This window comes from Dermacoccus sp. UBA1591, assembly GCF_002322065.1.
Taxonomy (GTDB): domain Bacteria; phylum Actinomycetota; class Actinomycetes; order Actinomycetales; family Dermatophilaceae; genus Dermacoccus; species Dermacoccus nishinomiyaensis.
Genome location: NZ_DCNR01000090.1, coordinates 1 through 57301 on the forward strand (window position 1 = coordinate 1; position 57301 = coordinate 57301).

General features: G+C 67.7%; 49 protein-coding genes and 2 pseudogenes (1 of these 51 cut by a window edge). 16 read left to right on the plus strand and 35 right to left on the minus strand.

What is annotated here, in order from left to right; translation table 11 throughout:
• From B2284_RS09585 to B2284_RS09615, 7 genes are all read right to left on the minus strand, one after another.
• On the minus strand, window positions 1-128 hold a 128-nt coding region (locus B2284_RS09585), incomplete at its 3' end, for an FAD-dependent oxidoreductase (protein WP_286697442.1).
• Window positions 129-205: 77 nt separating this feature from the next.
• A complete protein-coding gene (locus B2284_RS09590) occupies window positions 206-619 on the minus strand; it encodes a rhodanese-like domain-containing protein (protein ID WP_136788203.1) in 414 nt (137 codons plus the stop codon).
• A 62-nt stretch (window positions 620-681) separates the two neighbouring features.
• A complete protein-coding gene (locus tag B2284_RS09595; protein ID WP_136788204.1) occupies window positions 682-1650 on the minus strand; it encodes a hypothetical protein in 969 nt (322 codons plus the stop codon).
• A gap of 334 nt (window positions 1651-1984) precedes the next feature.
• Window positions 1985-3535, minus strand: a complete 1551-nt coding sequence (gene ahpF / locus B2284_RS09600; RefSeq protein WP_074046316.1) for an alkyl hydroperoxide reductase subunit F — start codon at window positions 3533-3535, stop codon at window positions 1985-1987.
• Window positions 3536-4110: 575 nt separating this feature from the next.
• Window positions 4111-4674, minus strand: a complete 564-nt coding sequence (gene ahpC / locus B2284_RS09605) for an alkyl hydroperoxide reductase subunit C (protein ID WP_074040110.1) — start codon at window positions 4672-4674, stop codon at window positions 4111-4113.
• A gap of 365 nt (window positions 4675-5039) precedes the next feature.
• Window positions 5040-5402: a hypothetical protein gene (locus B2284_RS09610; protein ID WP_170957163.1), complete on the minus strand. Its 363-nt coding sequence runs from the start codon at window positions 5400-5402 to the stop codon at window positions 5040-5042.
• A 49-nt stretch (window positions 5403-5451) separates the two neighbouring features.
• The gene (locus B2284_RS09615; RefSeq protein ID WP_170957164.1) at window positions 5452-6045 is read right to left on the minus strand and encodes a LysR substrate-binding domain-containing protein; all 594 of its coding nucleotides are present in this window, start codon (window positions 6043-6045) and stop codon (window positions 5452-5454) included.
• A gap of 10 nt (window positions 6046-6055) precedes the next feature.
• Here B2284_RS09615 and B2284_RS14495 point away from each other — a divergent pair, with 10 nt between their 5' ends.
• From B2284_RS14495 to B2284_RS09625, 3 genes and pseudogenes are all read left to right on the plus strand, one after another.
• The gene (locus B2284_RS14495) at window positions 6056-6241 is read left to right on the plus strand and encodes a pyridoxal-phosphate dependent enzyme (RefSeq protein ID WP_170957165.1); all 186 of its coding nucleotides are present in this window, start codon (window positions 6056-6058) and stop codon (window positions 6239-6241) included.
• Window positions 6242-6252: 11 nt separating this feature from the next.
• A pseudogene (locus tag B2284_RS14500) lies at window positions 6253-6576 on the plus strand (pyridoxal-phosphate dependent enzyme); the annotation flags it as partial.
• A gap of 47 nt (window positions 6577-6623) precedes the next feature.
• A complete protein-coding gene (locus B2284_RS09625; protein ID WP_074040104.1) occupies window positions 6624-6908 on the plus strand; it encodes a pyridoxal-phosphate dependent enzyme in 285 nt (94 codons plus the stop codon).
• 113 nt (window positions 6909-7021) lie between these two features.
• On the opposite strand, the gene B2284_RS09630 is transcribed toward B2284_RS09625, so the two are convergent.
• The 3 genes from B2284_RS09630 to B2284_RS09640 form a co-directional block, all read right to left on the minus strand.
• Window positions 7022-8044 (minus strand): metallophosphoesterase, encoded by a 1023-nt coding sequence (locus tag B2284_RS09630; protein ID WP_074040103.1) that lies wholly within the window; start codon window positions 8042-8044, stop codon window positions 7022-7024.
• A 205-nt stretch (window positions 8045-8249) separates the two neighbouring features.
• Window positions 8250-9176 (minus strand): ABC transporter permease, encoded by a 927-nt coding sequence (locus tag B2284_RS09635; protein WP_136788205.1) that lies wholly within the window; start codon window positions 9174-9176, stop codon window positions 8250-8252.
• Window positions 9173-10066 carry an ABC transporter ATP-binding protein gene (locus B2284_RS09640; protein WP_144693753.1) on the minus strand — a complete coding sequence of 298 codons (894 nt, stop codon included), beginning with the start codon at window positions 10064-10066 and terminating at the stop codon, window positions 9173-9175. The genes B2284_RS09635 and B2284_RS09640 overlap by 4 nt, the downstream gene beginning before the upstream one ends.
• A gap of 142 nt (window positions 10067-10208) precedes the next feature.
• Between B2284_RS09640 and B2284_RS09645 the strand changes: the two genes are divergently transcribed.
• On the plus strand, window positions 10209-10802 hold the full coding sequence (locus tag B2284_RS09645) for a pentapeptide repeat-containing protein (protein ID WP_074040100.1): 594 nt from the start codon (window positions 10209-10211) through the stop codon (window positions 10800-10802).
• Between the two features lie 79 nt (window positions 10803-10881).
• On the opposite strand, the gene B2284_RS09650 is transcribed toward B2284_RS09645, so the two are convergent.
• From B2284_RS09650 to B2284_RS09665, 4 genes are all read right to left on the minus strand, one after another.
• Window positions 10882-11700, minus strand: a complete 819-nt coding sequence (locus B2284_RS09650; RefSeq protein ID WP_136788207.1) for a trypsin-like serine peptidase — start codon at window positions 11698-11700, stop codon at window positions 10882-10884.
• A gap of 276 nt (window positions 11701-11976) precedes the next feature.
• Window positions 11977-13467, minus strand: coding sequence for a CoA-acylating methylmalonate-semialdehyde dehydrogenase (locus tag B2284_RS09655; protein WP_239304542.1), 1491 nt, complete (start codon window positions 13465-13467; stop codon window positions 11977-11979).
• A 179-nt stretch (window positions 13468-13646) separates the two neighbouring features.
• The gene (locus B2284_RS09660; RefSeq protein WP_136788208.1) at window positions 13647-14621 is read right to left on the minus strand and encodes an NAD(P)-dependent oxidoreductase; all 975 of its coding nucleotides are present in this window, start codon (window positions 14619-14621) and stop codon (window positions 13647-13649) included.
• A 184-nt stretch (window positions 14622-14805) separates the two neighbouring features.
• Window positions 14806-15312: a hypothetical protein gene (locus tag B2284_RS09665; protein WP_136788209.1), complete on the minus strand. Its 507-nt coding sequence runs from the start codon at window positions 15310-15312 to the stop codon at window positions 14806-14808.
• Between the two features lie 190 nt (window positions 15313-15502).
• On the opposite strand from B2284_RS09665, the gene B2284_RS09670 reads away from it, so the two are divergent.
• Window positions 15503-16036 carry a type 1 glutamine amidotransferase domain-containing protein gene (locus B2284_RS09670; protein ID WP_170957167.1) on the plus strand — a complete coding sequence of 178 codons (534 nt, stop codon included), beginning with the start codon at window positions 15503-15505 and terminating at the stop codon, window positions 16034-16036.
• Window positions 16037-16268: 232 nt separating this feature from the next.
• Here the strand turns inward: B2284_RS09670 and B2284_RS09675 are convergent, their stop codons facing one another.
• Window positions 16269-16688, minus strand: a complete 420-nt coding sequence (locus tag B2284_RS09675) for an NUDIX hydrolase (protein ID WP_136788210.1) — start codon at window positions 16686-16688, stop codon at window positions 16269-16271.
• A gap of 266 nt (window positions 16689-16954) precedes the next feature.
• On the minus strand, window positions 16955-18028 hold the full coding sequence (locus B2284_RS09680; protein WP_205747104.1) for a DUF2332 domain-containing protein: 1074 nt from the start codon (window positions 18026-18028) through the stop codon (window positions 16955-16957).
• A gap of 320 nt (window positions 18029-18348) precedes the next feature.
• On the opposite strand from B2284_RS09680, the gene B2284_RS09685 reads away from it, so the two are divergent.
• From B2284_RS09685 to phoA, 3 genes are all read left to right on the plus strand, one after another.
• The gene (locus tag B2284_RS09685; RefSeq protein ID WP_170957168.1) at window positions 18349-18513 is read left to right on the plus strand and encodes a hypothetical protein; all 165 of its coding nucleotides are present in this window, start codon (window positions 18349-18351) and stop codon (window positions 18511-18513) included.
• Window positions 18514-18572: 59 nt separating this feature from the next.
• Complete coding sequence (locus B2284_RS09690) at window positions 18573-19607, plus strand: NAD-dependent epimerase/dehydratase family protein (protein ID WP_136788211.1); 1035 nt, start codon at window positions 18573-18575, stop codon at window positions 19605-19607.
• A gap of 211 nt (window positions 19608-19818) precedes the next feature.
• Window positions 19819-21234, plus strand: coding sequence for an alkaline phosphatase (phoA, locus tag B2284_RS09695; RefSeq protein ID WP_240742471.1), 1416 nt, complete (start codon window positions 19819-19821; stop codon window positions 21232-21234).
• Window positions 21235-21358: 124 nt separating this feature from the next.
• On the opposite strand, the gene B2284_RS09700 is transcribed toward phoA, so the two are convergent.
• Window positions 21359-22990, minus strand: coding sequence for an HAD family acid phosphatase (locus B2284_RS09700; protein WP_286697421.1), 1632 nt, complete (start codon window positions 22988-22990; stop codon window positions 21359-21361).
• A gap of 135 nt (window positions 22991-23125) precedes the next feature.
• Here B2284_RS09700 and B2284_RS09705 point away from each other — a divergent pair, with 135 nt between their 5' ends.
• Window positions 23126-23866, plus strand: a complete 741-nt coding sequence (locus B2284_RS09705) for a GTP pyrophosphokinase (RefSeq protein ID WP_240742472.1) — start codon at window positions 23126-23128, stop codon at window positions 23864-23866.
• A gap of 83 nt (window positions 23867-23949) precedes the next feature.
• Here the strand turns inward: B2284_RS09705 and B2284_RS09710 are convergent, their stop codons facing one another.
• On the minus strand, window positions 23950-24597 hold the full coding sequence (locus tag B2284_RS09710; protein ID WP_136788213.1) for a pyridoxamine 5'-phosphate oxidase family protein: 648 nt from the start codon (window positions 24595-24597) through the stop codon (window positions 23950-23952).
• A gap of 187 nt (window positions 24598-24784) precedes the next feature.
• On the opposite strand from B2284_RS09710, the pseudogene B2284_RS14505 reads away from it, so the two are divergent.
• Together B2284_RS14505 and B2284_RS09715 are read left to right on the plus strand one after the other, a co-directional pair.
• Window positions 24785-24850, plus strand: a pseudogene (locus B2284_RS14505) (zinc-ribbon domain-containing protein); the annotation flags it as partial.
• Window positions 24851-24898: 48 nt separating this feature from the next.
• Window positions 24899-26482: a hypothetical protein gene (locus tag B2284_RS09715; protein WP_286697422.1), complete on the plus strand. Its 1584-nt coding sequence runs from the start codon at window positions 24899-24901 to the stop codon at window positions 26480-26482.
• Between the two features lie 25 nt (window positions 26483-26507).
• Here B2284_RS09715 and B2284_RS09720 read toward each other — a convergent pair whose 3' ends face one another.
• Window positions 26508-27617 (minus strand): hypothetical protein, encoded by a 1110-nt coding sequence (locus B2284_RS09720; protein ID WP_286697423.1) that lies wholly within the window; start codon window positions 27615-27617, stop codon window positions 26508-26510.
• A gap of 256 nt (window positions 27618-27873) precedes the next feature.
• Between B2284_RS09720 and B2284_RS09725 the strand changes: the two genes are divergently transcribed.
• Window positions 27874-28794, plus strand: a complete 921-nt coding sequence (locus B2284_RS09725; protein WP_136788215.1) for an NADP-dependent oxidoreductase — start codon at window positions 27874-27876, stop codon at window positions 28792-28794.
• A gap of 123 nt (window positions 28795-28917) precedes the next feature.
• On the opposite strand, the gene B2284_RS09730 is transcribed toward B2284_RS09725, so the two are convergent.
• Window positions 28918-29268 (minus strand): hypothetical protein, encoded by a 351-nt coding sequence (locus B2284_RS09730; protein WP_136788216.1) that lies wholly within the window; start codon window positions 29266-29268, stop codon window positions 28918-28920.
• Between the two features lie 10 nt (window positions 29269-29278).
• Here B2284_RS09730 and B2284_RS09735 point away from each other — a divergent pair, with 10 nt between their 5' ends.
• Window positions 29279-29644, plus strand: a complete 366-nt coding sequence (locus B2284_RS09735; RefSeq protein ID WP_074040087.1) for a hypothetical protein — start codon at window positions 29279-29281, stop codon at window positions 29642-29644.
• A 411-nt stretch (window positions 29645-30055) separates the two neighbouring features.
• Here B2284_RS09735 and B2284_RS09740 read toward each other — a convergent pair whose 3' ends face one another.
• The 9 genes from B2284_RS09740 to B2284_RS09780 form a co-directional block, all read right to left on the minus strand.
• Window positions 30056-30520 (minus strand): hypothetical protein, encoded by a 465-nt coding sequence (locus B2284_RS09740; protein WP_136788217.1) that lies wholly within the window; start codon window positions 30518-30520, stop codon window positions 30056-30058.
• A 94-nt stretch (window positions 30521-30614) separates the two neighbouring features.
• Window positions 30615-30869: an NINE protein gene (locus B2284_RS09745; RefSeq protein ID WP_006943521.1), complete on the minus strand. Its 255-nt coding sequence runs from the start codon at window positions 30867-30869 to the stop codon at window positions 30615-30617.
• Window positions 30870-31413: 544 nt separating this feature from the next.
• Window positions 31414-31722 carry a hypothetical protein gene (locus B2284_RS09750; protein WP_136788219.1) on the minus strand — a complete coding sequence of 103 codons (309 nt, stop codon included), beginning with the start codon at window positions 31720-31722 and terminating at the stop codon, window positions 31414-31416.
• A gap of 250 nt (window positions 31723-31972) precedes the next feature.
• Window positions 31973-32536 carry a hypothetical protein gene (locus B2284_RS09755; protein ID WP_074040082.1) on the minus strand — a complete coding sequence of 188 codons (564 nt, stop codon included), beginning with the start codon at window positions 32534-32536 and terminating at the stop codon, window positions 31973-31975.
• Between the two features lie 291 nt (window positions 32537-32827).
• The gene (locus tag B2284_RS09760) at window positions 32828-33700 is read right to left on the minus strand and encodes an alpha/beta fold hydrolase (protein ID WP_074040081.1); all 873 of its coding nucleotides are present in this window, start codon (window positions 33698-33700) and stop codon (window positions 32828-32830) included.
• A gap of 28 nt (window positions 33701-33728) precedes the next feature.
• Window positions 33729-34484: a TM2 domain-containing protein gene (locus tag B2284_RS09765; RefSeq protein WP_006944805.1), complete on the minus strand. Its 756-nt coding sequence runs from the start codon at window positions 34482-34484 to the stop codon at window positions 33729-33731.
• A gap of 26 nt (window positions 34485-34510) precedes the next feature.
• Complete coding sequence (locus B2284_RS09770) at window positions 34511-35428, minus strand: HNH endonuclease (protein ID WP_006944779.1); 918 nt, start codon at window positions 35426-35428, stop codon at window positions 34511-34513.
• 40 nt (window positions 35429-35468) lie between these two features.
• The gene (locus B2284_RS09775) at window positions 35469-37049 is read right to left on the minus strand and encodes a hypothetical protein (protein ID WP_074040079.1); all 1581 of its coding nucleotides are present in this window, start codon (window positions 37047-37049) and stop codon (window positions 35469-35471) included.
• On the minus strand, window positions 37049-38836 hold the full coding sequence (locus B2284_RS09780) for a GmrSD restriction endonuclease domain-containing protein (protein WP_074040077.1): 1788 nt from the start codon (window positions 38834-38836) through the stop codon (window positions 37049-37051). Before B2284_RS09780 ends, B2284_RS09775 begins: the two co-directional genes overlap by 1 nt.
• Window positions 38837-38903: 67 nt before the next feature.
• Between B2284_RS09780 and B2284_RS09785 the strand changes: the two genes are divergently transcribed.
• Complete coding sequence (locus B2284_RS09785; protein WP_074040075.1) at window positions 38904-40355, plus strand: PIN-like domain-containing protein; 1452 nt, start codon at window positions 38904-38906, stop codon at window positions 40353-40355.
• On the plus strand, window positions 40352-41728 hold the full coding sequence (locus tag B2284_RS09790; RefSeq protein WP_136788220.1) for a magnesium transporter CorA family protein: 1377 nt from the start codon (window positions 40352-40354) through the stop codon (window positions 41726-41728). The genes B2284_RS09785 and B2284_RS09790 overlap by 4 nt, the downstream gene beginning before the upstream one ends.
• Window positions 41729-41775: 47 nt before the next feature.
• Here B2284_RS09790 and B2284_RS09795 read toward each other — a convergent pair whose 3' ends face one another.
• Complete coding sequence (locus B2284_RS09795; RefSeq protein ID WP_074040069.1) at window positions 41776-42567, minus strand: hypothetical protein; 792 nt, start codon at window positions 42565-42567, stop codon at window positions 41776-41778.
• A 173-nt stretch (window positions 42568-42740) separates the two neighbouring features.
• Here B2284_RS09795 and B2284_RS09800 point away from each other — a divergent pair, with 173 nt between their 5' ends.
• Window positions 42741-43982: a DNA cytosine methyltransferase gene (locus B2284_RS09800; RefSeq protein WP_074040067.1), complete on the plus strand. Its 1242-nt coding sequence runs from the start codon at window positions 42741-42743 to the stop codon at window positions 43980-43982.
• Here the strand turns inward: B2284_RS09800 and B2284_RS09805 are convergent.
• The 5 genes from B2284_RS09805 to drmD all read right to left on the minus strand — a co-directional run.
• The gene (locus B2284_RS09805; protein ID WP_286697424.1) at window positions 43972-44559 is read right to left on the minus strand and encodes a phospholipase D-like domain-containing protein; all 588 of its coding nucleotides are present in this window, start codon (window positions 44557-44559) and stop codon (window positions 43972-43974) included. The genes B2284_RS09800 and B2284_RS09805 overlap by 11 nt on opposite strands.
• 169 nt (window positions 44560-44728) lie before the next feature.
• Window positions 44729-46798 carry a DUF1998 domain-containing protein gene (drmB, locus tag B2284_RS09810; protein WP_074040065.1) on the minus strand — a complete coding sequence of 690 codons (2070 nt, stop codon included), beginning with the start codon at window positions 46796-46798 and terminating at the stop codon, window positions 44729-44731.
• A complete protein-coding gene (gene drmA, locus B2284_RS09815) occupies window positions 46791-50615 on the minus strand; it encodes a DISARM system helicase DrmA (RefSeq protein ID WP_074045852.1) in 3825 nt (1274 codons plus the stop codon). The genes drmB and drmA overlap by 8 nt, the downstream gene beginning before the upstream one ends.
• Window positions 50608-54735, minus strand: coding sequence for an Eco57I restriction-modification methylase domain-containing protein (locus B2284_RS09820; RefSeq protein ID WP_074045851.1), 4128 nt, complete (start codon window positions 54733-54735; stop codon window positions 50608-50610). Before B2284_RS09820 ends, drmA begins: the two co-directional genes overlap by 8 nt.
• Window positions 54732-57301, minus strand: partial view of a DISARM system SNF2-like helicase DrmD gene (gene drmD, locus B2284_RS09825; RefSeq protein ID WP_074040058.1) — the 3' portion only. The gene runs 589 nt beyond the window's last position; only the last 2570 of its 3159 coding nucleotides appear in the window; the start codon falls outside the window, past its right edge — the gene reads right to left on this strand; its stop codon occupies window positions 54732-54734. Before drmD ends, B2284_RS09820 begins: the two co-directional genes overlap by 4 nt.

The following is a 57301-nucleotide window of genomic DNA, read 5'->3' on the forward strand; positions in this document are numbered from 1 at the left end:
GCCGCGCCACCGCCCGTCCATTCGTTGCGTTCGAAGACGTCGACGGCGAGCCCGGCGCGCGCCAGCGTCACGGCCGCGGCGAGACCGTTGGGTCCGGCGCCGACCACGGCCACGCGCGTCAAGTTCATGCGTGAAGCGTAAGGAGGCGGCTACGGACGCGGGGCGCCGGGGACGAATGTGACCCAGAATCGCAGGTGTGCACGGCTCAGAAGCGGACGTCGGCGGGGGCGTGCGTCGTCGGCAGACGCGCCTCGACCCAGGCTGCGTACCCGCCGATGACGTCGGTCGCGTTGACGAGCCCGACGTCCTGCAGCGCCCGCGCCGCGACGCTCGAGGAGAAACCGTGGCGGCAGATGACGATGTACCGCGTCTGCCAGCTGCTCGCCTCCGGGATGCGCCACGCGTTGCTCGGATCGAGACGCCACTCGAGCACCGTGCGGTCGATGACGAGCGCACCCGGGATGTTCGCGCTCTCGGCGCGATGCTCCGCCGTCCGCGTGTCGACGATGACGGCCCCACGCTGCTGCTCGTCGAACGCCTGGCGCGGTGTCAGCCGACGCCATCCCTGACGCACGCGCGCGAGGTAGGCGGTCGAACCGCGGTCGCTGTCAGCTGGCATGGCCGGGCCGGTGGGGCGGACCTGCGACGGTCGCCTGGCTTCGTTCGTCCCCTTGTTCGGGGTCATGTGCGCCGAATGATCTCGGTGTCGTCGTCTCCGCCGCGCCCATGGCGCGTCGCGCTCGCGCCGCCGTCAGTGCCGACGTCACGACCGGCACGTCCGGGGCGCATGGCCTGCGTCCGGGCGTCGTCATCGCCGTTGTCGGCGCGTACGGGACGGAAGGCCTGCGTCCGGGCCTCGTCGCGTGACGTGCCGTAGGGCGGGGTGTGGTCGACGGCGGCTTCACCCGAGCGCTCGTACCACCGCGTCGAGCTGGGCGTGTCGTCGAAGTCACGGAAGTCGTCGTACTGGCGACTGTCGGCGCGGCCACCGAGCGGGAGGGGACGATCGTCGGCGCGCGATGCGTCGTCGGTGCGAGCGTCCGCCGGGTGCGCACCTTGCGCAGAGCCACCCTCGAGCACTCCCGCGCGGCGCTCACGCCGACGCCGTGAGGCGCGCGAGATGGCACGCGCGATCGCGAGGAGGATCGCCAGCACGAGCCCGAGCGTCAGGCCGAGCACGAGACCCGTCCAGTTGTCGACGACGTCCTGGCTCGAGCAACTGCGCTTGAGTTCGGGGTAGAGATCCTGCAGCGTCTCGATTCCCGGCGGCAGCGCGAACAACACCATGACGCCGAGGATCTTGCGCCACACGCCGTCGAGCAGCATGACGCCGACGCCCGCAGGCAGGAACAGCCACACGTTCGGGGGCCGCGAGCCGGCGCTGAACCAGTACTCACGGGCGAGAGGCCGCCATACCGACCAGTCGCAGCCCGCCGCCGGCACCCCGAAGTAGTCGTTCTTGACCGGGCTCAACGTCACGACGGCCGCGACGACGAGACACCACGTCAGCAGCGCGAACCCGAGCCGATCGGCGCGTGAGCGGCGCGTCGGGAAGAGCAACGTCGTCAGCAGCGCGAGGACGAACCCGCCGAGCACGGCCGGGCCTGTCCAGGGAAGGGCCTTGAGGATGAGCTGCAGCTGCTCGAGCATGGCGCCTCCAGGGCTTCCCGGCGTGGATTGGATGACGCAACACGGTAGCAACCAGGCGTGACCTGTTCGTTATCGACGCGCGGGCGGCGGCTCGACCGTTCGCCGTCAGTGTCCTGATGATGTCGGCCAGCGTTTGGGATGCCCAGGCTCAGATGAACCCTGTGGAAGCCCCCGGCTTGGCTGCCTCACTTCCTGGACGCGCAGGTTCGTGCCCGTCGTCAACGCAATCGAGATGGGGCATCCGACCCGCGCAACTGCGTCAGGGAGCATCGACGCAGAACGTCCCGGCCACCTCAGGGTGACCGGGACGTTTCACGTGAAACACGCTGACGGATCAGCCGCGGATGCTCGCGTCGAACGCGCCGAGTGCGGCCGTCGCGCCGGAGCCTTCGGCGACGACGATCTGCTTGTACGGCTCGGTCGTGACGTCGCCGGCGGCGAAGATGGCCGGGTCGGACGTCGCACCGCGGTCGGAGATGACGATCTCCTTGCGCTCGTTGAGGTCGACGACACCGTCGAGGAACTCGGTGTTCGGCAGCAGGCCGATCTGGACGAACACGCCCTCAACGTCGATGCTCTTGCTCTCGTTGGTCTCGCGGTCGGTGTACGTCAGGCCGGTGACGCCCTTGCCGTCGCCGACGACCTCACTCGTCGCGGCCGACAGGATGATGTCGACGTTGGGCAGCGACTTGAGCTTGCGCTGCAGCACGTCATCGGCGCGCATCGTGTCGAGGAACTCGACGACGGTGACGTGCCCGACGACGCCCGCCAGGTCGATCGCAGCCTCGACGCCCGAGTTGCCGCCACCGATGACGGCGACGCTCTTGCCCTTGAACAGCGGACCGTCGCAGTGCGGGCAGAAGGTGACGCCCTTGTTGCGGTACTCCTCCTCGCCCGGGACGCCCATGCGACGCCAGCGGGCACCCGTCGCGAGGATGACCTGCTTGGCGCGCAGTGCGGCGCCCGTCTCGGTGACGACCTTCTTGAGGCCGTCCTCGTCGGTGATGGACGCGACCTTCTGCGCCTTCATCACGTCGATCTCGTACTCGTGCAGGTGCGCCTCGAGCGCGGCGGCGAGCTTGGGGCCCTCCGTGTACGGCATCGAGATGAAGTTCTCGATGGCGTTCGTGTCGAGCACCTGGCCGCCGATGCGCTCGGCGACGAGGCCGGTGCGGATGCCCTTGCGTGCGGTGTAGATCGCGGCCGCGACGCCCGCGGGGCCACCACCGATGACGAGGACGCCGAACGGCTCCTTCTCGCTGAGCTTCGCCGCGGCCTTCGCGTCGGCGCCGGTGTCGAGCTTGCTGATGAAGTCTTCGACGGTCATGCGGCCCTGACCGAAGACCTCACCGTTGAGGTAGACGGTCGGGACGGCCTTGATGTCGCGCGCCTCGATCTCGTCCTGGAACGCGCCGCCCTCGATCGCGATGTGGTGGATGTTCGGGTTGAGCACGCTCATCGCGTTGAGTGCCTGCACGACGTCGGGGCAGTTCTGGCACGTCAGCGACATGTATGTCTCGAAGTAGAACGTGCCCTCGATGTCACGGATCTGCTGCGCCTGCTCGTCACTGACCTTGACGGGGTGGCCGCCGACCTGCAACAACGCGAGGACGAGCGACGTGAACTCATGCCCCATCGGCAGGCCCGCGAAGTGGACGCCGACGTCCGTGCCGGCGCGAGCGATCTCGAAGCTCGGGCGACGCTCGTTGTCGTCGCTGCGCTCATAGCTCACCTTGTCGTGCAGCGCCTCGATCTCCCTGAGGAGCTCTTCGGTCTGCTTCGACTTGTCGGAGTCGTCGAGGCTGGCGCGCAGCACGATCGGTTCACGAAGGTTGCCGAGCAGCTGCTGCAGCTGGGCTGTCATGTTGGCGTCGAGAACGGCCATGGGGTGCCTCCTGGTGTCGGCGAGGGGACGAAAAAGGTACGGGTTGGCCCGAACGGGGCGGTGTGTCAAGAATCTGTGGAGAGAAGGTCTGGCGAGAAGGTCTTGTGAGCCCACGGCGGGCGACCGGGGCGGGGCAGGTCACGAGTGGAGAGGGACGAGAGCCTTGGGGGCGTTCTCGTCACCCTCCACCCGCGGCCTGAGGTCCGAAACTCTGCATTGCAGGGTTTCGGACCTCAACCGGGGCGTTGCGGACTGAAACTCCGCCATGCCGAGTTTCAGTCCTCAGGCGGGCGGGCGCTGCCAGCAGCATGAGCCCCACAGTCGAGAGCGGAAAAGTCTCCACGCGGGGCCAGCTCTCAGGCGATCACGCCAGGCCGGGCGCCGCCCCGCCGTCGGAGGCGAACGAGTGAGCGTGCGAACTCGTTCGGTGATCACGGCGAGGCGGCGACCGGCTACGACCTGGCGACGATCAAGCGAGCCTGGAGGCTGACCTTGCGAAGCCTCCAGTGTGAGCGTTGAGGAGCCAGGTCAAGAGGGCCCAACTGAGTTCAATTTGATCCTGCAAAGGGCTGAACTCAGATCTTGCCGACGAGGTCCAGGCTCGGGGCGAGCGTGTCGGCGCCCTCTTCCCACTTGGCGGGGCAGACCTCGCCCGGGTGGTTGCGGATGTACTGGGCGGCCTTGACCTTGCGGACGAGTTCGGCGGCGTTGCGGCCGATGCCCTCGGAGGTGACCTCGGTGAACTGGATGACACCGTCGGGGTCGACGAGGAAGGTGCCGCGGTTGGCGAGGCCCTCGTCCTCACGCAGGATCTCGAAGTTGCGCGAGATCTGCAGCGTCGGGTCGCCGATCATCGCGTAGTTGATCTTGCCGATCGTCTCGGACGAGCCGTGCCACGCCTTGTGCGTGAAGTGGGTGTCGGTGGAGACGGAGAAGACCTCGACGCCGAGCTTCTGCAGCTCGTCGTAGTAGTCGGCGAGGTCGCCGAGCTCGGTCGGGCAGACGAACGTGAAGTCGGCCGGGTAGAAGAAGAAGATGCTCCACTTGTCGGCGACGTCGGCCTCGGAGACCTCGACGAATTCGCCCTGCTTGAAAGCGGTGGCCTTGAACGGCTTGATGGTCGTGTTGATGAGCGACACGTCATGCTCCTTCGCGTTTGGGGATCGGCGGCGAGCGTGGCGCCGCCGCAAGCATTCCTTAACTGGAATGACTCCATATTAGCGTCTCTGGTCGCCATGTCCAACAGCGGGCCGCATGAACATCGCGTGAACGACCCGCCCCCCCTCGCGGCGCGCCCCGAGTTCTCAAGCCGACGGCTGTGTGCACATCTGCGATTCACGGTCACATTCGTTCGCGACGGCGTGGTCGAGTCGCGACCATCTTCACCGTCCGACCGTGGCAACCTGGGGCCATGACGACCCACGAGCACACCCACCCACTTCGCGGCGTCATGATCTTTGCGCGAGACCCAGAGACGTCATGCCGGTGGTACGCCGAGCGCGTCTTACGCGTGGAATCGACTGCCGTGCAGGTTGATTCGGGGTTCTGGTTCGTCGAGGTCGATGGTGTCGAGATCGGCTTCCACCCCGCCGACGTCGAGCGCAACCCGTTCGGTACCAGCGTCGTTGCCTACTTCGCGACGGGCGATCTCCGCACCCATCGCGAGGCGCTTCTCGATGCGGGAGCCGAGCATCATCGGGGGCCGCTCACGATCGGCGGCGGGCGCAGCATCTGCCAGCTCATCGATCCGTTCGGCGGAGTCTTCGGCCTGGATGGCCCGCCCTGACGCCCAGCGCCTCCGAACATCGTCCGGAAACGCGTCAGACACGACGCGTTCTCGGGCAATGAGCGCCGCGCAACCGATCACTGCAGACCCTCACGATCGACGCGCCGTCGAGACACGGCTCAACCTTTCGTCACGCGCTCCACGACAGGCCGAGCAGCGTCTGCACGACCTCCTCGACGGCGGCCGGGCGCGGCGGTGCGCCGTACGTCGCGACGTGCAGTTCTCGGCCCGCACCGACATCGGGGGGCGTGACGACGCCTGGGTTGCGGTGGCCCGCGAGCGCGAGTGCAGACAGCAACGTCACCCCGAAACCCGCTGCCACGAGAGCTTGTACGGCGACGACGTCGTCACTGGCGAAGCCGATGTCGGGCCCGATTCCGACGGAGGCGCACAGGTCGAGCAGCCCTGTGCGGCAGCGCTCGCAGCCCGCGATCCACCGGTCGTCGGAGAACCTTCGCAGTTCTTCCGGCCGCAGGCCCGTCGCTTCCCTCTCGCCGGAGGCGCGCCCCTCCGCGATCGTGCCGCCAACCGAACGAGACGGCTCGACGAGGTGCAACGCGTCCCACCCGAGGTGCTCAACGGTGACGTCGTCATCGAAGTGCTGCCCGGAATAGGCGAACGTGATGGCGACGTCGACCTGCCCCGAGCGCAGCAACGCGGCGGCTTCCCGCGGTTCGACCTCGACGATGTCGAACGTCAGACCAGGTGCTGTGTCGGCCGTCAAGCACGAGAACATGAACCCGACGGGCTCGTTCAAGGTGCGCGGGGGCCTGACACTCGCCGCCTCGCTCGGTGCCGACGAACGCCGCGCCGGGCTCCTCACCTGTTCCACCGGCAATCACGCCCAGTCGATCGCCTACGCCGCACGGGTCGCCGGACGCGGGCACTCATCGTCATCCCGCACTCGGCGCCAAGTGTGAAGGTCGACGCCGTGCGCGCCCTCGGGGCTGAGGTCGTCCTCGAAGGTGAGCGACTGCCCGAGGCCGCGGCCCATGCCCGAACCCTCGCGGCCGAGCGCGGCATGCGCTTCGTCGACCCAGGCAACGAACCGGCGATGATCCACGGTCACGCCACGGTCTACCTCGAGCTGCTCCAGGCGCATCCGGAGATCGCGGAGGTCGTCATCCCGATCGGCAGCGGCTCCGGGGCCGCCGGCGCCTGCCTCGTGCGCGATGTCATCGCCCCGCACGTGCGGATCATCGGGGTTCAGGCGGTCGGCGCCCCTGCCGCCTACGAGTCGTGGGTCGGTGAGGCGGAAGTCTCCCGAGAGGCCAACACCCGCGTCAGCGGGTTGGCCACGGGATGCGGCTTCGCCACGCCGCAGAGCGTCCTGCGCGGCTCGCGCGGCACGGCAGGCATGTCGGACTCGCCGCGTTCGAACTCGTGCCGGACGACGCCATCGACGACGCCGCGCACCTGCTCGCCACCCACGCCCACCTGCTCCCGGAGGGCGCCGCAGCTGCGTCACTCGCAGGGCTGCGTGCTCGTCAGGAGCGGGACGGGGAAGCGCAGGGCGGTTCGGTCGCCGTCATCGTCACGAGTGGCAATGTCAGCACTGACGAGTGGAAGCGGCTCGCGAGCCGGTGACGCGTCCCTCGACGGAGCGCCCCAGGCCATGGGAGCGAAACACCCTCGGTGGGAGGGTTACGAAGCTCCCACCGAGCGTGTCCTGCTCCCGTCGGCGGAAATGCTCCCGTCGGTCAGCCGGCCTGCGTCCGGTAGGGGACGCGGCTCCACTCGAGGACTGCGGGTGAATCGGTCACACTCACCTTGAGCCAGTCCTTGTTGTTGTCCGAACCGTCCACCGTGATGCGGGTGAGGTTGTTCGCGCTGACCTTGAGGCCGTAGAACGAGAGCCACCGCGATCCGCTCGCCAGCGGCCGGTCGCTGGTGTAGACGTGCGAGTCGCCGTTGATGAGGTAGACGGGGCCATGGAACGCGTTCGACTGCTTGACGAGTTCGGCGACGAGCGGCGTGAACGCCGTGTTGTTCTCGTGCGGCACGTCGTACGTCGGGTCGAACATGTCCGCCTGGAGAGAGACCGCGACGGCGCGGGACTTGTGCTTCTTCGCGTCGGCGAACGTCGAGCGCAGCGCCGCCAGGTTGGTGTTCATCCGCGCCTTCTGCTCCGCAACCTGCGCGGGCGTCGCCGCCTTCTCGCCGATACCGGTCCACGGCGCGAGGTCGTCGTTCGACCCGACGACGTGCAGCGCGGCGAAGCTCACCTTCGCCTTGCGCCACGTCACGATCTCCGGGAAGGCGCGGTTGACGCCGTCGATGTGCTGGGGGCGCCCGTTCGTCGTGTTGTTCTTCACGAAAAACGTGGAACGGACGGCAGAGAGGCGCTCCAACGGGTTGTACGCGCCGTTGTTCGGGCGGTGGCAGTCGGTCCATTCGTTGTCGCCGGGGGTGTAGACGAGCGGGTCGCGGAAACGGTCGAACTGCTTCTTGATCGAGGCGAAGTAGCTGTCGTCGCAGCGCGTCGAGCCGTTCTTGATGTCGCCGACGTGCTGAACGAGTCGCACGTCGGGGTCGGCGTTGATCTCGTCGACCCACTTCGGGAACGCCTCGATCTGCGCCTGGCCGTAGGGGACGTCACCGATGACGGCGAAGGTGTAGCTCGCATGGTGCTTCGCGCCGTTAGAGACCGCAACCGCCTGAGTGGGAGCCATGCCTGCGAGGCAGGCGAGAGCAGCAAGGGCGGCCGGGGTGCGATGTTTCACGTGAATCCTCCAAGTCAGGGTGCGGGCAACCCCTGCATCCCACGCCTTCGAGCTGACGACGGCGAGTCGCCGGCGCGAACGGGACATGAACGGCTCGGGCGACGGCGAGCGAAACACCCTCGGTGGGAGCGCCGTGACGCTCCCACCGAGGGTGTTTTGCTCGCCGTCGGCGACCGAGGCCCGCCGGACCGTCAGTCGACCTGGGTCAGGACGACTTCACCTCTCTCTTGTTGAGGCGGATGAATCCGATGACCATCGGAACCACGAGCCACAGCACGTGCGCGACGGCGAACTTCGCCCACCCTTCGTTCGACATCGTGCCGTCGTAGAGCGGCTGCGTCGTGAGGTTGAGGTCGATCCACTCACCGACCTTGCGCATCGTCTCGCCGAACGACGTCACGATGCTCACGAGGATCGGGATGAACAGGTACGAACAGATCGCGGCGGGGGTGTTCTGGAAAGCCAGGCCGAATGCGATACCGATCGAGACCGCGATGAGCTGTGCCAGCACGTTGCCGCCCACGGCGCCCCACGACATCGTCCAGTTGGCGTCGTGACCGAACGCCGCCTGGGCGATGAGCGTCGTCGCTGCACCGATCGCGAACGCAAAGATGATGGAGAGGGCGCCGAACAGCAGGCCCACGGCCCACTTGGCGAGGACGACGCGTGAGCGGCGCGGTTCCAGCGTGAACGTGACGAGCGCCGTCCGCTGCGACCACTCACTCGTGACGGTGAGGATGCCGAGGATGGGCAGGAGGAAACCCATCGGGATACCGGCAGCGGCGACGAAGTTGCCGAACCGCGGCGCCGACTCGCGTCCACCGAACATCACCGCGATGGACGCGATGATGATGAGGACGCCCATGGCGATGAGCAGCCACTTGCCCGCGCGGGTGTCGACCATCTTGCGCATCTCGACGCCGAAGAGGCGCCCGAAGGAGACCGGGGAGGTGCGACCTTCGTCACCGAGGCGCCTCGGAAGACGTGAGTGCGCCGGAGCTGCACTGCCCTGCTGCGGCGCGCGCTGCCCGCCCTGTGCCTGCATGTGCGGACCGCCCGCCATGGCGGGCTGCTGCTGCGGCGGGTAGTGCGCTCCGCCCTGCGGCTGGTTGGGGTTCATGGGGGTACTCATCGCGCAACCTCTCGGGAGTCGGCGGCGGTCAGGTTGAGGAACATCTCTTCGAGGCCGGAGCCACCGGCCTGACCGAGCTGAACGAGGACGATGCCGTGCTGGGCTGCGACGCGCCCGACCTCGATGGGCTCGACCGTCGTGTGGATGCCGGTCTGCGTGCGCTGGACCTGGATGCCAGCGGCCTCCAGCGCGGAGGCGAGGGCAGCGTCGTCGGTGCTCGCGGCGTTCGTGCCCGCACCGCGCAGCAGCTCCTGCTTCGTGCCCTGACGCACGATGCGGCCGCGGCCGATCATGACGAGGTCGTCGGCGATCTGCTCCACCTCGTGCAGCAGGTGGCTCGACAGCAGCACGGTGCCGCCACGCTCGGCATAGGAGCGCAGGAGGCCACGCATCCAGCGGATACCCGCCGGGTCGAGGCCGTTGGCCGGCTCGTCGAGGATGAGCACCTCGGGGTCACCGAGCAGGGCGTGCCCGATGCCGAGGCGCTGACGCATGCCGAGCGAGTAGTCGCCGACACGACGCTTCGCCTCGGGCGGCGTGAGGCCGACGACGTCGAGGATCTCGTCGACACGGTCGGTGCCGAGCCCCATCGTCTTGGCGCCGAGCGTGAGCACCTCTCGGCCGGTGCGGCCCGCGTGCTGGGCGCTCGCGTCGAGCAGGACGCCGACGTGGCGGCCCGGGTTATCGAGCTTGCTGTAGTCCTTGCCGAGGATGGTGGCGTGACCCCGCGTCGGCGGTGTCAGCCCCGTCATCATCCGCATGCACGTCGACTTGCCAGCGCCATTCGGGCCGAGGAAGCCGGTCACACGACCCGGCTTGGCCTGAAAGCTGACGTTGTCGACCGACACGGTGTTCCCGTAGACCTTGGTCAACCCCTCTACTGTGATCATGGTCTCAACCCTAGGAGGCTCACGCCGCGTCAGGCCGCATCGGCGTGTCATCTCATCCTCCCGACACCGAGGATTCATCCGCGCGACGGAGCCCGCGTCATCCTTGCGACGGACGCGCGGCGCGCGATGCGAGCATGGACGCATGAGTGACACGACGCGCGGCGAACGGTTCGTCGAGGTCGACTTCTACGAGCGCGACCTCGACGGGGCCCGCTTCGTCGACTGTCGGTTCACGGCGTGCGACTTCACGGAGAAGAACCTCGTCGACGTGACGTTCGAAGGATGCGCCCTGTTCGACTGCCGCTTCAACGACACCACGCTCGAGCGGGTCGCGTTCACCGGCGCCACACTGAGCGGCTGCTCGTTCGCGATGACGACGCTCGACGGCTGCAAGATGACCGGTTCGACGTTCGCCGACTGCGGGTGGCGCCACACGACGATCGTCGGCGGGCAGTGGGCGATGGTGACGATGCGTCAGCAGAAACTCGACGGCCTCGACTTCACCGGCGCCCGCCTCAGCGACGCCGACCTCAGCGAATCGTCCCTGCGCAGAACGGTCTTCGCCGACGCCGACCTCAGCGGCGCCACCCTGCGCGGAGCCGACCTACGGGACGCAGACCTGCGCGGCGCCCGCGTCGACGGCATCGATCTCGCCCAGGCACGCTTCGCGCAGACCCGCATGGACGTCGACGCGGCGCTCGCCGTCGCAGCGGCGCAGGGCATCGTCATCGGGTGACGGTCGTCAGTTCGCGCGTCTCGGAAGATGCGCGATCAGCGGGTTGCCAGGCGAGCAGGCCGTGGTGAGACGCGGCGTGTCAGCAGCCGTCGTCGCCGGGCGTGGGGGCCGTGTCGCCGGCACCACCGGCGTCGGCGCGGGCGAGCAGCACGAGATCGCGCGAGTCGAACGCCGGGCTGTAGGACGTGTGCGTGTAGCAGCCGCCCTGATGATGACCGCCGATGAGGCCGATGACCTGTTGCTCGCTGTGGCCCTTGCTCGTCACGGTCGTGACCCACGGCGAGCCGCTGCTGCCCGTCGAGTAGCCGTCGCAGTGGAATACGGGGTCGTTGTCGTCGTCGAGAACGGTGGTGTGGCAGACGGTCGGCATGTCGGAGTCGTTGTTGTACGACTGGACGGAGACTGGCTTGCCGGCCGCGCGGGAGCGCCCGACCTCCAGCTCGTAGGCGCCCGTGGCGTCCTCGATGTGCTGGACGTTCTTGCCGCTGCCGTGCGTCTCGATGCTCAAGAACGCGACGTCGGCGTCGGGATCCTGATTCTCCATCCATGCGGAGTCGAGGAACGCGGCCTTCACCTTCCACGTGCCCAACGGGCGAGCCCCACCCGAGTACTGCGGGACGAACACGAGGTCGTCGGACTTGCCGCCGAGGCAGTGCGCGGCCGTCATGATGACGTCCTTGCTCTCACTGTGGACGACCGAGGCGGTGCAGAAATGCGCTTCGTCCCCATCGTCGGAGGGTTCGATGAGCACCCCGGTGCGTGCCGTCGGGTTGGCGCCGGCCGCCTGAAGGGTGCGGCCCCCTTCGGCCGTCGGTGCGGCGGTGAAGACGAGGGCGCCGATGCACCCGGCGGCGGCGAGCGCCCGGCGCGCACGGGCGAGGTGGAGCAGCTGATCCATGACACCTCCTCGACCGCGCGGGCGTGCTTCGTACCGTGTGGTACATCGGCGTGGCGGCAGGCAGCGTTACGCAGCTCTCCCCCCATGGAGGATCGGCGCAGTACATCTGCAACGCGTTCAAGGGCGGCCAGTCATGACGCTCTGGTCACGACCCGCACGTAAGACGGGGCTTGCACACAGAAGAGTGGCGCGTCGGTGCGGCGCTCGAGAAAGCCGGGTGCGTCTCGCATGTTTCACGTGAAACGCGAGCTGCACCCGGCCTCGTGGCATCGATCGTCAGTTCGTCGGGAACCCGAGGTCGACCTGGCTCTGCGTCGGGTCGGGCCAGCGCGTCGTGACGACCTTGCGGCGCGTGTAGAAGTTGAACGCCTCCGCGCCGTACATGTGGGTGTCGCCGAACAGCGACTTCTTCCAGCCGCCGAAGCTGAACGAGCCGACGGGCACCGGGATCGGCACGTTGACGCCGACCATGCCGACCTCGATGGCGAACTCGAACTCGCGGGCGCTCTTGCCGTCACGCGTGAAGATCGCGACGCCGTTGGCGAACTGGTTCGCGTTGATGAGTTTGACGGCGTCCTCGAACGTCTCGACGCGCACGACCGACAGCACCGGGCCGAAGATCTCCTCGTCGTAGACCTTCATGCCGGGCTTGACGTCGTCGACGAGGCTCGTGCCGATGAAGAAGCCGCTCTCGTCGAAGTGCTTCTCGCGGCCATCCACGACGACGCGCGCACCCTCGTCGGCTGCGCCGGCGACGTACGAGGCGACGCGGTCGCGCGCCTCGCGCGTGATGAGCGGACCCATCTCGGAGCGCTCGTCGAAGCCGTCGCCGATGACGAGCTTGCCCATGCGCTCGGCGATCTTGTCGACGAGCGGGTCGGCGACCTCCCCGACGGCGACGAGCACCGACACGGCCATGCAGCGCTCGCCCGCCGAGCCGTACGCGGCGCTGACGGCCGCGTCGGCGGCGGCGTCGAGGTCGGCGTCCGGCATGACGACCATGTGGTTCTTCGCGCCGCCGAGGGCCTGCACGCGCTTGCCGTTCTTCGACGCGCGCTCGTAGATGTACTGCGCGATCGGCGTTGATCCGACGAAGGAGACGGCCTTGATGTCGTCGTGGTCGAGGATGCCGTCGACGGCCTCCTTGTCGCCGTTGACGACGTTGAGCACACCGTCGGGCAGGCCGGCGTCCTTGAACGCCTGCGCGATCCACAGCGCGGCGGAGGGGTCGCGCTCGCTCGGCTTGAGGATGACGGTGTTGCCGCACGCGATCGCCGTCGTCACCATCCACAGCGGCACCATGGCCGGGAAGTTGAACGGCGTGATGCACGCGACGATGCCGACGGGCTGGCGCACCGAGTGGACGTCGACGCCCGAGGAGACCTGCTCGGAGAACTCGCCCTTGAGGTGGTGCATGAGGCCCGCGCAGTACTCGACGTTCTCGAGGCCGCGCACGACCTCGCCCGCGGCGTCCGAGACGACCTTGCCGTGCTCGGCCGTGATGATGCGCGCAAGTTCGTCGCTCTTCGCCGTGACGATCTCGCGCAGCTTGAACATGACGGCGGCGCGCTTCGTCAGCCCGGTCGCGCGCCAGGCCGGCAGGGCGGCACGTGCGGCGTCGACGGCCTGCTCGAGGTCGCTGACGCTCGCGAGCGCGACGCGAGCGCTCACCTCACCCGTCGCGGGGTTGAACACGTCCTGTTCTCGGCCGGTTCCGGCGACCTCGCCGCCGTTGATCCAGTGGCCGATCTGCTTGATGTCACTCATGGTTCACACCTTCGTCTCGTGGGTCCCGCGATGCGCTCGTGGCTGTCTGCGGGGTTCTGGGTGGTCAGTGGTGCGAGCGCCGCGTGGGGCTCGGTGGTGGTGACGCGTGGGGCCAGCGATGGTGCCGCGTCGGGCCGGGGCTGGTCGTCCGTGGCCACGCGACTCGCGCGGGCGCTCGGTCAGGCGTCGCGGCGTGCGCCGCCGTGGACGTAGCCCTCGGGCAGGCCTTCGGCGTCAGGGTCGACGGCGGCGATGACGACGGTGCAGTCGAGCTCGCCGCCCCCACCGTCGACGGCTTCGGCGAGGCGTTGCGCGGACAGGCCCGTCGCGGGCAGGTGCAGGCCGTGATCGGCCGCGGCAGCGAGGGCGAGACCGATGTCCTTGAGCGCCAGATCCGCGCGGAACGACGCGGAGAACTCGTTGTTGACCGCGGCCGTCTCGACGACGCCGGGCACGGGATACCACGTCTGCAGCGCCCACGAGTTGCCGGAGGAGACGCTCGCGATCTGGTGGAACGTCTTCGCGTCGAGGCCGAGCTTCTTCGCGAGCGTGGCCGCTTCCGAGAGGCCCTGCACGGCGACGAACAGCATCATGTTGTTGACGATCTTCGCGGCCTCACCCGTCGTCGGGTCGCCCGTGGCGAAGAAGTTGCCGCACATGGGCTCGATGAGCCGGCGCGCACGTTCGACGTCGGCGTCCGCACCGCCGACCATGAACGTGAGCGAGCCGGCCTCGGCGCCGGAGATTCCGCCGCTGACGGGCGCGTCGACGAAGTGCAGGCCCTTCGCGGCGGCCGCGTCGTGCACGGCCTGGCAGGTCGCGATGTCGACGGTCGAGGAGTCGATGAGCATCTGCTCGGGCGTCGCATGGGCGAGGATGCCGTCGTCGTTCGAGGGTTGGGAGCCGTCGGCCGCCTGAGCAGCTCCGAAGTAGACGGCGCGCACGTGCTCGCCCTTGGGCAGCATCGTGATGACGGCGTCGGCGCCGTCCATCGCTTCGAGAGCGCTGCCGACGACCTCGACGCCCGCGTCGGCTGCCGCCGCGCGGGCGGCCTCGACGACGTCGTAACCGCGGACGGTGAATCCGGCCTCGATGAGGTTCTTCGTCATGGGCAGGCCCATGTTGCCGAGGCCGATGAACGCGACGGTGGTCATGTTGCTCCCCTGCTCGGGTGCGCCCGGCAAGGGTGGCCCGACGCGCGTGGCTGTTCGATACCGCCCACCCTATGACCCAGGTCACATCGAATGGTGGATCGCAGCAGCCGCACTTCGCCCACCGTGCGCCACCGGCGAAGGAGCCACCCCGAGCATCAGCAGCGCGGGAGAAGGATCCGGCAGGTCAGTTCCGCTCACCACCGGGGATCTCCGCGCTCTTCTTGGCCACCTCCCACGAGCCGAAGTGTTGTCGGATCGCGGCACCACTCGGGCGCCTGCGACCGGCCGCCTTCTCGCCCTTCGTCCACGTCGAGTAGGCCGCGAAAGAACTCGACGTCACGTCAGCGCAGGCGTCGTCGGCCGCCGCCTCGAGGAAACGTGCGACGGCGACGCGGTAGTCGTCGTCGGAGAAGGACCCGCCGCCGCGCGAGCGTCCCGTGTTCGCCGTCAACCCCAGCGCTTCGACGGCGCGCGCCCACGATCCGCCGCCGAGGCGCGAACGGATCGTCTGCGACGTCGGCGGCCACACCGCGACACCGACCTTCGCGAGGATCCCCCGCTCGTCGAGGTACGCGCTGCGGGCCGCGTCGTACTGCGCGGCACTGATCGACGCCTCCCCCGGCTGCGGCGGCACGCCGGTGACGCGTTCGTGCAGGAGGCGGTAGGCGGCCTCGGGACTCTGGTCATCCATGGGGTCAGTGTGACGCACCGACACACCGCGCGCCGGGGATGACGGCGGAGGGAGCAAGCTGCATCATGGCGACCGAAATCGCAGATGTGAACAGGATTCGCAGGAATGCGCGGCAGGGGCGAGCGGCCCGGAGCGGCGCCCACCCCGTCGGGCGTTGCGTGCTGCAGATGAGCAAATTAGTTTGGAACGCATGGCAAAGATCGCATTTCTCACCAGTTCCGAAGGCATCGAGAGCGTCGAGCTGACCGAGCCCTGGAAGGCCGTCGCCGACGCAGGCCACACGCCCGTCCTCATCTCCCCGGAGTCGGGCGAGGTGGAGCTGTTCGAGCACCTCGACAAGTCGGGCACGCAGAAGGTCGACGTCGAGCTGTCGGACGCCGACATCAACGACTACGCCGCACTCGTCCTGCCCGGCGGCGTCGCCAACCCCGACAACCTGCGCGCCGAGCCGCAGGCCGTCGACTTCGTCCGTCAGTTCGTGACGGGCGGCAAGACCGTCGCGGCCATCTGCCACGCGCCGTGGATGCTCGTCGAGGCCGACGTCGTGCGCGGCAAGCGCGTCGCGTCGTTCCCGAGCATCCAGACGGACATCCGCAACGCCGGCGGCGAGTGGATCGACGAGGAGGTCGTCATCGACGCGAACCTCATCACGAGCCGCAACCCCGATGACATCCCGGCCTTCAACAAGGCCGTTCTCGACGCCGTCGAGAAGGCCGCCGTCTGACGCTCGGCCCCTGATACGCGGAACGCCCTGACCGCCGGATCTTGGTTCGACGGCCAGGGCGTTCGGCATCCCCGGGCTGCTGCCGTGCGATTCCCCTGCCCATCGGCGATTCTCGGTCACATTCGTCGTGCAGCCTGCGTCCCACGATGACGGGGGCGACGCGCGTCGCGAGACGTCAGCGCAACAAGACGTCAGCCGTCAGCGCGGCGCGCGACGTCAAGACACCAGCCCGTCAGTCGAAGATCGCCGGGACGGCGTTGAACTGCAGCATCGGCGCGAGGAGTACTCCATCCTCCGGGTCGCGCAGCTGCGCCTCGGTGAACCACTGCATCTCCGCGATCTCAGCGGCCACGCGCGGCGTCTGCGCAAGCTCGCCGGGGTAGGTGAACACGTGCGACTCGAGCACGAATCCCGGCTCGTTAGCCGCGTCCGAGCGATAGGTACCGAGCGGTTCGAGCTCCGCCGCCGAGACGACGAGCCCCAGCTCCTCCTCGACCTCGCGCGACGCCGTCTGCGCGAACGTCTCGCCGTCCTCGAGCTTTCCACCGGGCAGCATGAAGCGCTCGGTGCCACGCTTGCGCACCGTCAGCACGCGGCCTCTCTCGTCGCGGAAGACGACGGCGGCCACGCGGATCAGCTTCTCTTCGACCATTCCGCGAGCGTATCGGGCCCACCACGCATGGCTCGCCCTCCCCCAACGCTCACCCCATCAGCGTGCCCCAGCGCCCGCCGGCCCCTGATTGCCGCGTTCGGCCCTCGGGCGGGGGCGCGGCGAGGGAATGGCTGACGTCATCGCGCGCCCCTCAACTGCCGGAGTTTTGCGCATCTGTACCAGGATTGTGCGTGACATTCCTGGTGCAGATGCGTAAAACTCGCGCAGCGATCCCGGCGATGCCCGGCCCCGCCGCCGGGGAGCCGTCACCCGGCGCCGAGAACGGAGAGCGTCTGCCCGTGCGGCCCCGTCACGGCCCGCGGCACACCGTCGACGGCGAGCACGAACCGTCCGGCCGGGATGTCGGCGTCCATCGCCGTCAGGGCCGCCCGTACTCGCGGCATGACGCCGGGGGCCTCGTTGCTGATCCACGTGAAACCACCCGGACGCGACCCGAGTTGCGCCATGCGACGCTCGAACGCGTCGCGTTTCGCCTCGTCGACGTACGCGAGAACCGCGGAGTGGAAGAGGACGAGGTGAAGATCCTCGGGCACGTCGTCGACGAGGCGGTCGAGATCGTCGACGACGTCGCCGGTCATGACGTGCGGGGCGTCCTGCGGATGCGCCGCGAGGTGCGCCCTGACGGTGGTGATCGCGGCGCCCAACCGCGCTGAGCGCTCGTGCTGCCCCGGCCACACCAGAGCCTGCAGCCACCGCGTGTTCTCTCTCGCTTCCGCGCCGCCGCCCGAGACGACATCGAGCGGGTTGAGGTCAAGCCCACCGCGCCATGCGATCGTCGACACGTCCAGAGCGCTCTCCACCAGGTGCTCGGACGCGGCGCCCACCTCGCACGTCAGCTCCGGCGCTCCGATGCTGCGCCGAACCGTTCGGCCGTCCTCGGCGACGTACACGTATCGGTAGAGATCCGGGTACAGCGTCAGACCTGCGGAGCAACCGACCTCGACGAGCGCGATGGCCCGCGCGCCCGATTCGCGCACTGCCTGCGCGATGAACGGCAGGAGCGTCGCGCACCGCCCCACCTCGTTGGTCTGCGTCGCGCGCTCGAGTACCACATCACGCACGGCGTCCCAGTGCTCGCGCAGAAATCCCACGAACCTCGACGCATCGTCGGTGTTCGCACCGAGCAGGCGGGCCGAAGCGAGTACGAGGTTGGGTTGACGCTTGGCGGCCGGCAGCGCCGCGATGAGCGAGAGAGCGCGCTCGTCGTCCGCGATGAGAGCGCAGATCGCTTCGTACGCACGTGAATTGCCGTGCGCCTCGTGCGCCGCGAAGTTTCGGTACGCCGCAGCGACGTCGTTCTCGAGCCCCGTCATGGTCATGGTGATCTCCTTCGTCCTGGGGTCAGCCTCCTCCTCGACCCGAGCTGTCGGCGCAGCGCCGGCGCGTGAAGAACCGTCGGATTTGTCGCGGCGTCACGCGTCGCCGTGAGAGACGCGTCGCCCCCCGATGGCATGAAACAGCTCATCGTGTGGTTGAGTGGAGGTAGAGCACGCAGCCGATCGAGAAATCTTCTCCGGCTCGTCCCGCTCACCGATCCCCGCCCCGCGCTCTCGTCGCCCGGCCCGGATCCTCCTCTCGCCGCCAGGCGCAGCCGCGAATCCTCGCGCCGCCGACGGCCACTCATTCCTAAGGATTTCGCATGACCATCACGAACCCGTTCACCCTCGCCATCGTGACGACGACGCCCGACACCGCACTCGAAACCGCGGTCGAGGCCCCCGTCACCCCCTACGCGACGCTGTGCTCCGACACGAGTCGTCCCGCTGCGTTCACGATGACGTTCGTCGAGCCCGCTGCCGCCTGACCCGCGAGCGCGAATGCGCTCTTGTTGACCCGTCAACGAACTTGGGCGGAGGATGAGTCATGACTCCTTCCTCCCCCGTCCTCGTCACCGGCGGATCCGGTTTCATCGCCGGTCACTGCATCCTCCAGCTCCTCGACGCCGGCCGCAGCGTGCGTGCCACGCTGCGCTCCACGTCGCGCGAGGCCTCCGTCCGCGAGACGCTGCAGCAGGCCGGCGCGACGAACCTCGATCGTCTCGAGTTCGTCGCCGCCGACCTCACGAGCGACGACGGCTGGGATGCCGCCATGGACGGTGTCGACGCGGTGCTGCACGTCGCCTCGCCCGTCATGCCGGGGCAGGTGAAGGACGAGCAGACCGTCATCAGTCCGGCTCGCGAGGGCGCGGTGCGCGTCATCGAGGCCGCCCGTCGCGCCGGGGCGCGCCGTGTCGTCCTGACGTCCGCGTTCCACGCCGCCGGTTTCGGTCACGGCCCGATCGACCATGTCTTCACCGAGGACGACTGGTCGCCGCTCGACGGCCCCGGCATGGACGCCTACGGGCGCAGCAAGGTGCTCGCCGAGCGCGCGGCGTGGGACGCCGTCGCAGACGGCGGCCCGGAGCTCGTGACGATCCTGCCGGTCGCCGTCGTCGGCCCGTTGCTCGGCGATTCGATCTCCGGCACCAATCACCTGCTGCAGGAGATGCTCGACGGCTCGATGCCGGGCACGCCCGACATCGCCATCCCGTTCGTCGACGTGCGCGACGTCGCGACCGCGCACGTGCGCGCGATCGACGCCGAGGGCGCCGCCGGCAAGCGCATCCTCGTCGCGGCGCAGGAGAGGGCGACGCCGATGAAGGACGTCGCGGCCCTGCTGCGCGAGGCGTTCGGTGACGACGCGAAGAAGGTGCCGACGCGCTCCATCCCGTCGTTCCTCCTGCGCATCGCCGGACGATTCCGCGCCGACGTGCGGGGCGTCGTGCCGGATCTCGGTTACGTCAAGCGCGTCTGCACGACCCGCGAGCACGAGCTGCTCGGCCTCGAACCGCGCCCGTGGACCGTGGCCGTCGTCGACGGGGCCCGCAGCATGATCGAACGCGGCCTGACGACGAAGTGAGGTGCTGAGAGCCGCGAACGAGACGCTCGACCCACGGCGGGGATCCGAACTCCGACGTGGGCCGTGCGTCATCCTCCCCCACGCATCGGATCGGCGGGATCCATCGACAATCGCTCATTTCCTCGACGTCTGATGCACCCCCGCGTATCACCCGGCGTTCACGTGCCGCTCCTTGACTGCTCCTGCACACCCCCTCGACGCAGGAGTTCTCATGCCTTCTCTCATGCCCACGAAGCACCGTCGCATCGCCCTCGCCACCGCCGTCGCGGCGGCTTCTCTCTGCGCCACGACGGCTGCGGCGTCGATGGCGCCCGATCTCTCCGATCACGGCGGCGCGCGACGTCTGCACGGTGACCAGACGAAGTCCATGCGCCACGAGGTGAAGAGCGGCCACCCGCGCAACGTCATCCTGCTCATCGGTGACGGCATGGGCGACTCGGAGATCACGTCGGCACGCAACTACACGGTCGGTGCCGACGGCCGCCTGCCCGGCATCGACGCGATGCCGATGACGGGCCAGTACACGACGTTCTCGCTCACGAAGGACGGCAAGCCGGACTACGTCACCGACTCGGCCGCGTCCGGATCGGGCTGGGCCACGGGCACGAAGACGTACAACGGCGCCATCGGTGTCGACGTGCGCGGCAAGGATCAGAAGAACCTGCTCGAGATGGCCAAGCACAACGGCCTGCGCACCGGCAACGTCTCGACGGCGGAGATCGAGGACGCGACGCCGGCCGTCCAGCTCGCCCACGTCACCGAGCGCGGCTGCTACGGCCCCAGCGTCACGAGCACGAAGTGCCCGACGAACGCCAAGGAGAAGGGCGGCAAGGGCTCGATCGCGGAGCAGGCTCTCGACACGCGCCCCGACGTCACGCTCGGTGGCGGCTCGAAGACGTTCGACGAGAAGGCGAAGGCCGGCAAGTACAAGGACATGACGCTGCGCCAGCAGGCCCAGGCGCGCGGCTACCAGCTGCCGACGACGGCCGCCGATCTCGCGAAGATCCGCCGCGCCGACCAGAAGCACCCGGTGCTGGGTCTGTTCACCCCCGGCAACTTCGAGGTGCAGTGGAGCGGCCCCGCGGCCACGAAGGACGGTGCCAAGGCTGCTCCCGCACGCTGCACGCCCAACCCGAAGCTGACGGCTTCGCAGCCGCAGCTGAAGGACATGACGAAGAAGGCAATCAACCTGCTCTCCGACGCAAGGGGTTCCCGCAAGGGCTTCTTCCTCCAGGTCGAGGGCGCGAGCATCGACAAGCGCGATCACGCGGCCGACCCGTGCGGTCAGATCGGTGAGACGAAGAACTTCGACGAGGCCGTCAAGGCTGCGCTGGACTTCGCCAAGCGTGACGGCAACACGATGGTCGTCGTGACGGCCGACCACGGTCACACGAGCCAGATCGTGCCGGCCGGCATGACGACGCCGGGTCTCACGGCGACCCTCATGACGAACGAGGGCGCGCCGATGACGCTCTCCTACGGCACGGCCCCGGCGGGCGGTTCGCAGGAGCACACGGGAACGCAGGTCCGCGTCGGCGCGTACGGGCCGTACGCCGCGAACTTCCTCGGCCTGACCGATCAGACGGACATGCACTTCACGATCGCGAACGCGCTGCGCCTGCGCTGAGTGCTCATCGCGAGATCCCCGCCACCTCACGAGGTGGCGGGGATCTTCTGCGCAGCGGCATCGGGGCGCTCCGGAATCACCCGAGCCGCGTCGACTGCCCCGATGCCAGGGGCGGCCGATCCGCTCAGGGCAGGTAGTACGTCGGGTTCGGCAGCTTGACGCTCGTACGGGCATGGCCGCCGATGAGGTCGCTGTACTGGTCACCGAAGTTCGCGACGATGTGGTACCGCCCGCCGGCCTTCGACTCCTTGAACGCGCGCGTCTGCGACTTGTACTCGATCGTCGAGCACTTCGACGTCACGCACGTGATGTACTCCGGCTGCGCGCCGGGCGCCCACTTCGTCAGGTAATTGGCCGCGGTGAAGCCGGTGTACCCGGCGTCACGCAGGTTGGCGAGCGTCGCGTCCTTCTGCGACGCAGAGCGCCCCGTCAGGCCGATGATCGCGCACCCGTTCTTCGCGGCGTCGTTCGCGAGCGCCACCATCGACGGGGTGGCGCGGAACCGCTTCGCCTGGACCCACTCGTCCTGCAGCGCGGGGTCGAACTGGAAGTGCATCGCAGCGTCTTCCATGTCGTACGTCCACAGCGTCGTGTCGTCGGCGTCGAGGACGATGGCCGGGTTCGTGCCGTGGCGCTTGCCCTCACGGCACGCAGCGAGGACGCCCGGTTTCACGCGGCGTGTGAGCGCGGCCATCTCGCGGATGTAGGGCGAATCCGCCTTGTTCGCACGGCCCGACGAATCCGCGCCGTAGTAGGTGCGGATCGTCGCCTTCACGGCGTCGATGTTCGGGATGTGCTCACCACCCACCGTCCTGCCGCTCGAGCCGTCGGCCTTCATCGTGAAATGCGTGTGAGGCCCCATGCCCCTGTCGTCACGACCCGGCAGGTTCGGCGAGGGCAGGTAGTACGTCGGGTTCGGCAGCTTGACGCTCTGCTTCGCCTGGCCTCCCTGCAGGTCGGACCACTGATCGCCGAGATTCATGGCGATCGAGTACCCCATCGACTGGATGTGCTTGCGCGTGCCGGCCTTGTACTCGACGGTCGTGCACTTCACCGTCGCGCAGGTCAGGTACGCCGGCTTCTGGCTCGTTCCGACCCCGGTCCACTTCGTGTAGAAGTTCTGTTCGGTGAATCCGCGGTAACCGACCTTGGCGAGGTTGTTCACCGTCGCGCTCTTCTGGTTGTCGTTGCGGCCGGTGATGCCGAAGACGGTGAAACCCATCGCCTGCGCCTTGCGCTCGAACGCGACCATCGCCCGGACGGCCTCGAAGCGCTGCGCCTGCACCCATTCGTCCTGCAGCGCGGGGTCGAACTGGAAGTGCATCGCGGCGTCTTGCATGTCGTACGTCCACAGCGTCGTGTCGTCGGCGTCGAAGACGATCGCGGGCTTCTTGTGGTGCTTCTTCGCGTCGGCGAGCAGCGCCGGCAGCTGCTTCTCCTTCGCCGCGAGCAGACGCTTCATCTCCGTGATGTAGGGCGACGAGGTGCGGCTCGCGACGCCCGTCGAATCCGCGCCGTAGTAGGTGCGGATCGTCGCCTTGACGACGTCGATGTTCGGGATGCCCTCCCCACCCTCGGCGGCTGCACTGGATCCGTCGGCCTTCATCGTGAAGTGCGTGCGAGGCGTGAGCTTCGCGTCGCTCGTCGTCCGATGGTGGTGATGGCGGTCGTGGTGATCGTGCGCCGTGGCGGGCGCCGACCAGGCGATCGATGCGGTGAGCATGACGACACCGGCTGTGGTGGCGAGCGATTTCATGGGGACCTCGAGTCCGGAAGGAGCAGGACGGATCAACGGTAGGACGCCGGCAGGTTGCATGGGGGATCAATGCGTCACGACCACGCAACAGAGCGTTCTAGGCTGTGGTGTCCGTCCGCACCCTGGAGCTCATCGATGACCGATTCGCACCCCATGCCACCCGCCACGCTGACGCCCCAGGAGGCGCGGCAGCGTCTCGCACAGGTCGAGCAGCTCATGGTGGCGTACCGCTCGGCCATCGACGAGGTCGAGACGAAACTGCGCGTGCTGCAGCGTGAATTCACGCACGCGAACAGCTACAACCCGATCGAGAACGTCAGCACGCGCCTCAAGTCGATGGATTCGCTGCTGCGCAAGGCGCGCCGACGCGGTTGCACGAAGATCGACGACGTCCGCACCCACATCACCGACGTCGCCGGTGTGCGCATCGTCTGCTCGTTCACGCGCGACGTGTACCGCGTCCGCGACCTGCTGCTCGCGCAGCACGACGTCACGCTCCTGTCGGAGAAGGACTACGTCGCGCACCCGAAACCGAACGGGTACCGCAGCCTGCACCTCATCATCGAGGTGCCCGTGTTCCTCTCCAGCGGAGCGCAATCCGTGCCCGTCGAGGTGCAACTGCGCACCATCGCCATGGATTTCTGGGCGAGCCTCGAGCACAAGATCTACTACAAGTACGACGGCCATGTACCCGAGCACCTGCTCACCGAGCTGACGACGGCCGCCGACACCGCCAACCGGCTCGACGCCGACATGGAACGCCTCCACCACGAGATCAGCGCACTGCGCACGCCGGGTGACGACGTCGACGACGCCCTCGTTCCCGAGATGCTGCGCCTCATGAGCTACTTCGACGGCACGAGCGACCACCCGTGACGTCCGGCGCGACGGCTGTGTCGCGCCGGCGTCTCGACGGCGAGGATCGGCGTCCGACGCGCCGCTCGCTCTGACGAACCCCGTCAGCGAGGGTCGCCCTTCGCGGCGAGCTGAGCCTCCAGTTCGGCGATCCGGGCATTCGCTGCGGCGAGGTCGTCGCGGTAGGGAGCGATCATGGCGTCGACGGCGTCACGTTCGTAGCGCGGTTGGATGTACTTGCGGCAGTTCATGTCCCACGCCTCGACGGCGACGACGACCATCCGGCGGCTCGGGCTCGGGATCACGCCGCCGGGGGTCGTCATGAGGCGGGCGTGCAGCGCGGCATCGTCGTCGGCTTCGACGACACGTGCCGCCCCGAACAGCTTGAGCCGCGTGCGCGTCGGGTAGTCGACGAAGAACAGTGCAACGCGGCCGTCGGCGTCGATGTTGCCCGTGGAGACGTACTGCTCGTTGCCCTCGAAGTCGGCGAAGGCCACGGTGAGGGGGTCGAGGACGTGGACGAATCCCCGAGGCCCGCCGCGATGCTGGATGTACGGCCACCCGCTGGGCGTGACGGTGGCGAGGAAGAAGTGACGCTGCCCGGCGATGAGACCGACCTGCGCGGGGCCGAGCGGCATGCGTTCACCGTCGTCGTGCTCACCACCGTCGGAGTAGGCGATGTGACTGTTCACCGCTTCCTGACGCGCCCGCGTCGTCGGGCCGAAGAAGAGCTGTGCGTAACGGCTGGGCATGTCCCCATTGTGACGGCGGGCGGGTGCCGTCAGCCGACGCACCTCACCAGCGCCCGTCAAGGGCAGCCGCCACTACTCCTGAAATTCATCGGTTTCACGTGAAACCAAACGCCTGCCGCGTGCGTCAGAGGCGCAGATTCGACATTCCACCCCACGAGCCCCCGTGCTCGCATCCTTCGAGGTACCCATGACATTCTGCACGAACTGCGGTACGCAACTACCCCCGCAGGCACGGTTCTGCACAGGCTGCGGGACAGCGACACCTCCACAGGTCGCACCGGAGGCGCGTCGAGCAGCTCCGATGCCCGGCCCCGCCGGCCAGCCGACCCCCACCACTCGCCCCACCCCCGGGAACCCCGGCTCGCCCGGCCTCCCCTGGGTCACGCCCGCGCCCGCATCACCGCAGAGCGGCAGGACGGGCACATCGCATGCCGCCATCGACCTGCGTCCGCACATCGCCGGCATCCTGCGCCTCATCGGCGCGCTCGCCCTGGCACTCACGGCGCTGGGCACCTGGTGGGCCATCGACGCCGAAGGTGCTTCCGATGCTGCTGACGGCTCGGTGTTCGACGACTCCTACGACGACGCCTACGACTCCAGCGACGAATCGACCTTCCACCGAGTCGTCGACTTCCTCGGCGGGCACGCCTCGATCGCACATCATGTCCTCCCGCTCGTCGGCGTGATCGGGGTGATCCTCGCAGTCGTGGCTCAGATCGTCCTCCTCCCCGGCGTCGCCGGCGCCAACGTGGCGCCTCGTGCACGGCTCCTCATCCGAGCGGTCTTGTGCCTGCCCGCGCTCGCTGCGGTCTTCGTCGCTCCCGTTCTGCTCCTCATCACGCCCGAGCACAACGTTCCCGCGTTCGCCCAGGTCCTTCTCGCAGCGGCGGCCGGCCTCGCCCTCGCCGGCCTGGACGACGAGCGTGATCCCACGGTGAGCGCGGCGGTGCGATGGGGCACGGTTGTCTTCGCTGTTGCCGGCGTCCTGGCCCCGGTGGTTGCGATCATCAAGGCCTTCGCAGAGATGACGGGCGATCTCGACGCTGCTGCCTCCTGGACCTTGGCCCTCGTCATCGCGCACTACCTTCTCGTTGCTGCTGTCGGCGCCCTCATCGCCTACAGCGTCATCGTCGGCCGAGCACACCAGCGAGGTCTTGTGAGCGCGCTCGCCGTTGCACTCACCGTCTGCGCTCTGTTGCGAGCCTGGATGCAGCACGACTTCACCCTGGCCGGCAACTACCTCGTCCTCGTCGGCCCGGGCCTGCCCTTCGTCGCACTCGCCGCCGCGACGGCGTCATCGCCGACAGCTTGGAACAGCTCCGACGTCGCCACCGATGATGCTCACTCCGCCGCCGAGCGGTGGACGCAGTGGGTGCCCGCGGCCTTCACGATCGCCGCCGTCACCAGCGCCCTGGAGTTCTGCCTCATGGTCGGGGCTCGCATCGCGATCAGCAAGGCGCCGGATGAGTACGCGTCGGCGAGCGAGGAGCTGAACAACCGCTCCCGGGAGGTCGCCGACGTCATCGGCTTCTCGCCCAAGCTCCCGACGTCGACAGGGACCGTGTGGATGGCTGTTCTGCTCGCCCTGCTGACGTTGATCTACGGCACGCTGGCCACCGTCGTCCGGCGCCAGGCCAATGGACGCATGCTGGCCGTTGTGGTCGTGCCGGTAGCAGTGCTGACGGTGCTCATCACCTACGCAGCAGCGAGCGTCTTCGCCATCGTCAGCCTGACGTTCGACGCCTTCGCGCTCTGGCTACCGCTGCTGGCAGTCGCAGCACTCGTTCTGCCGCCCTCGGTGCGCGCCGCCTACGGGCCGGTGACCCCGCGGCGCGTGGTCGCCCCGTCTGATGCAGCCACGACCCCCGGGGCTGCGCAGCGATGACCGCCGAGGAGGGGTGGCTCTCAGCTCACCCCTCGTCGGGTTCGCGGGTGTAGGCGGCGGCTCGGATGATGTCGTCCTCCTCGAGGCCGGCACCGACGGCGCCGCCGAGGGTGGCGAGCGACGCCGTCATCCAGGCGCTCTCGACGATCTTGCCGATCGACCACGACTGATCCGACAACTGCTGGAACGAATGCCCGTCGAGCAGCAGGAAAGCGGCCGCGAGCGCCAGCAAGAACACGGCGAGGTAGAAGACGCTGACGCCGATCGTCATCGTCAGGGCTGTGGCGACGTTGAAGAGCATCACCTGTTCGCGCTCGGCCTGGCGGCGCGGGCGTTCCCACAACTTCGCCCCGACGATCAGCGAAACCGCTACGGCCACAACGGCGATCACCGACAGCAGGCCGAGCCTCCACGGCCCGTAGTTCGTTGCGAGCACCCAGATGTCCGGCGTGATGAGCATGAGCGCGCCGGCTGCCGCCGTCACCGCGATGAGTTGGCTGAGGCGCAGCGCGAGCGTCAACGGACGGTTGGCTCGCACGAGCCCGAGCAGCACCCCGACGTTGCCGCCGAGCACGCGCGCCGCGAACTGCACCGGGTTCTCGTCGTCGCGCCCCTCGACGTCCTCGGCCCGCTGGCGGGCACGGCGGTCGATGTCGTCGCTCGTGTCGTCGCCGTCGAAGTGGAGCAGCTCCTCGACGAGACGCACGCACGCGGCGCGCACCTTCGTCGCCACCTGCCCGACACCGAGGGCCGGCACGACGACGAGCCCGACGCCATGGACGGGCGACAGCTGCGTCTGCACGACGCGGCGCCCGTCCTTGAGCGGCAGATCGGTGAGGACGAGTACGAGATCCCAGTTCTCGTCGAGCATCCGATCACGTGCCGTCTCGATGAGGTCGAGGGGCGTGACGGGCGGTTCGGCGAGACGATCTTCGTTGACGACGAGGTTCCACTCGACCTGCGGGTACTGCGCCGCGAGCGCCGCCGTCACGTCGGGCGCGAGCGTCGCGCTCGTCAGCGCTGCGGGTGAGACGACGAGCCCGACGTCGAGGACGGGGCGATCCGACGGGTCCGACGGGTCCGACGGGTCCGACGGCGCAGTGTCCGGTTCGGAAGCGTCTCCCCCGGAGGCCATCCCGGCCGGGTGTTCTCCCGCCGATCGGAGGGGCAACTCGTGTGTCGCGTCGTCGTCATGCACGCGCCCATGATGCGTCATCAGCGCGCCGCGCTCATCCTCGACGCCGGAACGCCGGGGTGCGACGTGCCGCCCTGCCGCCCCGGCGCGCGCCACGTCACGCCGCGACGAACGGGGACGCGCTCGACGTGGTGATTGACGACTCCTGCCGACCGCATGACGGAATACGTGCGCCGCGCATGTCATTGAACTGAGCATGAAGGCGATGACGTACTCCCGCTACGGCGATGACAGTGTTCTCGAACTGCGCGACCTCGACACCCCGCGCGTCGGCCCCGGTGAGGTGCTCGTGCGCGTGAAGGCGGCGAGCGTCAACCCCGTCGACTGGAAGGTCATGTCGGGCGGGCTCGACCCGCTCATGATGACGGTCTTCCCCGCCGTTCCGGGCTGGGACGTCGCGGGCGTCGTCGAGGCCGTCGGGCTCGACGCGCCCGAGTTCCGCGTCGGCGACGAGATCATGGCGTACGCCCGCAAGGACGTCGTGGCCGGCGGCACGTTCGCCGAACTCGTCACCGTCCCGGTGCGTACCGCGACTCGCAAGCCCGCGTCGATGACGTTCGAGGAAGCCGCCTCGCTGCCTCTCGCCGGGCTGACGGCGTACCAGACGCTGACGCGTCTCAACCTCAACGCCAACGACACGCTGCTCGTGCACGGTGCGGCCGGCGGCGTCGGGTCGTACGCGGTGCAGATCGCGAAGCACATCGGGGCGCGTGTCATCGGCACCGCGTCCGAGCGCAACCACGAGTACGTGCGCGGCCTCGGGGCGGACGACGTCGTCGAATACGGTGACGGCCTGGTCGAGCGTGTGCGCGCCATCGCACCCGACGGCGTGACGGTGAGCGCTGACTACGTCGGTGACGTCGAGGAGCAGACGATGCAGCTGCTCACCCCGGCCGGGCGGCACGTGTCGGTCGCCGACCCGAGCGTCGCGCTGAATGGCGGGCTCTATGCGTGGGTGCGCCCGAGCGCCGAGGATCTCGCGAAGCTCGCGCAACTCGTCGACGACGGCGCGCTGCGCGTCGACATCGCCGCGACGTTCCCGCTCGAGCGGCTCGCCGATGCCTTCGCCCAGAGCCGTGAGGGCCACACGCGCGGCAAGATCGTCGTCACCCCCTGACGCATCTCGTCCAGCCGACGAGTTCCGCCAACCGTGTGGCGGGCTCGTCGGCTCGATGGTGAACCTGCTGATCTCGCACCCCGAATTCCCGGCCACTTCGCACCCCTACCGCCTGGTAGCGGCCTAGCGTTGAAGCATGAGAACTCGGGGGATCGTCAGCATCACGTTCATCGCCGGCCTCGCAGCCCTGACGGGTTGTTCATCGGACGACGGGTCGAACCCGGCGTCGGGCACGTCGTCGTACACGGCGACGGCGTCGACCACGCCGTCATCGACCTCGTCGCAACCCACCACGTCGACGGCGGTGTCCTCGAGCGCGCCGACTTCCACGTCGGCCCCGACGTCGAGCACCGCTGCCCCCACGACGCCTGCGTCGTCGACGGTGCCGCCGCAGCCGACGTCACCGTCGGCGACGCGCAGTTCGCCGACGTACAGCGCGACCTCCGAGCGCCCGCCTGCGCCGGGTGATCCCACGCCGAGCACCGTGAGTGGTGTGACGTTCGGGCGCAAGCAAGTTCTCACGCCGGGCAGCCCGGTCATCGCCGATGGCATCGGCAAGGTCAAGCCGTCGACGTTCGCCATCACGTCGCACCACACGATGTTCGTCACGGACGTCGTGTGGAGCAGCTGGGGCAGCCAGGTGGCACGTGCCACGGGCGTCGCCGAGAACGGCGAGAACTCCGATTCGATGGTCGACCTGCCGCGGCAGAAGGCGTACATCACGGCCAAGCTCGGCACGTGCCGCGGGCGGCCCGCGTACACGAAGGTGGCGTGGAACTTCACGTCGTTCGAGAAGAACGAGACGAACCTGCAGGGGTGGTACAACATCTGCGACCTCGCGTCGAACTGAGTGCCGGCGCCGCATGGAAGACCGCGCGGCTTGGACGACCGAGCTGACGGCTCGCCCCGGTGGCATGCCGGACTCGGTGTCGAGATCCTGGCGCCGCAGGGGTGCGGAAAGCTCGAACACACCGTCGACGTCGCCACGGCCGCGTGCCCCGCACGCGCGCGGGTCCCGGACGTCGAGTGCCGCAGACTCATCTTCCGACGAGGTTCCGGCTGCCTGTTTGTCGTCGGCGTCGCACCTTCGTAGACTCGTGACGATGGTGGAGGATGAGCCGTTCTGGCATGACGACGAGCACGATGACCTGCTGGCTGAGGAAGAAGCCAACCGGTCTCGTCGTCGCGCGTTCATCGGGGTGGTGACGGCGTCGATCATCGGTGCCGGCGCGTTGGTCGGTGCCACCATGTTCGCGAAGAACTACGGCAGCAACAGCGACTCCGAGCTCCCGGCCTCGGTGGCGTCGAGCACATCGGCCACGCCGTCGAATTCGTCGTCTGGTTCGTCGAGTTCATCGAGCTCGAGTTCGTCGTCCTCCTCGAGCACGTCGACGACCTCGTCGAGCCGGCCGACCGCGCAGGCCACGACGGTGGCACCGACCACGGCGCCCACGCGCACTGCGCCGACGACGCGCGCGCCCCACACGACGACGACGCGCGCGCCTCGCACGACGACGAAGCCGAAGACGACCTCGTCCAAACCGAAGCCCACGTCGACGAAGCCGACGACGAAGTCGACGACCACGGCGCCGTCGACCACCACGACGACGAAACCCACCACGACGTCCGCACCGCCGCCGACGACGCAGGCCCCGACGACGCCTGCGCCCACGCAGCCCCCGGCGACGACGCCGCCTGCTCCCGAGCCGACCAATACGCTCGGCACCGGAGGCCCCGAGGCTCCGAAGACGGCCGCCGCGAGCGGGTCAGCACCCTGATCTCAGGTCTGGAAGCACGCTGAGCTGTCGTCAGCAACCTCCTCATTCGCTCAACAACCGGCCGGTGTCGTCGCGGGCGTTGAGGATGAGGATCTGGATGCCGTCGATGACGCCGTAGGCGACCATGAACACGCTGAGCATCGTGCAGCCGGGCACGAAGATGCCACTGCTGAACACCGCGAGGTGGATGCCGCCGCGGCGTGAGTCACCGGCGTAGAACCGGCCAAGGCCCGCCCAGCCACCGACGATCTGCAGGAGCCCCGCTGTCGTCTTCTTGCGCGGTGAATGCTGCGGCACGGATGCGGGCTGCGTCGGCCATGCGCGGGGTTGCCATGGGCCGGGTTGCCAACTTCCCTGATGCCACCCCGCCGCGGTCCACTCCCCAGGAGCCCACGGCCCAGCCGACCAGCCTTGCGGGGGGACGGTTCCGGGCGTCCACGGCCCTGAGGCCCATGCGTCCGACGACCATGCGCCCGAAGGCCAGGCGCCGGGCATGGGCTGATCGTGGTTCCACCCGCTGTCGTGGTGGCCCCGAGCGTCAGGCGCGAAGCTCTGAGTCGGGGGCATGTGGGGTGCGTCGCTGGGCGGGCCGTAGCTGTCCACGCGCGGGTGAGGCGGTGGGAGCGGGTACGGCAACGACGTGGGCTGCGGTTCGGGTGCGGGAAACATGACGTCAGTCTTGCGACGCCACGACCGGCCGCGCGCTCGTCATCCACAGCCGTCACCGTCCACAGGCGACGCTGCGGCTGGAACAGTTGCACAGCGCCCGTCATCTTCGCCGACAACGCCCGAGGCGCCCCACCCTGTTCGGGTGAGGCGCCTCTGCGGTGGCTGGTGTTCGTCAGTCGCGCAGGGCGCTGATGACGCTCGTGATGAGCATGAGCAGACCCGCGATGATGCACAGCGTCAGCCCCCAGCCGCTGCCGGCGCTGAACCCGGCGAGGCCGTTCGCGCCCTGCTTGGCCTCGTCCAGCTTGTCGCGGACGTCGAAGTAGTCGTAGACGGCGACGGCCGGTGGCGATACCGCCCAGCGCCGCGCCGGCCCACATGACGGGCTTGCGGATCTTACCGAGTGCGCGCAGCACGCCGAGAGCCAGGGCGATGATGGCGGGAATGAGGACGAACCAGCCGTCAGTAATCTTGTTGTCATCGCCGGCGGAGCTGGAGTTGGGGATGTTGCTCGACTTCATGCCGATGCCGTTGGTCGAGGCGTTGAAGTTGCCGAGCGTGCCGGCGTCGAGCTTGACCCACATCCAGGTGCCGAAGACACCGATGATGGCGAGGAGCGAGGCGGCAACGAGGCCCCAGCCGAGCGTCTTGCCGAGGCCGGGGCGGGGCTTGTCGGCCGTCGCGCCGTTCTGGGGCGCGTACTGGTTCTGCGTCACCGTCTGGCCCTGGTTTTACTGCTGGCCGGGGTTGTAGGCGGCACCCTGCTGGTTGGTGTTGGCGTATCCAGCCTGCGCGCCGGAAGCGTAGCCCTGCGGCGAGGAGTTGTAGCCGCCGTTCTGCTGGGCGGGCTGACCCTGGCCGTTCTGGCCGTAGGGCGCGCCCTGCTGCCCCTGCGAAGCCGAGTTCCACTGACCACCCTGGTTGTTGGGCGCGGAATTCTGTGCCGACGAACCGTACCCGGAGCCGTACTGGCCGGCGGGGTTCGAGCCCTGCTGCCCGCCCGACGTCTGGTAGGTGCCGCCCTGCGGAGCGGAGCCGGGAACCGGAGGGTACTGGCCGGGGCCGCCGGCGGCCTGGCCGTACCCGTTCGAGCCCTGCGCGTTCGAGGCGTTGTGCGGCATCGCGCGGGTCTCGCCCTCGTTGGCAGCGAACTGTCCGCCGAGCCCGCCTGCCTGGTGCTGACCCTGCTGACCCTGGCTCTGCCAGGTCGACTGGCCCTCGCCGGCCTGCTCGTGCGAACCGGCCGACGCCATCTGCGTCGGCTGCTCGTTCAGGTCGTCGTTCGAGTTGGACATCGCGGTTTTCCTCCCGTGCCACGGACGTTTGATCAACACATTAGAGGAACCTGGGAGCTCATCGGTTCCAACTGGCGGGTAACGCCGTGTTGTGGGAGTGTCGGTCGCCCGTCAAGGCTGCGGGCATCCAGAGCGTCCAATGTGCGTTTCGATGGGCTCGGTGCGCTTGAGGCGCCCTCCCGCGGTCGTTGGCATGGATGGTCCACAGGCTTGCCGAGCGAGCACACAGACCCGTCGGGCGAGCGCGCGCCTCCGCCGGGCCCTTCGAGTGGCGGCGATGACGGCGCCAGCTCAGCGTCCGTGGGCCTCGTCGATGCGTTCGAGGATGGCGGCGGCGAGCGGTTCGGGGTGGAGGTCGCTGATCCAGTGGCCGGTGTTCTCGAGTTCGACGAGGCGGTAGGGGGCGTCGACGTAGGCGTGGGTGAGGTGGGCGGCGGTGCGGCCGAAGGCGAAGTCGTCCGCGCCCCAGACGTACGTCGTCGGGATGGTGCAAGGGCCGAGGTCGGCGGCGTCGTGGGGGCCGTAGGCGCGGTAGTAGTTGAGGGCGGCATCGAGGGCGCCGGGTTTGGCGAGGAGACGGGCGTGTTCGTCGAACGTCGCCCGGGGCAGGTCGTGGCAGCCTTCGCGTAGCTGGCGCCAGTCGTCGGCCATGAGGAGTTCGGCGGCGTCGGGTTCGCGGAACGTCTTGATGTACTGCATGGCGTCGCGCTGGGACTCGTCGGTGGCGATGGCGTCGAGCATGGCCCTGGGGTGGGCGGTGCTGACGGCGGTGTACGTCGCGAAACGTTCGGGGTGGCGGATGGCGGCGAACCACCCGATCGTGCCGCCCCAGTCGTGCCCGACGAGGTGAGCGCGCTCGATGTCGAGGGCGTCGAGCAGGCCGATGACGTCGCCGACGAGTTCGTCGATCGAGTAGTTCTCAGCGCCCTGGGGGCGTGCGGCGGGTGAGTAGCCGCGCAGGTTCGGGGCGATGACGCGGTGGCCGGCGTCGGCGAGTTGCGCTGCGACGGAACGCCATTGGGCGTTCGACTCGGGGAAGCCGTGCAGCAGCATCACCGGCGCGCCGTCATCAGGGCCGGCGGTGGCGACGTCGAACGTCAGGTCGGCGACGGTGACGGCGCGGGCATGGCCCCAGGGGGCGGTGGGCTGACTCGAAGCGCTCATGGTTCGACGCTACTCGTCGGGTGGTGGCTCAGTTCAGCTTGCGACCGTAGGGGTCGCGCACGGAGCCGGTCAGCATGAGGATCGCGTCGATGAACGCCCAGATGCTGACGCCGACGAGGATCGGGAAGCCGACGAGGATGAGCGTGCCGAACAGGCCGATGAGGCCGAGGGCGAGTTGGATGCCGCCGGTTCGCGTGTCACCGATGTAGAAGCGGCCGACGCCGAAGTAGCCGAAGAAGAGCTGCAGCAGGCCGGCGGCGATCTTGGATTTGTCGGAGAGCGGTTCGCCCGTCATCGGGTCGATCAGGCCCGACGCGTAGAGCATCTGGCCGTGTGCGACGCCCGGTTGCACGGGGCCCTGCCACGACCCGTAGCCCTGGGGCTGTTGGCCCGGGAACCGCTGGGCGGTCGGCCCCTGCCACGCACCGTTGCCCTGCTGGTCGTAACCCGGCGCGCCGCTCGGGCCATGACCGTAGCCGCCCTGCCATGACGGGCCCTGGTTGTACCCGGGCGAACCCTGACCGGAGGGCGCGCCCGACGGGTACGGCGAGTACGGGTACGGCTGGTCGGCGCCCGCGGCCCGTCCGCCGTGAGTCGCGCCGGCCGAGTCGATGTAGGGCGCGTCGGCCCGGTAGCCGTCGTCGCCGGCCGGAGAGCTGCCGTGGTGCCTGTCTCGCGCAGCTGCGTAGCCGTCGGAACGCGCCCCATAAGGCCCTGACGCGTGGGGCATGGCCTGCGTGTCGTCGTGACGATGGGTGCCGCCGTAACCCGGGTCGTTGATCATGTCTCAACTGTGGCACGCGAAGGCGGTCACGAGGCGCGAAAGCGCTCGTAGTGGATCTGCAGCAGCTCGGGGTCGGGCCGGTCGGCGCGGCGGCGGGGAACCACCATGAGCGGTTGACCGTGCAGCTTCTTGATGCCGTGCTCGAGCAACGGGCCGTCCACCTCGTCGAGGATGTCGGCGCGTACCTCGACGCGTAACTCGGGTGTCAGGCCGAGGATGCCGACGTCATAGGCGGCGTGATGGATCTTGCAGAGTGCGAGCCCGTTGCGGACGGATGCAATGCCACGCTCATGTCGATCCTCGACGATGTGCGCGGCGTCGAGGAGGGGGCTGTGCCTAAGCTGGCACACGGCGCAGCTGGATTCGTACGCCCTCATGATCATGCTGCGGAAGACGGGCTGGTGCAGGCGGCGATAGGTCTCCTGGCGCAGGTATCGACGCAGGACTTCCTCCATCGGTGACGTCGTCTGCTGCAGATGCTGCAGGCCGTCCGTGGCCACGACGAATTGTTGCTGCGCCTCCTCCTCGGCGATGAGGTAGACGGGGAAGACGGGCTTGTAGAGGGCCTGGCCCACTCCCCAGAACCAGATGAGAGGCGCGCGATGAATCATGGCCTCGCGCAGCGCGCGGTTCTCCGGGTGGTTCGGGTCATCGCCGCGCCACTTGTATCTGACGAGCCCGTCGGGGCCCATGTCGTCCTCGTAGGGGCGCTCAGCACCTTCGGGGCAATAGGTCGTCCGGATCGAGAGTGCCGCGGTGAACTGTCGCGGCTTGCGGATCCCCCTCTGGGGGTCCATGAGCCTGAAGCTCCCTCCGCCGAAGGTGAACTCCGCGATCTCCTCTGACGTCAATGCGTCGAGGCCGTCATTGGTGCGGGCCGCCAGCCATCGGATGGCCTCGGCGCGCAGAGCGTCCTGCTCAGCGGCCGGCCAGAGGGCGGTCATCAGCGCCGCCGCTCGACCGACCCGGGACCCACGCGTCCCGTCATCGCTCGATGCTCATGGGCGTGAGGGATTGGGCCAATTCCGGGATGTCGACGACGGGCACCTCGTCGTCGGGCAGGTTCATGCGGCTCGCCAGCAGTTCGGCGAACGATTCGGCGGCTTGGTGGGCTTCGCCGTCCTTCGCCCACGAGCCGAACTCGAGGTGCAGGTCGTCATCCGTGGTCACGATGGTGAGCGCGGGCGCCCGCCCGTCGTTCTTCTTCACCCGCACGAAGCGAATGTCGCCGTTGTCGATCGCGTGCTCTATCTCGGCGGAACTCTCGAAGGTCTTGGGTGACATCACGTACGTGGTCCGATCCGTGACGGCTACCCAGCGGCGGCGCCCGATGTCGGCGATCGCGAGCCCGCTCGCCTCGTTCATCTCGGCGAACCCGATGAGTCGCTCGCCCGGGGTGCCGGCCACCCAGGGGAGTCCGTGGAGGACAGCGTCTGGAACAGCGCCGTCGACGGCGGTCCGATTGGGCGCGATGAAGGGTTCGACGCTCGTCAGGCCGAGACGCCGACCCAGGTCGTTGACGATGGCCGCGAGGTGGGCGCTCGACGCCGCGTTCGCGCGGCTCGCCGCCCGCTCTCGGAAGGAGAGCGTGCGCTTGGGGGCGCTCAGCGTCGCGGCGAGGTTGAGCTCCCGTCGTAGGTCGGCGAGCAACGCCGTCGCCCTCTCCCTCTGCCGGGCACCTTCGGTCTCGGCCTGCTCGACGAGGCGATCGCGGCGTCGGGCCTCGCGCTCGTCCTCGCCGGCGTGCAGGGCTGCGTTCGCCGCTTCGAGGAGGCGGAACATCCGCAGCGCCTCCGTCGCGAGGACGAGGGCCTGAGCGTCGCGCACGACCTCGGGCCGCTGCAGAATCTGCTGTCGCGCCGAGTGTGACTCCGCCCGAGACAGCGCATGCTCGTGGCCGGCGACGGTGTGCTGGGAGCGGTCGACGTAGGCCTCGAGGTCAGGTCGCAGATGGCGAATACCACCCATGATGGAGTCGGTGACCGCACCGATGTGCGTCGCCATGTCGTACGCCTGGTTGATCACCTTCGTGGCCCCGGTGATCTGGGACCAGTGGTCGCTCTTGATCGCGTCGAACACGCCCTCGGTGAGTTTGAGGTTCTCCTCCGCGGTCCGCTGAATCTGGGCCATCTGCGCCTGCATGGCGACCATCGCGAGTGCGCCGCCGGCGGACGCCGCAATGGAGGTCGCCTGCGCGCCTCCGGCAGCGATGAGCCGGGCCTGGCCGACGATCTTGCCGTCCTTGACGAGATTGCCGGTGAGCTGACCGCCGCTCATCATGGGCTGGGCGCCCTTGGCGATGAGGTCGAGTGACTGCGGGGCGAAACGAAGCAGCCCCTGTGCCTGGACGATGCCGTTCGCCGTCTGTGCCGCCACATTGCCCCAGCCGAGGGCCGATGCAGCAGCTGAGGCGATCTGCCCCCGGGCGCCGGTGTCGATCAGATCCATGGGGAGCAACTCGACCCCTTCGGGCACCGCATCACCCACGACGACGGCGACGCCGGGCTCGATCTCGATGATGGCGCCCCGAGCGCCTGCCTCGGCGCCGCTGGACTCTGCGGTCATCACAACCCCTCGTAGTAGCGGCGAACGGCCTGAGCCATGAGCTGGCGGCGCTCGGCCAAGAAGCTCTCGTAGTTGTCCACGGAGACGTCACGGATGTTCGCTGGGATGGCGTTCTCTTCGAGATTGCGCACGAGATCGTCGGCGTCGACGATCTCCCCCAGCTTCAGCACTCCAGTGGCGATCTGTTCGTCCACCACGCCCATGTATTCGGCCGGGGATCGCTTGCCGATACTGATGTTCACCGACGTCTCCGTCAGCGCGAAGTTGGCGACCTGGTTGTAGTCGCGACGGTCGGTGACACCGTGCGCCTGCAGATAGGCCTTGGGGACGATGTGGTGGATGTCGCCGGAGTTCTCGTGCATCGCGGTGACGGTGATGCTGCGCGAGAGGAAGCCGCGCTTGTTGGCATGGATCTGCGATGCGAGGAACGCCTGGAACGCCGGGGCGCTCGTCGACGGTGTCTGGAGCGCTGACGGCATCGTGACGTTCCAGTAGGCATCACTGAGGGTCGATTCTTCGAGCTGCGTCAGGTAGGCCGCCGCTCCCATGGAGGCGATGCGCCGCATGTCGAGTTCCCACGTCGTCTCGAAGCTTCCGGAGTGACGTCCCGTCAACATCGACATGACGAACCATCGACGCACGATCCTCTTGCGCTCGCCTTCCGACATCGATGCGTCTTGGCGCAGACGCAGGTAGAGGGCGTAGGCGAAGTTCAGCGCGTTCTTGGAGCCGATCATGCTGGGCGTGATGAACCCGGCGGACTTGATCGTCATGACGAAGTTCTCGAACTCGTACTGGTTGACGATCTTCGCCAGGGCTGCTTCGAGCACGTCATAGGCCCGCGGGATGCGATCCGGGTCGAGCTTCCGCGTCTCCGGGTCGCGACCCGACAGCTCCCCCACGATCGACGACGCGCGCCCGCGGCTGAAGCCCACGAGACCAGCCACACGGATGATGTCGCCATAGTTGGGGTCGTACAGGTCCTCCGAGACGTTGCGAAGCCAGGCGATCTTCTCCAGATAACCCGAGGCGCCGAATTCGACATCGTTCTCCTTGATGTCGTCGTACGCGTGCGGTGCGACCGACAGGTGCGCGAAGTAGTCGATGAGCTTGCGCAGATTGCGGCCACGGTCGCCGTACGTCGCGATCTTGCTCATCGCGAAGTCGGCACTGCTCAGCGGCACGCCCTTGGAGTTGATGCGGATGAAGATCTCGGACACCGTCTCGACGTCGAGGTCGTCGCTGAGCGAGATGATGCCGATCTGCGCGTGCTTTATGGATGCAAGGTGCTCGAGGTTCTCCTCCACGACGTCCGGGTCTGCATCGGGGTTGGCGGCCAGGTATTGGCGGACGAACTTCAGGGGCGAGCCGTTGAAGAACTCGGCCACGTCCGACACCCACTCCGGGTTGCGGTCGATGACCGGGGTCAGCGTTGCGAACTCTTCACTGACGGGGTTGAACGCGATCGTGATGCGTTTCTGGCGGTACTTCTTGTCGATGACCTTGAGCCCGGCGACAGCCGCGCGCAGGGCCGTGATGCGCTGCTGCCCGTCGATGAGGATCTGCTGATGAGTGGCCACCTGCCCGCCCTTGAGCTTTGCTCCGATCGACTGCCACGTGATGAGGTAGCCGACGGGGTAGCCCTTGTAGAGCGAATCCATGAGGTCACGCACCTTGACGCTGTCCCACACGAAAGGACGCTGCAGCTCGGGGATCGCGATCTGCTCGGCCTTCACCAAATTCAACAGGGTCTCGACGTCACGATGCTCGACGGAATACTTGGCCATGAGTCGAGACTAGCCGCGCGGGTGCCGCCCACGATCATGTCGTGGGCTCGGGAAAAGACTCGCTGTCATGACGGCCACTGCCTATGATCGGATCATCAACCGCCCACTCCCTGGAGAGCCCATGGTCCAGAACGACGGTTTCACACCCGAGAAGGTCATCGCCTCACCGCTGGCGCATGGTTTCGAGGCTTGGTTTCCGCCCGTGGCTGATCGAGCGAGGATGGCAATCAAGGAGGGCCTCGTCGTCATCGACACGAATGTTCTGTTGAACCTCTACAAGTACGACCCGGACGTGACGCACCAGTGGTTCGACATCTTCGAAAAACTAGGCAGCCGCCTCTGGATCCCACACCAGGTCCTGGTCGAGTTCTGGAAGAACCGTGACCGCCTCGCTGGCCACCCCGACAACACGCTCAAGGCGGCCAGCGACATCCGCAAGGCCCGCCAGAGCCTGATCAATTCTTACGCAGCGTGGATTCGTGATAGAGGTCTGACGCAGACCGAGACACAACGCGATCTGGTTCGCGATCTCACCGGGACTGTCGATTCCCTTCTCGACGAGATCGACGCGGCAGATACCTTGCATCGCGAACGTTTTGACAGCGATCCGGCCCATGACGAGGTGGCCCAAGAACTCGCGCGCCTCACGTCGCTTCCGTCGAATGCGGTACGGGTCGGCAAGGCCTTCGGCGATGCGGTACTCAAGGCCGAGCTGGCGAGAGCAGACCAGCGATACGCCGAATCCATCCCGCCTGGCTACATGGACGACAAGGAGAACGAGCGCACCAAGGTCGGTAAGAGTTCGGTTGCCAAATACGGCGACTATCTGCTCTGGCGGCAGACGTTGAACGAGGCCAAGACGTACGTCGAAACCGAGGGTGCGTCATGCGTGGTACTCATCACCGACGACGGCAAAGAAGACTGGTGGCGCAAGTTCGTATCTGACGACGAGGAGCACCGCCAGGTAGCTCGACCAGAACTCGTCGAAGAGATGTTCCGAGAGACAGGGGCTCACTACATCCAGCTCACGGCTGCGTCCCTCCTGCGGTACGCAGACGCCCTGAACATCAAGGTCAGCGCTGACGCCATCCGGAGCGCAGAGACGGTGAACGAGTCAACCGACGATGAATGGATGGAGGAGACCCTCTACCTCGACGTCCCTCGGAGCAACGTCCATGCGACTGCACAACTCAGCCGCAATGACGATCGGGTCAAGGTGCTGCGCGGCAGCCAGGCCAGGATCGAACAGACTCCCACCATCCCTGATTACACGAAATGGAGGATCGCCCAGTTGCTCGAGGAAGGGACCTTGGCCCGCGACCTCGAGAACACCGACGCTTACGTCTTCACGACGGACTGGGTGGCCAAGACCGTGTCTGCCTCTGCCTGCGTGATCCGGGCGGCGTCAGCGAGTGGCAATGCCTCGTGGCGCACCAAGGACGGCATGAGCCCGCCGGAACTCCGCGCCGCACGAAACAGCGAGACATCAGGCGAGGAAGACGGGGAGATCGGGGAGTGAGCGACGGGGGGAAACTGCACGAGCCTTCGGGTACGGCCTGGCTATTGCCAGTAGCCGTCGATCCGACGATCCTGGAGAACTGGGAGGAAGGCCCGGCGCCCTTCAATCTCTCGGAACAGGTCCGCACCTCCATGGGCGGGCATCTGCAGAACCCGAAGGCCGACCGCATCGATGCCCAAGAGCGACGCCATTCATGGACCTCACGGTCAGCCGACCTCCTGGTCCCGACGAATGATGATGATTCACCTCGTGACACACGCCGGTGGTATCGGGAGGCGAGCGGAATACAACTGGGCAGTTTTGCGCTTTCCCAGCTCGAACTTCTCACCGCACCCGCTGCTGGCGCGGCTGATGACCGGGCCGACATCGGGGTTCTCATCATCCACCTCGCCGCAGACCAACAACTGACACCCGACCAACAGCTCCGGGACGCCCTGTACGGGTATGTTCGACAGGCCGAGCCACGCAAGGCAGTGTTGAAGCATCTCATGAAGATCCTGGGCCCCGGATTCGACCTCGAAGCTCTGCCAGGTGCTCGAGAGCAGGTTCCCTCTCTCTATGCGGTCACCAACGCCACGAGTCTCGACGCTGCTGACGACGACGAATTGCTGCTTGCTCGAGAGATGGCAACGCTCACACCGTCTCAGAAGCACGGATCGGAGAGTGTGCAAGACCGGGAGTCACGCCTAGCCCGGACTCGCTCGGACATGACCCGTCTTTCCGACTCGTGGTCGGCCATGGTCACGGGGCACGGCACCGCCTTCGTCGGGAGCACCAAGAGCTTTCCCGCTGCCGCTACCTACATCTCGACGATCTATGTCGACGCCATGGCCGGGGTGCTGCTGTCTCGAACCATCCTCTCCGTGCTCGCGGACGAGATTCACACCACCATCGGAAATCTGCGCCGCGCCGGCTCGACGGAGGAGGTGCTGCGGACCACACTGCACCTCCGGACGCGCCTGCTGTGGCTCCGTTCCACTCTCCTCAGAATTCCTCAGACCGAGTCACGCCCCACGATGCTCATCTCGGAACGGCTCGCGCTGAACCTCAGGGTGCCGGACCTGCTCGCAGGGATCGAGGATGACATCGCCTCGCTCATGGAAGTGGCTTCCCTGCAGCATCAACTGGCACAGGAAGAACATCGACGCATCCAGGAGGAGCACCAGCGCCAGCAGGAAGCATCGTCGAAGCGCGTCGACACCATGTTGGCGATCCTGACGGTCGTGGCGCTCCCCCTGACCATGGCCTACTCGGGGATCGACCTCCTGGGCGGAGGCAACAAGTCTGCGAACCCCTGGTACTGGATCTTCAGTGTTCTGGCCGCAGCACTAGCCCTCGGCTTCATCTGGCGAACTCACCGCAAGCGGCGATGACGGCACGCCCGGCGCTCGGCCAGCATCACTGGGTCCACGGGGTTGTTCTAGACCCGGTCGAGGCGAGCATCGTGCAGGTGCGGTGGTTCCGCGGCATCGTCGCAGGCCATGACGACAAGGCTGCACACCCAGGATCTCTCATATTGGCTGGTCGGTCCGTACCCACACGTCAACAATGGTGGCTCCTGCACCGCCGGGAAGCGCTGCTCCGCGTGCTGGCTGCCGATCAAGAGGCGGATTCGAAGTCGCCAGCTGACGGCACCGTTCGCGCAGTTCCCGGTAACACCGATGAATTCCCGCGCCCCTGGCGCGATTTCCCGCTTCGCTCCGGCGAAGTAGTCGGTGCCATCGATTGCCCGTCCTCGAGCGTCGGCCGCGTCGAGGTCGATGCTGAGTTCCAGCACTCCGAGCTCCCCCTGTGGCGGATTGGAGATGCGTGTACCCGTCGGGGCGTTGCGCCGCTGTTCCACCTCTGCTTCGATGCCGACGATCCACACCGGGACTGTCAACGGGTTGTAGACCTCGAGAGGGAGCAACGTCGCCCCGACGTCGTATGCCTTCCACCTACGCCGGGTCTCTCGCAGGAATCTGTTCGGCTGGATGACCCCGTCCTCGTTCAGTGAGTAGACATCCAAGAAGTCCTCACGATCGAGGATCTCGTCGGTCGCCACCTCCCAGATCGGGCCGGGTTCCGAGTCGTCCCTGGATACCTCGATCTTCAGCCGCGTGCGGCCGAGGCTCGCCCGCTTCGCGGCGGTCTTCCTCCACGCAAGCCCGGCGATGCTGGCTCCGGTCACTCCGGTAGCGCCAGCCAGGGCGCTCAACCACTCGACATCCATGCCTTCATGCTCCTTCTCTCACCCCGGGTCACAGCCCTGGTGCGCGGGCTCGATCCACGACAGACGCTAGATGAATTGGGCTGTTCGGCGAACCTCGAGGATGATTGGCGTCGTCGCTTCATGACAGCTCACGACGGCCCACCGTCGACCACGCATCACCCGAAGGAGGCACGGTGAAGGTAGTAGGGCTCTTCGCCGGTATCGGCGGCATCGAGGTAGGGCTGCAGTCGGGTCACGGCGCGGTCGAGACGGAACTCCTCTGCGAGTGGTGGGCCCCCGCCCAGACGGTGCTCCGCAAGCACTTCACCGACGCCGAGGTCGAAGGAGACGTCGCGCAGCTGGCGTCACTTCCCGCGGGGCTCGACCTCGTCACGGCAGGGTTTCCGTGCACGGACCTCTCGCAGGCCGGCCGTACGGCCGGCATCACGGGCAAGGCCTCCGGGATGGTGGGTGAGGCATTCCGTCTGCTCGAGAAGAGCACGAATACCGGCAAGCTTCCAGATCTCCTCATCGAGAACGTGCCCAACATGCTCGTGCTCGACCGGGGGCGCGCCATGCGTTACCTCGTCGACGAGCTGGAGAAGCTCGGGTATGCATGGGCCTATCGCACGGTCGACTCCCGGTTCACCGGCCTGCCCCAGCGTCGTCGACGCGTCATCCTCCTTGCCTCCGCCGTGCGACGGCCCGAGCAGGTGCTCTTCGCCGACGACGCTGGCCCACGCCCCCTGGATCACTACTGGAAGGACGCCTACGGTTTCTACTGGACCGAGGGCAACCGGGGAGTCGGTTGGGCTCAGGACGCCATCCCCACCCTCAAGGGGTCGTCGACGCTCGGCATCCCCTCGCCCCCCGCGATCTGGCTTCCGGGCGCGGAGACGCCCATCGTGATCCCCGCCCTCGAGGACGCCGAGGCACTCCAGGGATTCGCGCGGGGATGGACGGACATCCCCTTCGAGGGCCTCACCCCTGCTCGGGAGCGTGGAACACGGTGGAAGATGCTCGGAAACGCCGTCACGACCCGCGTGGCAGCGTGGGTCGGCGAGCGCCTGGCGGGCCCAGGAAGCATCGCCGTCGAATCGGCCGAGACACTCGTCGTGGGCCGTTGGCCCGCGGCCGCCTGGGGCAGCACCGGTCAGGTGTGGCAGGCGCAGGCCTCGGAGTTTCCCCGCCTGGACGCGTACGAGCACCTGCGTGACGTCGCCGCCCCCCAGCGGGCCACCCCGCTGTCGGACAAGGCCCTCCTCGGGTTCACGACACGTCTGCTCCGCAGCTCGTTGCGTACGCAGCCCGCCTTCAGGCAGGCACTCGTCGACGAGTGCATGCGCCGCGATCTCACGCTCTCGGCGCCCGCGACCACTTCGGCGACCGACCCCACCGGCGTCGAGAACCGCCGGCACGACGAGATCAGAGCGTGACCAGCTCATAGATGCTGGACCGGAATTCGAAGAGCGTGCGTTCGACCTGCTGCGTGAGCAGTCTGTCGACGGCCACGATCCCGAGCTCCACGTTGTGGCGCTCAGCGCTCCTCGACATGTTGGCGCTGGTGACGACGAGCTTCTGGTGGTCGATGGCCACGAACTTGGCGTGGTTGCGGATGACCCGGTCACCGAACCGGCGCGTGCGCCAGACGTTGGCACCCGGAAGCTCCGTGGCCAACTCCTCCGGCGTGTACGACGCCACCCACTGACCCTCCTTGCCGACCCAGGGCTTGCCCTCGGCCGCTGCTGTGTCGACGAAGAGGTTGATCTTCACCCCCGAGTCCGGGTCGACGGCCTTCAGGGCCGCGACGAGCGCAGACGACCGCTGCAGGTTGAAGGTCGAGCACACGATCGAGGCGCGGGCTCCGCGGACGTGGTCGGCGAGTTGTGAGGTCGCCGAGCCCGTGATGCCGATGCCGTTCGGCACCGTCCACACCGGGGTGACCGTCTTCTCTCTCCCCAGGGCCGCGACGAGCGAGTGGAGGACGAGGACGAGCTGACGGGTGCCGCTCACACGGTCTGGGCCGTCGTCGATGATCGCCCGGCAGAGCCTCTCCGCGGCGACCCGGCGGGTGGGATCGACCTCCTGGACCGCGTAGGACAGCGGTTTTCGACGACGCAAGGCGGCGATGAGGCGTTCCGCGTCCGACGCCGTCAGAACCTCGCCGAGCCTCTCCGCCGCCTCAGGCCCAGTCACCAGGGCCCCCGAAGAAGCCGGTCTCGTGTCCGGGCAGTGACAGCAGCATTCGCCGATCGAGGGCCCGGTTCGCGTTCTCGCACGACGTCTCCGACGCCATCGCGCACGAGTGACACGCTGCACCGTGGAGGAAGTCCTCCGAGTTGGCCGGCACCCGGTTGCCGCAGATCGGGTCCGAGGAGCATCTTCCAGCCCGCCGCAGCGCACTCGCGAGGATCCCCGCGAATCGGTCGGGGTCGCTCAGCGCGACCAACCCGCCGAGTGTGCCGTCGCTGTCGGGGGCCGTCGTACAGATCATCAACCCGGCTGCCGGCGCGCGCCCCTTCTCTTCATCGGCACTCCACGCATACAGACGCTCGGAGAGCGATGCGGACGCGTAACCACTGTGCATGGCCATCTCTCGCATCAGTACGTGGCTGAGCGTGTGAAGCAGCCAGAAGCGAGGTGGTTGCAGCCTCTTGTCCGACTCCTCCACCTTGGCCGTGGCAGAGAGATGGTTCAGGTAGTAGCGGTGGTTCGCAGCGCCGTAGTCCTTCCACAGCTGGGTGCCGAGGATCTTCTCCTCCCACGACGCGATCGCGCTCTCGTCGAAGGTGATGAGCATGCCCTCGCCGCGATTCTCCGTCGCCACGGTCCACTTCGGCTTGCCGTCCCGCGACAGACGGACGAGACGATCCGCCGCGTCGTCGACCCGCGAGAACTCGTCGATGCGTGTGAAGCCGAGCAAGGCCTGCACCTTGCGGAGCTGATCGACCGCGACGAGTCTGTCGACGCGCGGGAGCCGCTGCCCCTCCAACACTCGCTCGGTCAACACCAGACCACTCTTGCCGTAGGGCTGCTGCGGCATCGTCGGGCGCTCGTTCTGCAAGGTCCTCCATTCCGGAACTCGGAGATCGAGCGGGTCCCAGTCCAGGAGGCGTTGCTTCTGGTCGCCTTCTTCCTCTGCGTCACCCGGGGTGAGTGCCTCGAGGAATGCCGCGACGAGCGGCGGATCGGTCTCGGGAAGATCGATGCCCTCCGCGTGCTTCGAAAGCATGCGGCGCAGGGCACGCGGCTTCTTCGCCATGTCTTCGGGTGCGTCCTCCTCTGCGAGATCCGCCACCACCTCCTCGTGGGTGAGTGCGACGCGCAGGTCCGCGACGAGGGTCTCCTTCTCCTCTGCCTGGGTCTCCGGCATCACGATGACGGATTCCGAGACCGGGAACCACAGGTTGGAGGCACCGACGAGCATGAGGCGCAGCTCTGCGTCGCAGCTGGCGTCGTAACCGTCGAGGTGCGGGTGTCGGCCGCGGCACCTGGGCAGATTCGACTTCCCAGCCTCTCCCTGCGCCTCGTTCATGCCGCGCTTCGCGCCGCACTGCGTGCACTCGACTCGCGCGGAGGAACCGGCGGTGCCACCCGGATCCAGCATCCTGAGCACCGGGTTGGCGACCTTCGGGCACGGCGCGAAGTGATGCACCCATTCTCGGTAGGGGAACTCATCGAGGTGCCCCTGCAGGCAGACGAGCAGGTAGCGGGCAGGTAGGGCGCTGGGCGCCATCTTGCTGCCCGCGGTCTTGCACTCCTCGTGAACGAAGCCAGCCCGATCGGGACGGCCTGGCACCGAGTTCGAGTACGTGAAGGCGCTCAGGCGCGCTAGCCGACCGCACTTCGTGCAGCGCAGCCACTGCGGAAAGACGACAGCAGGAACGCCCATCGTGCGACCGTCGTCGTCCCACGAGTTCGACTTCTCGAAGAACGGGTACGGGCGCAGGGCCTCGACCTGAGAGCCGAGCAACCAGCGGACTCGCGCCAGGAGCCGCGGAGCGGGGACCACGGGCCTGTCGGTGGTCGGCCACTTGCTCCACACCCGATCCCAGGCGTCGTAACCGAGGGGTAGCACCGTGAATCGGGGCATGTCCTTGATGGCCCCGGGACCGTCCGTGAAGAACAACGTGGTCGGCCGAGCGCTGCCGACCTTGGAGAAGTTACGACGGCCCGTCGGCTGGGCGGCCACGCGAACCTGGTCGTCGACGATGTCGATCTCGTGGTCGGGGTCGTGCGTGAAGTCAGTCATCGTCGCCTCCGGCGTTCTGCTCGTGGACCCACCGTGGCGTCACGCGAGTCTCGGGGATGAGGAGCTTGTCCTCGTCGGGGCTGAGAAGGATGTTGATCTCGGGCTGGACCTCACGCATCGAGTTGGGCACCTTGAACGGTGGACGCTCCCGGAGGCTGTCCTTCTTGGTGACGGACTCGGAGGAGATGACGAGCGCCATGGCCTTCTCCTTGGCCGCAGCCCCGCGGCCGAGACGGTCGTAGACGAGGACCTTCTCGCGTTCTCCGGCGAGGTCTGCACGTTCAGCCCACTTGTCCAGCCAGGCATCGAGTTCCGCGCGCGCGAGGGTCTCGGCCTCGTCACCGCCCGCGCGTCGAGCACGTTCGGCGATCTGGTCGCACCATGCCTTCACCCGATCCTTGATCGCGGCATCCGCGATCTTGCCGGCGTGGGCCTCCGGCGAGAGCCCGTCTGGATCGCCAGCATCGAGGGCACGCGCGGCGCTCACCAGCACCGCAGGGATGCCACGCCGCAGTGCGGTGAGCGAGTACGGCGTCACGGAGAGGGATTCGACCCTCGAGTAGAAGTTCTCGTGGAACGCCCGAAACTGCTCGTAGTGGACGAGGTCTCGCGGGCGCGCCGTGTTGCCCAGCGCGACGACGAGGCCGGGGCGGTTCTTGTCTCGACCGACGCGCGACGAGGCCTGGATGTACTCGGCCGTGTTCTTGGGCTGACCGACGACCATCATGAGACCGAGACGCGTGACGTCGACACCGACCTGCAGCATCGACGTGGCGAGCACGACGTCATACGGATACGTGGGCTTCGGCAGCGCTGCCAGAGCAGCGTCGAGCTCCTTGATCAGACTGGCATTCGGCTTCTTCGGCTTGTTGGCCTCGTAGAGCTCACGCCGGATCCGGCGCCTCTCCGCGCGCGCCTCGCTCGAGTGGGTCTCCGCCGAGAAGGTCTGTGTCATCCGGTCGAGCGTGTCCGTGATGTCGGTGCCGCTCTTGCGCGACGTCAGCTCCTCCAGGCTCAACCCGTTCGCGGTCATGCCACGCCCCGGCAGCGACGTTCCGCGAACGTTCTTCCACCGCAGGTTGAGTCGGACGTCGTCCTGCACGAAACGCGCCATGCCGGCGAGCTCACGCAGCGCACTGAAGTAGGCGACGACCGTCATGTACGGATCGGCCTCGTCACCCCCACGATCCAGCAGGAGCTGCCCGGCGGACAACAGCAGGGTTGCGAGACGGATCTCGGAGAGTGTCAGGCGGCCGCCCGCCGTCGACAATCCGAGGTAGAGACGCCCGGGCGCGTAGCCCTCGCGCCCGGCGTCCTCCGAGGATCGCCACGGCTTCAACTCCTTGGAGAAGAACGTGTTGCCCGCGTCGAGCACCTGCGGAGGGAAGACCGTCATGCCACGCCCGTAGAGCTGGCGGATCTGGTCTCCGGCATTCCGGACCGTCGCCGACGAGGCAACGATCATCGGGCCGCACTCCGCGCCGTCTGCCGACCGCCACCGGCAGAGCAGGTCGATGACGTTCTCGAACAACCCGACCGTCGTGCCGAGTGAGCTCGTGATGAGGTGCAGCTCGTCCTGGATGACGAGGTCTGGCGGCCGCAGCCGCTTGGCCGGCGCCCGGTGGGCAGCGGGCGCGTCACCCTTCTTCAGGTGCTTGGAGCCCTTGCAGTACGCAGAATCCGGGTGGACGAAACCGTGTCGGGTGCACCGCTCCGTCACGTGCCCGAAGAGCGACGCCGCCTGTCCCTCCCGCGCGAGGCGCGCAAACTTGTCGACCGTGCCGATGACGAAGGCCGGCGTGAGGCGGTAGATCTCCTCGTCGGTGGTGACCACCGGCAGCCCTGCGGCGTCGGCGAACGGGCAGTCGCCGAACTCGTCACCGCAGGAGACGTGGACGCGGTCGAAGTCCTCGTCGAGACGCACGTTCTTGGTCTCGATGGGGCTACCGCACCACGGGCAGCGCCGCAACTGGAGCGTCTTCGGCCGCCTGGACGAATGCTCCATCGCCTCCTCGATGTCCTCCTTCGCAGCCTTGATGGTCTTCGGCGTGACGTCGGAGCCGACCCACATGCCGATGCGGAACGGCGTGGTGCCCCACGTGGCCTCGTCGTCGCGCCGTTTCAGTTCTGCGGCGCACACCAGAGTCGTGGCGCGCTGGAACTGCTGCGACGTGAGCAGGCGCAGGGTGTAGCGCATGAGCACGGCGACACCGGTGGAGCCGTCGAGCCCTTCCTCGCCCACCACGCCCTGCAGACGGCGGATGGCAAACGTGAACGCTGCGAGGCCGAGGTACGCCTCCGTCTTGCCACCACCGGTCGGGAAGAACAGCAGCTCGACATCGGCGTCAGCACCCGCGCGACGTTCGTGGGCCGGGTCGCAGAGCGCAGGGAGCTGCATGAGGACGAAACCGAGCTGGAACATGCGCCACGAGTGCGCCTTCGCGCCACGCTCGGCAACCTGAGCCTTGGCGGCGGCGAACGACAGGCCCTCCGACGCGCGCAGCTCGGTGATCTGCGAGTGCACGCGCTGGTCGGCCATCACGACGTTCATGAACGCGAATGCCTGTCGCGCCTGCTCGTTCGCAGGGTCGACGAGGAAATCGATGCCCTCGGCCAGGCGTGCCGCGACGAGGCGTGCACTGTCGATGGCGTCGAACGCGATCTGCTGCAGGTGCGGGGGCAGGGCCTCGGCGACGGGCTCGCCCTCTCGGGGTGCGTCCTCGCCCCGCACCACCTTCTCCTGCAGATCGAGCCACTCGTCGTAGGCGTCGTGCATGGGCCGCAACGCTGCTTCGAGGTGCTCGGGGCCGAGCTCTGCCAGAGCGCGCATGTCCAGCACGACACCTCCGACGGTCTCGGCGTCGACGGCTGGCACCTCGACGGTCGGCGTCCACGTCGTCGAGACGCGTGACGTGCGCCCTCCCGAGGGATTGGCCCAGTCGACCGAGGTCGTACGCCCGATGGCGAACTCGAGCTTGTCGCGGTACTGAAGCGCCAGCTGTCGCTCCTCGGGGTCGTCGAGGAGCACGCTCTCGTCGAGCCGCACGTCGCGCACGGGCAGGAAGACAGCGCTTCCGTCGGTCGACTCGACGATGAGCTTCGTCTGGAACAGCCACGCACCGACGGGGACGCGGTCGTTGGTCGGTTGCACGTTGCACAACGAGAGCTCGACGTGCCGGCGGCCAGTTGCTGCCTCGTCGAAGCGGTCGGCGTGCAGTTCGACGTGCTCGTCCAGTTCGATCGGAGCGGCCTTGGCGCCCGGCACGAGCGCGCCCACGTCGATGACGGTGCTGACGCTCTTGGGCTCTCTCGCGTACCGCGTGCGCGCGTTCGGGTCGGAGCCATCCGGGCGCCGGGAGGCGTACCGCGCCCACTCAGCGGTGACACGCACCGACCCCACGTCTGCGGGCAGTTGGAAACGCAGGCCCATCGACGCGGGAACGGTGGAGCCTCGCTGTAGGGGAGCATCGTCGATGCCGTCGTCGCCGGTATCGCCCCCGGTTCCGCTGTCGGCGACCCGTTCGTCGTCGCCCTTCTGCGGCTGCGGAGCCTCCTCGTCCAGCTCGATCTCGTCGTCGGCGACAAGAGCACGTTCGGCCAGCGGGCGCGGCGCGAGCTTGCCGAGCATGTACTTCGTCACCGGCGACTCGGGCAGCAATTCCTCGTCACCGCCTGACGGGCCGACGAGTTCGCGTTCGAGGATGTCGACGAGGTTGCGGCGAGCGGTCCACGACGTGCCGTCCGGTTCCCATTCCAGCTCGTAGGGAGCGGAGCCGACGAGCCCCGACTCGGGCGTCGCTGTGGTCGTGTCAGTCATCGGAGCCCTCCGACTCGCTCGTCTCGTCATCCGTGGCCGGGGGCGCACCATCCTGGAGCGCGGCACGGCGGTGGTTCTCCTCCAGGAGGCGATCGAGGATCTCGACGCGTGCCTCGGGGCACACCGTCCAACGTGTCATCTGACGGTAGGTGTGGAAACCGTGATTCAGCTCGACGTCGCCCCAGTCATACGCCTCCATGACGACGTGGTCGAGCTCGGTGTGGATCGCTCGCATCCGCGCGACGTCGGGATCGTCCTCATCAGCGATGGTCGGATCGTTGACGAGGTTGTAGAGCTTCGTCAGGCCAAGCTCACGGCGGAGCATGATCTCGCGACGCACCTCGTCCAGCGTCCGCCCGATGCGATCGAGGTCGGTAGATCCCGTCGGGCGGGGAAAGGTCTCGAACACATCAGAAGGCGTATATCGCACCCGAGTTTCCAAGGTCGAGCCGTATGTAATCGCCCACGCCTGGTGCAGCGATGACGACAGAACAGCTTGGTCCCCGAAAGACTCGGTCGTAAATACCCCCAGCATGTGGCTGAAAACTTGACTGGTGGGGACGCGGACTGGCATGACGCTCTTGCTGACGAGCGCGATGACCAGGACCTCGTTTAAGGCCGGCAACTTCTTGCGTAGCCCCATACTCGAACTTTCGAACAACCACCACCTCTCACTGAGGCGGGGTTTAGCCGTCAAGCTCTTGCGGTATGAACGAACACGCGGTTCCAGCCAAGAAATTACCTCGGCAAACCCTTCCGAGGTATCTTCAGGAGCCGCTTGAAGGTCGACGACCCACCGCCGAGCTCGATTATCCGGCGAGCCGTTAACGTCCTCACCGTTCAAATATGGGCGGACGAGTCGTCCCTTGAATGGATCGTCGGAAATCAGAGACCTGGCCTCCTCGGGATCCATGAGGAAACCGATGCCATTGACGTTCATTCCTATGAAGCAAATCCCTCTATTGTGGTCGAGGCGCTTGGGTTGCCCGCTTACATGTCCAGCCGCCTCCAACAAGGTCGTGATTGCCATGACTGGCACACCGTCTGCCTCGCGCGCCACGTCAGCACCGATCCCAGCTCGCGTACCCCACACACCAGCGAACTCAAGAGCTGCTGAACGCGCAGGCCACGACCGAGATTGGATCGCACGCATGATCGTGAAGCCAGCGTCGGTCATGCGATCGAGTCCAACCTCACGCGTGTCGCCCTGCGCGATGGTATTCGTCGCGATGAGGCCGAGGGTTCCGGCCCCGCGCAAGAGCACGTCGGCACGCAAGAAAAAATAGGCCACGAGGTCAGCGTTTCCCGCCGTGCCACCTGCCAGCTGGTGAACGAGCCATTCTCGCACCGGGCTACCCATGGCGATCGAGATCTTCTTGCCGCCGAGAAAGGGGGGGTTGCCGATGATCGCGTCGAAGCCACCATGCTGCATCACCTCGGGCACTGCCAGGCACCAGTGGAGCGGGTGCCACCGGTCTTGGTCGGCCTCGATACCGGGCGACAGCCGTTCGATCGTCAACCCCCTGTCGACGATGGCGTCAAGCATCGAAGAGTCAGCCGCTTCCCCCGGCCGCGGATATTCCTTGCCCACGGCGATACGGAGGTTCTCGTACGCTTCGTCGAGCTTCTTCCCCGACTTGCCACCGAGAGGTAGGCCGGCAGCGATGACGCCGTCCGCGATCTTCGTGAGGTCACGCGTCAGCTCGTCGAGCTGCTCCATCTGCCGATTCTTGGCCGCCGCGCTGCGTTGCGGGTCGTTCTCAATGATCTCCTCGGCGAGACGGCGCCGCAGCTGCGCCGCCTTGTCGATCTTGTGGCGCAGGTCGAGTCGCTCCTCGAGCACGTTGCCCCGGAACTCCATCTGTGTCTGCTCATGTGCGGGGGCAGGTCTCGGGTCGATGTGCAGTTCTTCGAGCTGCCGCAGCGACGTGAGGCCGAGCAGTGAGTTGCCGTGGAAGATCTTGTCGTCGACGAAGGAGAACGGCTTGCGGGGGTCGAGCGAGACGAGCCAGAGGGACAGCTTGCACATCTCGACGGCCATGCCGTTGATGTCGGCGCCGTAGAGGCACTGCGCGACGACCTCACGGACGGCAGCCGTTCGCAGGCGAAGCCGTGACTCGCGCTCGTCGAGCCCCTGTGACGACCATTTGTTGAGCAGGTCGGCCGCTCGACCATCGCGCTGCCACGACTCGACGAGGCGATCAGCGAGGTATCGCGCCGCAGCGACGAGAAACGCGCCCGAACCGCAGGCGATGTCCGCCACCTTGAGCTCGAGCAGGGCATCCGAGGAGAGTGGCACCCATTCGTCGCGGTTCGGCGTCTGGTACGGCCCCGGCGAGAAGACGAGCGGTTCGAGGGCATGGAGCACGACCTCCTCCGCGAGCGCCTTCGGGGTGTAGTGCGCTCCCGCGTTCTTGCGTGAAGGGGTCTCGACCACCATCAAGCCGCCCTCGAGCACGACCATGGGCTTGCCGCGCAGGTCTCGCCGGATGATGCCGAGCCAGGCCCTGAGTCGTTCGCGCAGTACCGGGTCATCCGTCACGCGTCGGAGCGCAGGCTCGGCGTCCTCCGCCGAGTCACTCGCCGCGAGCGCCTTCGTCATCCGGCTCGTCGTGGCCGTCTTCGCCGCAGGCTGGTTCTTCTTCACCCAGGCGGCGATGGACGTCGACGTCGCCGCATCGGATCTGGCCTCCTCGTACAACTCGTCGAGCACGTCGAGGGGCACCTCCGGCTCGGCGCCGTCGGGGCCCATCAGGCCGAGCGTGGTCGTCTCCGCGCGGCGGCAGGTGTAGCCCAGCAGACCCTCGTAGACGTAACCGATCTGCTCGACGTCGATGTCTCGGAACGAGACCCGGCGCCGCCCCTCCCCCTTGATCTCCGTCTCCTGCACCGAGCGCAGCACGTGGAGCATGACGAGGTCGCTCACCCCGAGCGCGAGGGTGCCGGCCTCGGTGGGAGCGGTGAGGAACGGGAACCGCGCCGGGTCGAACAGCGACCCGCCGTAGGCGGGCAGGCGGAGATCCTCGAAGTTCACGCCACCGAAGAGAGCGGTCGACGTGGCGAGAAGGCGATGCCAGACCAGGAAGGTTCGGTCCAGCGAGTCCGCCCCGGTCTCGGCCTCCTGGCGCACGAGCTCGTCGAGCTGGCCGGCGAGACCGTAGGCCCGGCGGTACAACTCACTCTGGGGCAGCAGCCCGCGCTCCTCTGCGAAGAGGAGGAAGACGACGCGCATGACGGCCGTCACGACCGCCTCGTAGATGAGGTCACCGTCGTCGGGAAGCGGGTTCGCCCCATCCGCCCGGCGTCCTGATTCGTCGAGCGCCGCGACGAGCAGTTCGACGGCCTTGCGCACCTGAACACCGAGGGCCTCGGTGATCTCCTCTGCCGCCACCTGCGAGGCGACGAACACATCGGGCAGATACGAGACGAGCTTCGTGTTGAACAGCGACGAGCCTGAGAGCAACTCGACGAACGCATCACGCACTCCTGTCTCCGACGACCACGTGAGCGCGTCGGTCTCCCCCGATGACGGCATGCCGCCGTCCTTCGCCGGCACGCTCACGAGTGCCCACCGCCGACCGTCCGTCACCACACCGATGCGCACGTCTGCACGACGCAGCATCAACTCCATGCGGTCGATCGCGCTCTGCGACCATCCGTCGAGGCCCGGGTCGGCCAGCGACCCCTGCACCGGGTCGACGACGTGCACGAGGGCCCCGACGCGACCACCGGCCCGTGCAACCCCGTCAGGACGCACCGACACGTCTCCCCTCGGGGAGGTGACCTCGGCGTCGATCTCATCTCCGACGTCACGATGCCAGGCCTCTCCCCACCCGACGACGTCACGCAGGACGACGTCGACGAATGCGTCACGGGCCTGCCGGTAGTCGTCGAGACCGGTCTCAGGCCGGGCATCCCACGCGTCCCACGCGCGCTCGAACTCGCTGGTCGCGAGCGTCAACCACCTCCGCCGGTCTCCTTCGAGCGGTGGCATGCCGCTGGGCCATGCCTTGACGAGAGCCCGGGCCGCGAGGAAGGGCCCCTCCGTCTCCATCGCTGCCAGCCACCGGCGGTGCGCTTCGATCGGCTTCATCGGGCGGTGTGCCTGCTTGGACTTCATCGTGCGCCTCCCAGGGCAGCTGCGTCGGCGGGGGTGAGGGCGAACACGACCGCCGCGGCCGAGACGAAGGGCTTGACCTCCGCGTACCGCTCTCGGATGAGAGCGAGCTCGCGCCTCTGCTCGTCGTCGAGCGCCTCGAGGCGGTTCTCCATGGAGCGAATGTCCTGTCGACGCTGCCTCGCTTGTTCGTCGGGCAGGAGCGCCAGTTGCTGCTGATTCTCCGCTTCGAGCGCGACGGCGAGAGAATCATGCAGATTGCGCCGGAACGCGGCATAGATCTTCTCTGCCCGCTCCTGATCCGCGGCCAGGCGCCCCGCGAGACGATCCTCGACACCCTCCTGCCGTCGTCGCGCCCGGTGCTCCATGGCGCTCTCCAGGCGGGAGCGCAGGCGCCCGTCAGCGTCGTTCCACCGCTCGGCCAACGCCTCACGCACCGCCGCCGGCGCGAGGACGAGATCATCACCGTCGAGCACCGTCTCGAGCATCGCGTCGACCTTCTCCTCGGCCATGTCAGCACCCCGCAGACGCACCCCCGAGAGGAAGACCTCCTCGTGCAGACGGATGCCGCCTCGGCCGACGAGCACGAGGCGGGAGACGGCCGCCACGCACGACTCGGGAAGCCGCTCGTCGACGACCGCGGTGACGCGGTTCAGCGATGAACCGGAGCCGAAGAGGCTGTTGCGCAGCAGCCGCGCCGACTTCTGCATGATCGCGTGCCCGAGATGCACGTGCACGACGTCGCGGCGCTCGGCGGCGACGTCCTCGTCGAACGTGATGGGGCGCATCACCCCGGGCGCGAGACGCGACTCCAACCCCTCGCATGCCTTCGCCCATCGCGGGCTCAGGTGATCGACGCGGAAGGTCTCCGGCACGTCGCCACCGATGTCGTCGGGATCGACGCGCAGCGGCGGCTCCTGCGACAGCTCGAGCGCAGCATCGACGACGCGGCGGGCGTTGAACGGCGACAGGTGCAGGCGCTGCTTCTGGTCCGCGTACGTGCGTGCGAGGTTCGTCAACTGCTGGTTCAGCGTCTGCTCGGCAGCGAGCACGGCGTTGACGACGTCGGCATCTCGGCCGCGGGGCACCACGCGCCGCTTGCGACGAGGGAGGAATCGCTCCTGGACCTCCTCGTCGATCAGCTCGTTCGTCGAACCCAGGTCGCGATCGGTGTTCGCCACCTTCCGAGCCAGGTACTCCACGAAGTGCAGGTCCGCCGCATACGCGGACGAGGTCTCCACCGGGGCGAAGTAGTAGATCTCCGGCGGCTTCGTCTGCCCGTAACGATCGATGCGGCCGACCCGCTGCTCGAGACGCGAGGGGTTGAACGGCACGTCGAGGTTGACGAGTCGGTGACAGTACGTCTGCAGGTCGATGCCCTCTCCCGCTGCGTCGGTGGCGAGGAGCACCCGGAGAGGTTCGTCCGACGGCGGTGCCGTGAAACGGGCGCGGATCTGCTCTCGCATCTCTGCCGGCGTACCGCCCTCGATGACGGCGAGACGCGTGTCGTCGAGACCACGCTGCTCGAGGACGTTCTGGACCCAGTGCAGGGTGTCGGCGTACTCCGTGAAGATGACGACACGTTCGTCGTTCCACGTTCCGTCCGGTCGGCACACGGCATCCAGGAACTCGACGAGCTTCTCGACACGCGAGTCAGCACGCATCTCGTACCCCTTGGCCCAGGCCACCAACTGCTCGACGGCCGCGGGATCGGCGTCGCCGAACGGATCTTCGGACCTGGCCCCGGCCAACGCCCCGAACTCGGGCTGCTCGGCGAGCCCCTCCTCGTCGTCCGACTGATCCGTGCCGAAGAGCTCGGCGTACTCGTCGTCGTCGTACGTGGAGGATGACGACGTCGATGACGACAGGTATCGCTCGAGCGTTTGACCGAAGGCCCACGGGCTGGAGAGGAAGCGCTTCGTGAGGATGAGCGAGACGATGTCGGCGCCCTTCTTGCCCCCGCTGCGCCGAGCACCCTCGTCGAGGATTTTCTGGAAGCTCTCGAAGGCCCTGGCCTCGTCCTCGTCCGGCTCGAAGACGATCTTCTCGATGACGCGCCTCTGGAAGTTCTTGCCCTCGATGTCCGTCTTGAGACGCCTGACCGTGACGTCGGCGAGCGCCTTCGCGTCGACGTTCGCCCCGCGCGAGAAACGACGGTCGTCGATCATCTCGAGCAGCGCGGTGAACGACTCCGAATGACCGTTGTGCGGGGTGGCACTGAGGAAGAGACGGTGCTCGCACCGCTTCGCGAGCGCCCGCGTCGCCTCGGTTCGCTGACTGTCGACCGCATACCCGCGCCCGCCACCCAGAGAACTCGGGCTCGACGGCGCCACGTGATGCGCCTCGTCGACGACGAGGACGTCGAAGGCATGTCGTGCGGCGGTGGCAGGGTCGGACTTCTCGGGGCCGTAGACGTCACGCAGGAGCCGCTGCGCGCGCGCCTTCGGCAGCCAGGCCATGCTCACGATGATCCGGGGAAAGAGACGGAACGGATTCGCAGCGAGACCATGCCTGCGACGCACGTCCGCGAGACACGCGCTGTCGACGATCGTGAAGTCGAGGCCGAACT

What these genes read in the sequence shown, in the direction of transcription:
- B2284_RS09590 (WP_136788203.1), bottom strand. Translation starts at nt 619, where the DNA reads ATGCCAGCTGACAGCGACCGCGGTTCGACCGCCTACCTCGCGCGCGTG.
- B2284_RS09595 (WP_136788204.1), bottom strand. Translation starts at nt 1,650, where the DNA reads ATGCTCGAGCAGCTGCAGCTCATCCTCAAGGCCCTTCCCTGGACAGGC.
- ahpF (WP_074046316.1), bottom strand. Translation starts at nt 3,535, where the DNA reads ATGGCCGTTCTCGACGCCAACATGACAGCCCAGCTGCAGCAGCTGCTC.
- B2284_RS14495 (WP_170957165.1), top strand. Translation starts at nt 6,056, where the DNA reads ATGAACCCGACGGGCTCGTTCAAGGTGCGCGGGGGCCTGACACTCGCC.
- B2284_RS09625 (WP_074040104.1), top strand. Translation starts at nt 6,624, where the DNA reads ATGCGGCTTCGCCACGCCGCAGAGCGTCCTGCGCGGCTCGCGCGGCAC.
- B2284_RS09635 (WP_136788205.1), bottom strand. Translation starts at nt 9,176, where the DNA reads ATGAGTACCCCCATGAACCCCAACCAGCCGCAGGGCGGAGCGCACTAC.
- B2284_RS09640 (WP_144693753.1), bottom strand. Translation starts at nt 10,066, where the DNA reads ATGATCACAGTAGAGGGGTTGACCAAGGTCTACGGGAACACCGTGTCG.
- B2284_RS09645 (WP_074040100.1), top strand. Translation starts at nt 10,209, where the DNA reads ATGAGTGACACGACGCGCGGCGAACGGTTCGTCGAGGTCGACTTCTAC.
- B2284_RS09650 (WP_136788207.1), bottom strand. Translation starts at nt 11,700, where the DNA reads ATGGATCAGCTGCTCCACCTCGCCCGTGCGCGCCGGGCGCTCGCCGCC.
- B2284_RS09655 (WP_239304542.1), bottom strand. Translation starts at nt 13,467, where the DNA reads ATGAGTGACATCAAGCAGATCGGCCACTGGATCAACGGCGGCGAGGTC.
- B2284_RS09660 (WP_136788208.1), bottom strand. Translation starts at nt 14,621, where the DNA reads ATGACCACCGTCGCGTTCATCGGCCTCGGCAACATGGGCCTGCCCATG.
- B2284_RS09665 (WP_136788209.1), bottom strand. Translation starts at nt 15,312, where the DNA reads ATGGATGACCAGAGTCCCGAGGCCGCCTACCGCCTCCTGCACGAACGC.
- B2284_RS09670 (WP_170957167.1), top strand. Translation starts at nt 15,503, where the DNA reads ATGGCAAAGATCGCATTTCTCACCAGTTCCGAAGGCATCGAGAGCGTC.
- B2284_RS09675 (WP_136788210.1), bottom strand. Translation starts at nt 16,688, where the DNA reads ATGGTCGAAGAGAAGCTGATCCGCGTGGCCGCCGTCGTCTTCCGCGAC.
- B2284_RS09680 (WP_205747104.1), bottom strand. Translation starts at nt 18,028, where the DNA reads ATGACCATGACGGGGCTCGAGAACGACGTCGCTGCGGCGTACCGAAAC.
- B2284_RS09685 (WP_170957168.1), top strand. Translation starts at nt 18,349, where the DNA reads ATGACCATCACGAACCCGTTCACCCTCGCCATCGTGACGACGACGCCC.
- B2284_RS09690 (WP_136788211.1), top strand. Translation starts at nt 18,573, where the DNA reads ATGACTCCTTCCTCCCCCGTCCTCGTCACCGGCGGATCCGGTTTCATC.
- phoA (WP_240742471.1), top strand. Translation starts at nt 19,819, where the DNA reads ATGCCTTCTCTCATGCCCACGAAGCACCGTCGCATCGCCCTCGCCACC.
- B2284_RS09700 (WP_286697421.1), bottom strand. Translation starts at nt 22,990, where the DNA reads ATGAAATCGCTCGCCACCACAGCCGGTGTCGTCATGCTCACCGCATCG.
- B2284_RS09705 (WP_240742472.1), top strand. Translation starts at nt 23,126, where the DNA reads ATGACCGATTCGCACCCCATGCCACCCGCCACGCTGACGCCCCAGGAG.
- B2284_RS09710 (WP_136788213.1), bottom strand. Translation starts at nt 24,597, where the DNA reads ATGCCCAGCCGTTACGCACAGCTCTTCTTCGGCCCGACGACGCGGGCG.
- B2284_RS09715 (WP_286697422.1), top strand. Translation starts at nt 24,899, where the DNA reads ATGCCCGGCCCCGCCGGCCAGCCGACCCCCACCACTCGCCCCACCCCC.
- B2284_RS09720 (WP_286697423.1), bottom strand. Translation starts at nt 27,617, where the DNA reads ATGGCCTCCGGGGGAGACGCTTCCGAACCGGACACTGCGCCGTCGGAC.
- B2284_RS09725 (WP_136788215.1), top strand. Translation starts at nt 27,874, where the DNA reads ATGAAGGCGATGACGTACTCCCGCTACGGCGATGACAGTGTTCTCGAA.
- B2284_RS09750 (WP_136788219.1), bottom strand. Translation starts at nt 31,722, where the DNA reads ATGACAACAAGATTACTGACGGCTGGTTCGTCCTCATTCCCGCCATCA.
- B2284_RS09755 (WP_074040082.1), bottom strand. Translation starts at nt 32,536, where the DNA reads ATGTCCAACTCGAACGACGACCTGAACGAGCAGCCGACGCAGATGGCG.
- B2284_RS09760 (WP_074040081.1), bottom strand. Translation starts at nt 33,700, where the DNA reads ATGAGCGCTTCGAGTCAGCCCACCGCCCCCTGGGGCCATGCCCGCGCC.
- B2284_RS09765 (WP_006944805.1), bottom strand. Translation starts at nt 34,484, where the DNA reads ATGATCAACGACCCGGGTTACGGCGGCACCCATCGTCACGACGACACG.
- B2284_RS09770 (WP_006944779.1), bottom strand. Translation starts at nt 35,428, where the DNA reads ATGACCGCCCTCTGGCCGGCCGCTGAGCAGGACGCTCTGCGCGCCGAG.
- B2284_RS09775 (WP_074040079.1), bottom strand. Translation starts at nt 37,049, where the DNA reads ATGACCGCAGAGTCCAGCGGCGCCGAGGCAGGCGCTCGGGGCGCCATC.
- B2284_RS09780 (WP_074040077.1), bottom strand. Translation starts at nt 38,836, where the DNA reads ATGGCCAAGTATTCCGTCGAGCATCGTGACGTCGAGACCCTGTTGAAT.
- B2284_RS09785 (WP_074040075.1), top strand. Translation starts at nt 38,904, where the DNA reads ATGACGGCCACTGCCTATGATCGGATCATCAACCGCCCACTCCCTGGA.
- B2284_RS09795 (WP_074040069.1), bottom strand. Translation starts at nt 42,567, where the DNA reads ATGGATGTCGAGTGGTTGAGCGCCCTGGCTGGCGCTACCGGAGTGACC.
- drmB (WP_074040065.1), bottom strand. Translation starts at nt 46,798, where the DNA reads ATGACTGACTTCACGCACGACCCCGACCACGAGATCGACATCGTCGAC.
- drmA (WP_074045852.1), bottom strand. Translation starts at nt 50,615, where the DNA reads ATGACTGACACGACCACAGCGACGCCCGAGTCGGGGCTCGTCGGCTCC.
- B2284_RS09820 (WP_074045851.1), bottom strand. Translation starts at nt 54,735, where the DNA reads ATGAAGTCCAAGCAGGCACACCGCCCGATGAAGCCGATCGAAGCGCAC.